The following is a 57,671-nucleotide window of genomic DNA, read 5'->3' as shown; positions in this document are numbered from 1 at the left end:
GTTCAAATGCCGCCTGAGTCATTCGCCGCCTTCGTATGTATTCGGATAAGGGGACATTTGCCATATAGGAAAATATCCGCTGGAAATTATAAGTGGAACAGCATGCAATTTTTGCGGCCGCGTCATATGAGATCGTTCCGCACAGATTGTTTTCTATATAATCAATGGCTCCGCTTAGATGATTCAACCACTCCATATACTGCCTCCTTACATTGAGAATACAGGATAAGGGTTATTTATTCCTCTCATTCTGTGCCCGTATTTGTAAACTAACTTTATCCCATTAAAATTTTTAAATCAAGCCAGACTTATTCGTCTCATGAAATGGACTTTCTTGCAAAGTGATGGTAGAATAGAAGAAAGCGGGCAGTCGTATAAAATGCCTGCAGTCTGCATGTAAGACACGCTTTACCGCAGCATGCGATTGAACATAAGATCCGGGAGATTAGAGGAATATGGCAGATAAAAAGCAGAAAATATTGATAGTAGACGATACTGAGTTCAACCGTGCGTTGCTGACCGACATGCTTATGCAGGAATATGAGATCCTGGAGGCGGTTGACGGCCTGGAGGCGATAACGGTCATCAATAAACACAGTGAAGAGATTTCTTTGATTTTATTGGATATTGTTATGCCCAGGATGGATGGGTTCGAGGTACTGGCCATTTTAAATAAAAGCGGGCTTATCAATACCATACCGGTCATCACCATATCTTCGGAGACTTCTTCCATTAACATAGACCGGGCTTACGATTTAGGAGTTACCGATTATATTGCCCGTCCTTTTGACGGCAGAACGGTTCAGCGGCGGGTGAAGAATACATTGCTGCTTTATACGAAACAAAAACAGCTGGAAAGTCTGGTTACCGAACAGATATTGGAAAAAGAGAAAACCAACCTTCTGATGGTGGAGATACTGTCCAACATTGTTGAATTCAGGAACGGTGAGAGCGGCCTTCATGTGCTGCACATTCAGCTGATTACAGAGCTTCTTTTAAGGCGTATGGTTCAGATCACGGACCAGTACCCTTTATCTTCATCCCAGATCACATTGATTTCCAATGCAGCAGCCCTTCACGATGTGGGGAAGATCTCCATTTCAGAAGAGATTCTGAATAAACCGGGCAAGCTGACGGATGAAGAATTTGAAATCATGAAACAGCACACTGTTATCGGCGCACAGATCATTGAAAATACGCCTTACGGCGAACAGGAAGAGCTGGTTTCCATTGCCCGGGATATCTGCCGCTGGCATCACGAACGCTACGACGGAAGCGGCTATCCGGACCATCTGAAAGGAGACGAGATTCCCATCTCAGCCCAGGTGGTTTCACTGGCAGACGCATATGACGCGTTAACCAGCGCGCGGGTGTATAAACCGGCCTATTCCCATGACAAGGCGATCGAGATGATAATTGGAGGGGAATGCGGCGAATTTAATCCCATGCTGATTCAGTGCCTTTTGGATATCGGGGAGCGGATGAAGGAAAAACTTCAGATCAATTCCCCGGGGGATGTGACCAAAGCGGAGATGCACCAATTTGTGCGCGAACTTTTGAGCCAGGGACAGGCATCCAACCGGACGCTGGCTCTGTTGGAGCAGGAGCGGACAAAATACCAGTTCTTTGCGGCCATGTCCAAGGAGATCCAGTTTGAATACAATATGCAGACAGACATGCTCTCTTTTTCCGAATGGGGAGCGGCGTTTTTAGGCATCAGGGAATTGATTACCCATCCTGGTGTGAATAAAGATCTGCTGGGCATTATATCGAAACAGGATTTCGAGGATCTGGCAGACAGGATCTTGAAAACCACGTCGGATAATCCGGTCGTTTCCTGCAACTATCAGATCAATGTCCACGGATCGGCCAGATGGTTTAAAATCGTTGCCCGTTCCCTGTGGGTGGGGGATGACCCTGGTGAGCTTACCGGTATGATTGGTAAATGCACGGATGTTCACGATGAGCACATTCAGGTGGAAACCTTAAAACAGATGGCGGATCAGGATCCGTTGACAAAGCTCTATAACCACAGGTCGGTGCGACAGGCCATTGAAAAAATATTGGTAAACGGGCAGGGACGCCATTTCGCCCTGATTCTGTTTGATCTGGATCATTTTAAGAATGCCAATGACCAGCATGGCCATCTGTTCGGCGACAATGTGCTAAAATATACGGCCCAGAGAGCCATAGACAGCATTCGGAAAGAGGATATAGCGGCCCGTGTGGGCGGAGATGAATTCGTTATTTTCATCGAGTTCCGGGATGAGATAGAGCCGGTTGTAAGCCGGATCTTCAACTCTTTAGTCGGCCAGTGCGGCGGATTCAGCATATCGGTCAGCATGGGAGTATCCCTTTATCCGGAACACGGTACCAATTATGAGGAATTGTTCGGAAATGCGGATCAGGCGCTTTATTATTCCAAGCAAAATGGAAGAAGGCAGTTTAATATCTATAACCACTCCGTTCAGGGATTTTTATCGGCCATATCTCCGATGGACAATGAACTGGCTACGGAACTGAAAAAGGATGAATAGGAAATAAATAGTATGCAGGCAGGAAGGGGGCGCCCGAGCAGCCGGCAGAAACGAAAAAAGAGAAGGGATTCGAGTTTCACTCCCTTCTCTTTTTTCGTTTCTGCCGGCCATTTTAGTCCATGTTAAAAATAGGTATCCTTCTTAATCGATCTACAGAACCTCTCTGGACTTCAGCTCACTGATAAAGGCCTTTGACGCAGGGCTTAAAAGCGCGTCTTTTTTATAAAAAACGGCCAGAGGCCATTGGAGGGCCGGAGTGTCGACCGTAAACTTTTGAATGCTGCCGGGCAGCAGTCCGGCTTTGTAGACGCTTTCCGGGATAAAGGAAAAATAATCAAGCGCATTTACCAGGCTGACCAGAGTCATAATATTTCCGATATGCATGACTTTCGATGGATAGACACTGTATTTTTGAAATAAATTTTCCGTCAGAAAGTAGATATTATGGCCGGAAGGGCTTAGAATGAATTTTTCATTTTTTAACAGGGACAGATTGAGATAGGGATAAGGCCCATTATTCAAATCAGCTTTGTCCATCAGATTGAGGGAATCCACATAAGATTGATTCCCGATCAGAAGGATATGCTCATAAAAGATGATATCACATGTATACTGGCTGTGCTTTTCCAGGTTAAAAGGATAGGTGATGTAAAAATCAATTTGATTTTTTTCCATGGCATTTAAAAGAGAAGAGGATTTTCCTTCCAGAATCCTGATCTCCACATCGGGATATTCTTTCATGAATTTCGGCAGAATGGCGGGCAAGATATAAGTCCCCAGCCATGATGTCAAACCGATGGAAAGCTCGCCAGCTGGGCCGCTGTTCATCTCAGCCAGGGTGTGCTTAAACTGGTGCTCCAAATGGACGGCTTTTTGTATGTATTCGAGATAATGGGCGCCTGCCGGGGTCAGCTTCAGCGGGGAGGAGTGGTGATAAAAGAGTTCAACGCCCAGTTCTTCCTCCAGCCGGGCGATATATTTGCTGAGTGCAGGCTGGGTGAGAAACAGTTTCTGCGCAGCCAGAGACAGATTCCCTTCTTCTACAATTGTTAAAAAATAGAGAGGATTTTTCAGCATAGAATTCACCTCCAATATGAATTTTTTTTATAATTATTATAACCGGATTCTCATTAGGATTCAATAAAAATCTATGATATAATGGATTCAACTAGAAAACGGGTTATAAAAAATAGTTATAGGAGGGAAAGAATGAAGAAGCTGGAGATTAAGGATAAACCCTTAAAGGAGATCCATGTGTATGTTCTTTTATTTGCAGTGGTGCTGCTGTCAGGAATCCTGACATGGATTATTCCGGCGGGTGAGTTTGACAAAACGCTGGTGGAGGAGACGAAGCGCACGGTTTATGTTTCCGGCACCTATCATGCGGTGGAAGCCAATGCACAAAATCCGTGGGATATTATGAACGGGCTTTTTGACGGATGGGTGAGCTCGGCGGTGCAGATCTTTGTGGTGCTGCTGATGGGAGCCTGGGTGAAGATCGTGGAGGATACGAAGCTGATCACAAAAAGCTTCAGCCGTCTTACGCACACGTTCCAGGGGCGGGAAAAGATTGTGGTGATCGTGGTTATGACTGTCATGTCGGTGATCGGAGGTTTTGGCATCAATCCGTCCATTCCTCTGCTGCCGCTGGGAGTGGTGCTTTCCTATTCCCTGGGATATGACGGGGCGGTGGCCTTCGCGATGATTTTCCTGGGCAACAGCATAGGCTATTGTATGGGCGCATTTAACGTGCTGAGCGTGGGTATCGCCCAGGAAATAGCGGAACTTCCCAGATTTTCCGGAACAGGAGTCCGGCTGTTTGACCATGGGGTTTCCCTGCTGTTTCTGATCTTCTTCACCATGCGGTATATCGACCGGATCAAGAAGAATCCGAAAAGCAGCGTTACATATGGAAGCCAGGTGACAATCGCTCAGGATGCGGTGGAAACAAGCGGCGAAAATGAGAAATTTACAAAAGGAGATTGGGCGAATATCGTAGTATTTGTGGCAGGCTTTACGGCGATTATCTATGGAGTCATGAAGCTGAACTGGTCCATGAAGCAGTACGGCCCCGTATTTCTTGTAATGGCCATTCTCACCGGAATTTTCGGCGGCTTAGGAGCCAATGGAACCGCAAAGTCCTTTGTAAAAGGTTGCGAAAAAATGGTGTTTACCGCCATGATTATCGGAATTGCAAAAGCCATTTCCATCGTGCTGGCAAACGGCAACATTATCGATACCATCGTATATGCCTTATCCTATCCGATTTCCAAGATTGGACCGGTGCTGGGCGCCAATATGATGTTCATTTCCAACAGTTTTATCAATATATTCATTCCATCCGCTTCCGGGCAGGCGGCTACGGTTATGCCGCTGATGACTCCAATCGCGGATATATCGGGAATTACCAGACAGGTTGCCGTATTGGCGTTCCAGTTTGGCGACGGCATTACCAACAACATCATTCCCACATCCACATCCCTGTTTGCATGTCTTGGAATGTGCGGACTGAGATATGATAAATACTTAAAATGGCTGATGCCGGTATTCATTGCGCTGAATGTGATCGCATTTGCCGTTTTGACCGTGCTGCAGCTGATGCAGTGGGGAGGATGATCTTATGATGACAAAACGAGAGCGGTTAAATACCGTATTATCCGGGAAGCTGGCGGATCGCCCGCCCATCTGCGCCTATAAACATTTTCCGGGCAGGGAGCATACGGCGGCCGGATTGGCTGAGGCCATGCTGGAATTTCAGAGCAGGTATGACTGGGATTTCGTGAAAATACAGTCGAGAGGCTGTTATCTGTTGGAAGCCTGGGGCGATACCTATGATTATTCCGTTTATGAAAACCAGGTATTTCCCAAATTGGTTCACCGTCAGATCCGGTCCATTGAGGATTTTCCCAAGTTCACCAGAAAAGATCCTTCGGAACCTGCGTTTGCCGAGCAGATCGAAGTGGTCAGGATGATCCGATCAGGTCTTAAAGAAGATATTCCCGTGTTTCCAACCGTGTTCACACCGGTTAATGTGATTTCCTGCATGCTGGGAGCTCCTCCGGTGAGACGCCATATCGAGGCATACCGGGAGGAAAACAGTCTGTTCCGGTTGTTTTATACGGACAGGGAACGGATTCACCGGGCTCTGAAGGAAGTCGCCCTCACGCTGGCCGATTTCTACCGGGAATTAGTGGACGCAGGGGCCGACGGCATGTTTTACGGTGCGATCGGGTGGGCGAGAGAAGGCTATCTGACCCTGGAAGAATGGGAAGAATTTGTGCGGCCTTATGATGAGATTGTGTTAAATGCAGTTAAGGGCCGTACGGTGCTTCTTCATACCTGCGGGATGAGAAGTAATCCTGAGCGGTTTGTATCCTATCCGATCAGCGCGATCCACTGGGACCAGTGCGCCGACGGAAATCCTGAGATTTACGGTTCCGGGTCATGGATCGGCGGCAAGACCCCTATGGGAGGAATTAACGAAATGCTGTTCGGAACCAATGCGGCCCATCAAATCAGCCGGGAATCCAAAGCGCTTCTGCAAAAAAACAGGGAGATTCCCTTTATCTTTGTGCCCAATTGTTCGGTAGCAGTGAATTCTCTGGATGAGGAGCTGCGCGCATTCAGAGACAGTGTGGAGGTACGGTAACGGTGAAGGAAAAACTAACATCAAAAACATTTTATCAATTCAACTGTCTCAGCGATCCGAAGCTTTCTGAGGACGGGAGCCTTTTAGCGTTCCTCGTGAAAAAGGCCGATCCGGAGAAAAACGGTTATAACAGCGATTTATACCTCTATGAAAACGGAGAGAGCAGGAAACTTACGGACAACAGCGCGGTCAGCAGCTATACATGGACGCCGGAAGGCGATATTCTGTTTCTTTCAGCAGCAGGAGGAAATTTCATTTACCGCCTTTCCGTTAAGGATGGAATATGCAGGAAAGCAGGCCAGCTGCCATTTCCTGCCAAGCAGATCACAGCTTTGCAGGACGGCAAATATGCGGTGCTGGGCAAGTACGATAATGGAATTTCCCAATCAAAGGAACCGGACAGCGGCACAGTGACAACCCTTACCGAAGTGCCGTTTTGGGGAGAATTTGGAGCCGGTTATACCAGCGGAGTCCGAAACCGGCTTTATCTGTATGACAGCGTGACAGACGAGTGCCAACCCATTACCGGCCCCTGGTTTGAAGTGGTTAAGTATCTTTATGCGGATGGGAAACTGGCATATCTGGGAATGGAATATGATACCACGCCGACCAGGATGTACAGTTTATCCGTCTGCGACGTGGCTTCCGGCGAAGTCACAGAGCTGATTCCCCAGAATACCATGTATATATTCGGCTGCGCTCCATTTGGCGATGAAGTAATGTTCATGGGAAATGAAAGCTCTCCCATCGGGATTGAGCGCTGGGACAACAATTTTTACATGATTTCTTCTAAAGGCGAAAGCTTCCGCCTGATAAAAAAATATGAATATAATATAGGCGGGGGAAACGGCACAACCGATGCTAAAATGGGCGGAGGGCAGAACTATAAATGCTCCGGCAGCCGCCTCTATCTTTTGTCCAATCAGGTTGACAGCATCGGTTTATACAGCATCGATGCGGCCGGAAACTGGATAGAAGAAAATACGCGGCCGGGCCTGATCCTTTCCTTTGATAAATCGGCAGAACGTGAAGTGGTGTGTGCAATGTATGGGGAGAATCTGGCCGAACTCTATGAGAACGGAAAGCAGATCACCCATTTCAACGACGGACTGAACGAGCAGTTTGAGCTTTCAACGCCCATTTACCAGGAGGTAAAGACCTCAGACGGCTATCAGGTTCACGGCTGGGTTTTAAAACCGGCCGGCTATGAGCCGGGAAAAACTTATCCGGCGATCCTGCATATCCACGGCGGCCCCCAAACCATCTTTTCCAATGTATTCCACTATGAACAGGAATTATGGGCATCAAATGGCTACTTTGTGCTTTTCTGCAATCCGAGAGGAAGCGACGGCAGAGGATTTGATTTCCGGAATATTACGGCTAAATACGGGGATTGGGATTATAAGAGCCTGATGGACTGGCTGGACGGAGCGCTTTACAACTATCCGGAGATAGATCAAAAACGCATTGGAGTGACAGGCGGAAGCTACGGCGGCTATATGACAAACTGGATTATCACCCAGACAAACCGTTTCGCCGCAGCCGTAAGCCAACGGTCGATTTCCAACTGGATTACCTTTGAATATACGGCCATACGGGGCTGGTGGCTCAGCATTGATAAACACGGGACGACGGCCGGAGAGAATTATCAGGTTTTATGGGATTCTTCCCCTCTTCAATACGCTAAGAACTGTACGACGCCCACCTTGTTTATCCATTCTGACAACGATCATGTATGCTGGATGAGCGAAGGCCTCACCATGTTTTCCGCCCTGAAAAGTGCGGGCTGTGACACAAAGATCTGCATCTTTCACGGAGAAGACCACGAACTTTCCAGAGCCGGACGTCCTATTAACCGGGTGCGCAGGATGAAGGAGATTTTGGAGTGGTTTGAACAGTATTTGAAATGATGGAATAGAAAATTTTACATAGACCGTGAAGGCATTTTTCAAAATGCCTTCACGTTTTACTTTAAAACCTCAAATTTATTGCTCGAAAAGATAATGATACAGAGTGGTGAATAAGTCTTTTGGATCGATCGGTTTTGCCAGGTGGGCGTTCATGCCCGCCTGTTTTGCTTTTGTTACATCCTCTTCAAATGCATCGGCTGTCATGGCGATAATTGGAATGGTTTTGGCATCCTTCTTATCCAGATGGCGGATGCTTACCGTGGCCTGAAGTCCGTCCATATACGGCATGCGGATATCCATTAAAATCGCATCATAATATCCCGGCGCGGACAACGTGAACATCTCCACAGCCTTTATGCCGTTTTCCGCGTGCTCAACCTGCATACCTTTGTCTTCCAGCAGAAATGTGGCGATTTCCGCATTCATCGGATGGTCTTCCGCCAAAAGAACACGTTTTCCGGTAAAATCGAAGATCTGTTCCGCTACGGCCGCCGCCTCTTCTTTTAAATCAAACGCTTTCTGGAATGCGGATACAAGTGAAGATTTAAACAGAGGTTTGCTGACCAGCATGTTGACTCCGGCCTTTTTCGCTTCCTGTTCAATGGAACCCCAGTCATAAGCCGTGATAATGATAATGGTCACATCCGGTCCCACGATGCTGCGGATTCTGCGGGCGGTTTCAATTCCGTCCAGTTCCGGCATCTTCCAGTCGATTAATATCAGGTCAAAATACTGTTTGGCTTCCCATTTTTTCTGAACCAGTTCGATGGCGTGGCGTCCGCTGTCCACCCAGTCCGCTTTGATTCCGATCTCATGGAGGGTGATAACCGCCTGTTCGCAGACGGCTACATCGTCGTCCACAACGAGAGAGGTCAGGTTGGAGAAATTATACGGCTGTTTGGAAGCGCGCTTTAATTTGGATTCATTGGTGATTCCGAGTTTGACGTTCACGACGAATTCCGTTCCGATTCCCAGCATGCTGCGCACCTGGATCTGGCCGTCCATAAGATCCACAAAATTCTTGCAGATCGCCATGCCCAGGCCGGTTCCTGCATAGACATTGATGCCGCCCGCATGTTCCTGGGCAAAGGGTTCATACAGTTTTGGGATGAAATCATCGCTCATTCCGCAGCCGGTATCATTGATAACGAATTCCAGCACCGCATTTTCCTTCATCCGCTTCTTTTCCCGAACCCGGAAGTTGACGCTGCCGCCGGGAGGGGTGAATTTGACTGCGTTTGACAGGATGTTGATCAGGATCTGCTGAAGTTTCATGGCGTCGCCGATATAATAATCGTCTAAATGGGCATCCACAATGCTTTCATAGTCGATATCCTTCGCCTGGGCCTGGGTATAGCAGATGGAGTTGACTCCGTTTATAAATTCCTCAAAAGGTATCTTTTCATTTTTAAGAAGCACTTTTCCGCTTTCAATCCGGCTCATATCCAGAATGTCATTGATGAGCGTCAGAAGGAAGCGGGAGGAAATCCCGATTTTAGCTAAGCAGTCGGAAACCTGTTTATCATCCCCAATGCACTGCGACGCGATGGTGGTCATGCCGATGATGGCGTTCATTGGAGTACGGATTTCATGGCTCATGCGGGACAAAAAGTCCGACTTGGCCGTGCTGGCCTGTCTGGCGGCGTCTAAGGCGTCTTTCAGGATTTCCGTCTTTCTCTGTTCCTCCGCCAGAATATCCGTAATGTCCCTCCGGGTTACGCATAGAATCTTGGCATTCCGGTCCAGATAGGAGAGCTGCATTTTCCGTGTGCGGATGCTGCCGTCCCCTTCGATGGTCTCGAAATTGAAAGAGAACTGATCCGAAGTTTCCAGTTCATTCAGGATGTTCACCGGGTCCAGATGATAGAGATAATCGTCTTTTGTGCTTTTACTGATCTGGGTTTCGGCTATATCCGTATAGATTTTACGGTAGGAACCGAAGGCGTCCGGAATGGATGTGGCGTGAGGATTATGGCTGTACATCTTATAGCGGTCATTGGGAATATCGACAGTGGAAAGATAGTCATATTCAGAATTGACCACTTTGTCAAATAAAAGCTGGGTTACCTTCCGGTTGTCGGTATCAAAGGTATACAAAAGAGCCTCGATATCCCCCGTTTTCGGGTTTTTCATAATATTTGCATGGGTTTCCACCCATTCGGTCAGGCCGTTGTTTACGATGGATTTATGCTCTAACTGCAGGTGATGTTTTCCGGCCAGAAAACTTTCTATCATATTGGTTCGTGAAAAAAGAGTCTGATAGGATTGCTTCTGCAAAGTATCCGGGATGAACGGATACACGGAATTGAAAAATTCGTCTACCGTATTGAAGGTAAAAAGATAATCCATATCTTTGTGCGGCGCTATACCGGGCCCCAGACGGTTTTGGCTCAGATTCATCCGGCAGTAACTGGCCACATTCTGCTCTACAATATTCCGGAAGGACATCTGTTCATTAAACGCCTCTTCCAGCCGTTTCCGTTCCGTGATGTCGATGGAGGAGCCAATCGCTTTTATAATGCTGCCGTTTTCATCCGGCAGAAGGGTATGAGTGATCTTCTGCCAGTAATATTCGCCCGTGTTCTCGTCCTTTAACCGTATTTCAATTGGAGGAGCCGGATATCCGGAAAAAATCCGATCAAAATAGGAGATAGCCTCAGTTAAGTCTTCCGGATGGACCAGATTTTTATTATGCCACCGGTGAATGCGCCCCTTATCCCGGTAAATGGTTTGTACCGTATTGTCATAGATCACCGTCTGGGCCTGAAGATCCAGGGTCCAGAATACAATCCCTGTCTGTTCCGCGGCGATATCAACTGCGGCGTCCCTGAAATGTATTTTTTCCTGTTCGTTCTTTTCTTCTGTAATATCAGAACAGGCGCAGTAGAAGATGGTTTCACCCAGTTCATTTTTTTCTGTATGGCCTTTTAACTGCACCCATATGTATGGAGCGTCCAAACCGATCCGGCAGAGTTCCAAAAAGGTGACGCTGTCATTATCCTGGGCGTTCATAAGGCATCGTTTAATCGGTTCCCGGTCATCTGGATGGATTATTGCAAATACATTTTCAGAGGCCAGATGTAGGAGTTCATGAACGGAGGGACCAAGCATATGGTACATAAAATCGTTCAGATAATCCAGTTTTACGGACCCGTCCGGCGTGAACCGGAGCACGATAAATCCACAGTCCACACTGGAGAGTGCGGCATCAAAGCGCTGTTTCGTCTGTTCATATTGATGCAGAAACTGTCCCTGTTTGGACGCCTGTTCTATGGCATGATCAATCTGAAGGGAGATGATATCGGCATCATAAGGAGATCGTATCAGTGTAGTGATACCGGCTTGTAATGCATTCTGTTCAAACTGTTTTTCCCCCGATCCGACATCTGCTGCAACCGCGATATGGGAAAGCCTGGAATCGGAATTTAAGGCTGGAAGGATTCTTGGGTTATGATTAGGGCTGTGGAAATCCAGGACTACGGCTGCAATCTCATTGGGAGAATTCCGCAGGTATACCCGCAGTTTGTCCTGGTTTAAGACCATTAAATCATAGTGACCGTTCAAAACCGCAGCAAGAGATTCCTGGTTTGAATTGCCGGTGTCTTGTATTAGTACTTTTTTCATTTCTACTCCTTTGTATGCTTTGTCAGCTTCTTATGACCACGTATTCAGATCGATATCATAATTAAGCAAAATATGTTCTTATTATATCACGCAGCGTTGGATTGTAAAAGAAACTTTCTTCATGAATGGAGGAAAAATGCCCATTTTTCACCGAATATGGTATAATTAATTCAATATTTGGCTGCGGCCCGGACAGTAGGGCGGCAGAACCCGGAGAGTGGAGGAGATCGGAATGTATGAATTAGTGCAGGCGGGGCCGCAGAGCTACTATATAAACAGCCCTGCAAAGGCCGGTATTTATGTCAGGGAAAATTCGGAGGCGTATTTGATTGACAGCGGCGGCGATAAAGACGCGGGAAAGAAGATTTTAAAAATTTTAAATGCTAACGGCTGGAATCTGAAGGGAATTATCAATACCCATTCCAATGCAGACCACATCGGGGGCAACCGCTATCTGCAAAAGCAGACCGGGTGTAAGATATTTACGTCAGGAATGGAGCTGCCGTTTGTAAATTATCCCTTGATGGAGCCGGCCTTTTTATACGGCGGATATCCCTGCCGGGATTTAAGACACAAATTCCTGCTGGCGGATGAAAGCGAAGCGGTGGATGTGTCGGATGAGAGCTTCCCGAAGGAATTGGAAGTGATCCCTTTGCCGGGACATTTTTTCCAGATGATCGGCATCAGGACTCCCGATAATACCGTATTCCTGGCCGACTGCCTGAGCAGCCTGGAGACCTTGGAAAAATACCAGGTATCCTTTATCTACGATGTGGAAAAGTACCTGGAAACCCTGGATATGGTTGGGAAAATGGAAGCCGGTCTGTTTGTACCCGCCCATGCGGCAGCGGATACGGATCTTAAAACATTGCTTGAGCACAACAGGGAAAAGATTCTGGAGATCGAGGAAAAGATTTTAGAAATCTGCAAAACGCCTTCCTGCTTTGAGGACATTATGAAACAGCTGTTTGATACATACGGGCTGGCCATGAATTTTGAGCAGTATGTGCTGGTTGGAAGCACCCTGCGTTCCTATCTTTCATGGATGAAAGATAAAGGGAAGCTGGATGTGGATTTTTCAGATAATAAATTGCTTTGGAAAGCGGATTGACTTTTACTGGGGTGTGGTGTTATAGTGACAATGTAACTGTTTGACCGTAATATAATGGGAAAAGACAATATTCAGGAAAGGGTGAGAACCATGTAATCGTATCAGAGTTTCAGGCAAAGATGGAACAGGGAATCCATAATATCCTGTTTATTTTTGTTACCTAAAAACTCTGATACGATCCGGCATGGGGCTTACTGGGAGATAGGCTGCGGGACGTTTGTTTCTGCAGCCTTTTTGTATCTATGGGAGATTCCGGCCGCATCGTATCAGCCGTAAAGAAATGAGGCTGATTATATGGAAACAATATTAAAATACCCAAGAACCCGGCACATTGAGGGATCGAGAATACAGGCCGGGGATGAAGATTTAAAAAATGTGCCCTTTGAGGAGATAAAAGGGCGGTTTGTAGTGCTGGAAGAAAAGGTGGACGGCGCTAACTGCGGCATCAGTTTTGGTGAGGGCGGAAAACTGATGCTGCAGAGCAGAGGCCATTACTTAAACGGAGGATATGGGGAGAGGCAGTTTGATCTGTTTAAGATGTGGGCCAACTGTTTTAGGAATGAACTTTACCGGCTGCTAGGAACCAGATATATCATGTATGGAGAATGGCTGTATGCCAAGCATACGGTATATTATGATGAGCTGACCCATTATTTTATGGAGTTCGATCTATTTGACAGGGAGAAAAATGCTTTTTTAAGCACGAAGAAACGGAGGGAATTGCTGAGCGGATATCCGTTTATTGTGTCTGTGCTGGTTTTGTTTGAAGGAAAAACGGACAGTTTAAAAGAGCTGGCTTCCTATCTTGGAAAATCCCATTTTAAATCCGCCGGATTTTTAGATGTGCTGGAGAAGCAGTGCCGGGATCAGGGACTGTCCTTTGAGCTGGCAAAGCAGCAGACGGACGGGACCGACCTGATGGAAGGAATTTATATTAAAGTGGAAGAAGGAGATTACGTTGTGGACCGGTTAAAATACGTCCGCAGTTCCTTTTTAAACACGATTCTGGATACGGAAACCCATTGGCTCGACCGGCCTCTGATCCCCAACCGCTTAAAACCGGGAACGGATCTGTTTGCCAGGGAGGTGTAGATCATGAAGCAGAAACTTATGAGTTTTCTGGCAGACGTTCATTATGATACCGCGGCTCTTGAAGCGGAATTTAAGCTGGAAGAACGGATGAAACGGATTCCTCAGAACCCTGTTTACCACGGGGAGGGGGATGTGTGGAATCACACGAAGCAGGTCTTAGAGGAGATAAAAAAACTTCCGGAGTGGGACTTATTGGATGAAGATGAAAAGGGGATTTTAAGTATGGCCGCATTTTTCCATGATATAGGAAAGGTGAGGTGTACGAAGGAAGAAGATGGGCAGGTGATATCCCCAAAACATGCGGTGACCGGCGCTAAAATGTTCCGGGAGCTTTGCTATAAGGAATATGAGGCCGTTTTTGAGATCAGCTTTCAGGAACGGGAAGAGATCGCCTGGCTGATCCGCTATCATGGGCTGCCCTGTCTGTTTATGGAAAAAGAACCGGTGGATGTGTTCCTGATGCGTGCAAGAGAATGCGTCCGGTTTCCTCTGTTGTATCTGCTGGCAAAGGCGGATATTCTGGGACGGATCTGCGGGGATTCGGAACAAATGCTTTCGTCCGTGGATTATTTTAAGGAATACTGCCGGGAATTGAACTGTTATGAGAAGAAACCGGCATTTGCAAATGCGTATACCAGACTGCGTTTTTATCAGGGCGCCCGGGTTTGGCCAAGGGACTGCCTGTATGATGAAACGGAATTTCCCGTTTATCTGATGTCCGGCCTGCCCCTGGCGGGAAAAGATACGTTTATAGAGGAGCATTTATCGGAGCTTCCCGTGATTTCACTGGATGAGATCAGGGAGGAATGGGGGATTGGGCCGGAAGACGGATCGGCAGCCGTGGCGGCGGAAGCCAGGGAACGGGCAAAAGCATATTTGAGAAAAAAACAGCCTTTTGTCTGGAATGCTACCAACATCATCTCAGATACCAGAAGGAAGCTATGCAGTCTGTTCGAAGGATATGGAGCCAGAGTGACAATTCTCTATATAGAAGCTCCCTATGAGCAGCTTTTGCAGAGAAATAAGATTCGTGCCAGAACAGTTCCGGCGCCGGTAATTGACCGGATGATCGGAAAGATGGATATGCCGGACCCTGCGGAGAGTTACTGCGTAAGGTATGTGGCGGGAAATATATTTTAGAATTAGCTTGACAAACCATACTGTAATAATTAAAATTACAGTATGGTTTGCGTTTATATTACTGGAAAGGATGCGAAAACGGTATGAAAAAGAAGAGAAAGGGCGTTATTGCCGTTATATTATGCGGCCTGCTGGCATTAGGCGTTTTGTCAGGCTGTTCTACTAAAAAGGAAGTCCCGGATGAAAGGGTAGAGGCTTTGATGGAAGATGCCGGAAAAGCGGAATCTGTGACTATGTATTACGGATATCAATGTTATTCTTATTATAAGGAGGACCCGGAATCCATTAAGGAAGTGGCGGATGTGTTCCGCAGTATGAAGTTGGAAGAGACAGACCAGACCGTAGATGAGGCTACCTCTTTTGCCATTTATTTTGTGGTGGACGATAAGGACAGCGCGCTGATCGATGTGGATAAGAACGGAGTGATCTGGCTGGGAAAAGAACAGAAATTTTACAAGGATACTTCAGGAACCTTTGATTATGATGCGCTGGCTAAGCTGTATGTAAACAGCGGCGGCAATATGGACCCCAATGCATCCTGCGATTTAAAACTGGACTAATGAGACTGTTAAAGTAAAAGCTTATATGGTGTGGAGGAGATAAATGAAATTTTATATTGCTTCAAGTCTTAAAAATTACGAACAAGTGCGTGATCTTTCGGGACGGCTGAAACATGCCGGTTGGGAGCATACTTATGATTGGACAATGCATTGCCCGGTGAAAGAGATCGATTTGGAAACGTTAAAGTCCTTTGGTGAAAAGGAATATGAAGGAATCAGGCAATCTGATGTTGTAATCATATTAACTCCACAGGGCAGAGGAACACATACGGAATTTGGTATAGCGATAGCGCTGAACAAAAAAATTTACTTATGTCACCATGATGATACATATTTTAAATGCGATGATAATACGTCGACATTTTATTGGCTTTCCCAGGTGAACCGGATTATTGGAAATACAGAAGACATCGCCGGCGAGCTGCTGAAATTACAGTAGCTTGCAGAAATTAAAAATCGCTTATGAAACGGAAAAAAAGATGTTATGATAGTATTGGAACAATGTCTGCACATGGAAAGGGTTGTGGTGAAAGATGATGGAAACAGAGTATGAGAAACAGGATTATGTAGTTCACTGGAGCGGAAAAGTCTGCAGAATTGAAGGGATTTCAACGCTTAAAATGATGGATAAAGAAGATGTGTATTACATTATGCATCCTATAAGAGAGATAAAAGAGACTATTTACGTCCCGGTGAGAAAGGCCAAGGAGTCCCTGCGTCCTGTGATGTCAAAGGAAGATGCGGTAAAGGTGATTAAGGAACTGCCGGATATTGAACCTCTGACAATCCGTGATGAGAAGATGAGGGAAAGAGAATATAAGGAAGCCTTTCATTCCGGCGACAGCCGGGCCAGGGTCAGGATCGTAAAGGAACTGTACCAGAGAAAGAGGGAGAGAACAAGCGCAGGAAAGAAGATGGCGTCTTCCGATGCGGAAACCATGTCCATGGTGGAGCGCTCATTTGAAGAGGAATTGTCGGCGGCGCTCGGAATCAGGACAGAAGAAGTAAAGGACGTTATAGCGGAAACATTGAAGAACAACTGAAGAAATATAGGAAAAGCCGTTGCATATTATGCAGCGGCTTTTAATTATTATGCACTTAAAGCGGTATCCTGGCTCATGAATGCTTTCAGGTTTCCCATATAAACTTCATCTTTACCGATTGGGGCGATTTCATGAAATCCCATGCTGTTGAACATCGGGATCAGGTCTCTGTGAGCTTTTAAATAAAGTTCGTGATTGCCTAAGTTAAACTGAACTTCATAAAGGTAAGAGAGCACCTGGCTGAGAAGGCCTTTGCCACGGTGAGCGGCATCAACTGCCAGGCTGTGAAAATGGTTCTTATAGGTTGAACCGGCTGCAACCAGGTTATAGTTTTCATCGAAGACTCCAAGGGTAAAGTCGGCTGCCTGTTCCGAAACGATTCCTGCATTGGTAAGTAAGGTATGCAGCTGTCTCTGTGCTCTTTTGTCGGATTCCTTGATTTCACTGAAGATATAAGATGCCATATGTGGTTCCTCGCTTTCTCTATATTCTGATTTTTATTTGTTTTCTTTTGTTGTTGAAAGAATACCATAAAAAAAACTTACAGTCAATATATTGTTGAAATAACAACTAAAAAACTGTGATTGAAGATATGGAAATGCTCTTGACATTAATATTTATGCGTTTTTAAGGAACGAAATTGCAGGTCTTGCAGACACAATTTAATAAAATAAAGCGAAAACCAGTTTTTTTGAATTATTTATTGGCTTCCTGATTATTTTCTTCTGCGAATAGAGCCGGGACAAATAAGGATATACAGGCGATTGGTTGTAGACAATGCGCTGTTTAAGTCTGGCATTATGGCCGGTATAACTAAAAAATTATGAAAGATGAATGAAAATCTTAAATTATTTTCTCTTTCGTTGTGATATGCTGGCCATCAAATTCATAGAGAGGAGTGTTAATTATGAAAAGACAGATATATGGATTACTGGCAGCAGCTGCTGCTGCGGTATTGATTTCCGGCTGCGGGACTAAAAAAACGGAGCAGGAAACAAGCAGCATAACGGAAACTTCCCAGGAGATTTCATCGGAAATCACATCAGCGGGCACAGAGAATAAGGAAACCGTACCGGAATCAAAGAAAACCGCATCTGAAGCAGAAGAAACCGTATCTGATCAAGCGGAAAGCGATGAGATGTTTTCGGTATCCGGGATCGGAAAAGAGGAGGCGGATACATTTATAAAGACATTTGTTTCCCATCTGGAAGCGGAAGAGAAGAAAGAAGCGGCCGAGATGATTCTTTATCCCAGAAAGGTGACTGTGCCGGACGGAGATTTGATTGTACATAATGCGGATGAGTTTCTGGACTATTATGACGATATTTTTACGGATGACTTTATAGAACTTTTGAAGGAAGACAGTAAAAAAGAGCTGAACTTCAATTATCAGGGCGTTTGGATTGGGAATGGAGAGCTTTGGGTGATGAAATCGGAAAACCGGATGTATGTCAATTCCATTTTTAACGGGGAAGACCGGTCGGTGAAGTATGAAGGGGAACCGGGAGTGCAGCCGGGATGAGAAAAAAGAGTCGAAACCAGACATTTTAAGCAGTCGGTTCCGGCTCTTTTTTTATATCATAGGAAAATGCCCCTATGATATAAAAAAGCCTTCCAATGCCAACTTTGTCGGCTATGGGATCGCACTGCGGCGGTGAGGTATAATGTCGTTTACGCGACCCGCCGCAGGCGGAGAATCCCGCAAGCGGGATTCTTTCATGTTTTGGAAAATAAACAGGATTATCGGACCGTGGTGGTGAATATACTATATATAAACGAAAGAAGATCCCAGAGCATATCTGGAAATTTTTTCAGACAAGCCTGAAAAAGGGCTGGAGGATTTGAACATAAAAGAAAGGGTTTAGGAGGAAAAGGAACATGAACATTTTAAACAAAATGATGGATTCGATTCGTTTAAACGACTACGACGAGGAGGATGATTATGAGTACGACCAGGAAGAGGAACGGGAAGAGACCAGAGAGGTGAAATACAGCATGCCGGCTCTGTTCTTTCATGCGCCGGCGGCAAAAGAGGAGACGCCTATGGAAGTAATGATGCTCCGCCCCACATCCATGGAGGATGCGAAGGAGATATCGGATTATCTTTTGGAGGGAAGAACGGTGATCATCAGCCTGGAAAAACTGGACTCCAGAAATGCCCCCAGAGTGATTGATTTTACGTTGGGAGCCGTGTACTGCGTCAACGGAACCATCGAACGCGTATCGGAACATATCTTTATAGCTGCGCCCCAGGCCGTAGATCTGGCAGGTAATTTTGCCTGAGATGGGGATAAATCCGTAAGAAAAACAGCTTCCCCTCTCTTGACCGTTGGGTAACCCTATCGTTTATAGTGAAATAATGAAAAAACGTAACCGTTCATCCTTCCGATGTCTGTGGCGGCTCCGGCAGTTTCTATGGCCTTTCCTGTTCCGGTTTCGGGCATAAGCACTTCTAAACGTGCAGGATTTTTCTAAAAACCAAGGGAAATGCCCAAACTCGCTCACGCTCAAACAAGTGGACATTTCCCTTGAACGAAAAATTCTGCGCGTTAAGAATTGCTAATACCCTGCAAAGTCACAGGAAAGGCCATAGAAACTGCCGGAGCCGCCACAGACATCGGAGGGATGAACGGTTACGAAAAAACATCAATTGCTGAAACTGAGGAAAAGAGGGAGAACATGAAGATCGTATTTGAGCCCGTGACGGCAGAAAACATGGAGGATGTGTTAAAACTTCATATCGCCGGAAGTCAGAAGGGCTTTGTGGAAACCGTAAAACAATGTTTGGATGAGGCTCGGGAATGGGCATGCTGGAGGCCGGTGGGAATTTATATCGACGGTCAGCTGGTGGGTTTTGCCATGTACTGTCTTTGGGAAGAAAAAAGTATGGAAGACCGGGTCTGGATGGACCGGTTTTTAATAGATGAAAGATATCAGGGAAAAGGTTATGGAAAGGCCTGCCTTCCGGTTTTATTGGACAAGATTCAAAGGGAATATGGCTGTGATAAGATATATCTGAGCGTTGTGGAAGAAAATCAAACGGCAATCCATCTCTATCGGGAGTTTGGATTTGAATTTAACGGGGAGTCCGATCTGCACGGAGAAAAAGTTATGGTCAGGCAGAACTGACAGTGATGCGCCCCCGTTCCAACCGGTGACAGATGCCGGCTGGAACGGGGGCGTTTGGTGTAAGTAATCAGGAAAAGCCGGAAACAGTTATCTTTGTTTGGAGATACCGGCATCACTCCGTCTCTTTTTATTCTGATACATTCTTTCGTCAGCCAGTTTCATCAGAACGTGGTAGTCGCAGCTGTCCTCCGGATAGAAGGAACAGCCTATGGAAAAGTGCAGAGTGACTTCGATGCCGTTCTCTATTATAAGCGTATGGCGGTCCTGGCTGTCGGTAATCATTTCTATGATCCGGTCAAGTTCCTTTTTGGTGGAATAGTTGTATAAAAAGAGGGCGAATTCATCACCGCCTAAGCGTGCGGCGATGGCGTTGTCTCTGCCGAATACGGAAATCACCTGAGCCAATTTCTGCAGATAGAAATCACCGCTTCGGTGCCCGTACAGATCATTGGTTTCTTTCAGCCGATCCGCGTCCATAATCATCATCGCTCCGTGTTTCAGCGGACGTTCTAAACGGAAGAGCTGTTCCATCCGCATATAGAATGCCCGCCTGTTAAAGAGCCCGGTCAGCGGCTCTATATCACGTTCCTGTTCGATACGCCGCTTTTCCTGAATCTCCTGGGTTACATCGATTAAAATGGCCAGATTACTCTCTTCATAGGTAAATTCTTCGAAACGAATATACCGTTCTATGGGGCATGAGAGCTTATAGATGTTGTCCTCCGGATTCACCGGATTTCTTTTCAGCTCTGCCTCTTTTTCCGGAATCAACTCTGGATGCGCCAGTATAGTATCAACTTCTTCGTCTGTCAGCATCAATATATCCTTAACCCGGCTGGTGGCCTGCACCCGCTTTGATCCCGGAATATATTCGTAGATGCCGATGGGGAGTTTTGACAGCTCTAAAGCGATGGAGATCTTTTTGGAAGAACTCAGCACGCTTTTCAGCATCGCATTGATATGATCGCTGAGTTCAGACAGCTCAGGAACCGCATGTTCGCTGAAACTGACATTGAAATTACCCTGTTCAATTTCATGCAGTTTTTTATTGATGGAGACAATCCCCTTTACAAGGTTCCGGTCCAAATAAAAATAGATAAAGACGATTGACAAAGCGGACAGCAGGATGATATCGATGGCCAAAAGCCAGGTGTCGATCAATACCTGCTTATATAATGCGGATTCCAGATAAGTTCTTGCCAGGATAAAGGAAGAAGAATTTTTAACCGCACAGTAAGTTGGCTTACCGTCGATTACCGGATGGGTGATGGTTATTTCGCCGGAAATACCGTCCAGCCGGAATCCCAGTTCCTCCGCATTCCTTCCAATATATCGGTCAACCGTACATCCGATGATCACATGGCTTTCAGGGTCAATGGCATACAGCACCGTTGAGCGGTCAGTTGGAATCTGTGACAGTTCCTCTGCATTTGCTTCTATCAGAGTTTCAATCTGCCAAAACAGTTCCTGTGATTTTTCCGCTGCGGTGTTATGGATAATCCGGATTCGAAGTATGTAGTTTATCAGCAATGTAAAAACCATGATTATAGAAATAATAATAATCAATGATTTTGTAATCCCTTTTTTCAATCTGTGCGACCTCCTTCAAAACCAATCAGTGAGTCCCTTGATTTTGGGTGAAGGAGTCAGCCCAGCGTTCAAAGCTGTCAATGGAAAGAGGCTTTGAATAGATGTATCCCTGGACCATTTCGCAGTTGATAGCCCGCAGAGAGGCGAGCTGTTCTTCTGTTTCAATGCCCTCAGCCACCACGGAAATGTTCAGCTCATCCGCAAGTTTGACGAAGCTTGAAATGATTTTCCAGGATTTCTCATTCATGCTGTCAACAAAAAACTGCCTGTCCAATTTGATTGTATCCACGTCGAATTCCTTTAGCAATGCAAGGGAAGAATATCCGAATCCAAAATCATCCAGAGAGCATAGAAATCCATGCTCATGCATGTCCTTTATCACATTTTTTACAAGATTGAGCTGCTGTGCATCAAAAAATACGGATTCCAGCATCTCCAATTCGATGAGTCCGTCAGGAATCTTATATTTCTCCTTGAGCGCTACAAAAGCCTTTAAAAAGCCGGGGTCCCTCATGTGAACTCTGGACAAATTGACGGAGACCGGGATCAGAGGTTTCTTTTCATCGGCCCACCGGCAAAGCAGTCTGCATACTTCTTCAAATATATAGAGATCCAGAGCACAGATCTTTCCATTGGATTCAAACAGAGGGATGAAATCAGAAGGATAGATCACTCCGCGCTCCGGATGAATCCATCTGACCAAAGCCTCGGCTCCGCCAAGCGTCTGATCGGTCAAACAGACTTTGGGCTGAAGATAAACCTGAAAATCATGATTTCGGATGGAGTCATCAAATAATCCGTTCAGTTCCATTTCCTGATTGATCTTTGCGATCAGTTCGTTATTATAGAAGGAACAGGCTTCTTCTCCGGGCTGGTATCTGCAGGCGGCTCTTGCCCGCCCCTGTATGATTCTGATATCCAGGCCGGGATCATCCACAATATATACGCCCTGGACCAAATTAAGCGTATAGTGAATCTGCTCCCTGTGATTAAAACAGGCGATCTCATCCGTCATTTTTTTCAGCCTGTTTCGGATCACTGCTTCGTCATTTTCATGCAGACACAGGGAAAAATGATCCGTTTCGCTTCGGGTCACAAACTCACCATTTTTTAAATGCTTTTCAAGAGTGGTATAAATAAATTTCAGGGTTTCATTTCCCGCCTCTGTTCCAAAATTCTCATTGATGTGCTTAAATCCCTTCACATTGATAAATACGATCGTATAGGAAGACGGCGGTTTATGAGCCAATAACTGACCGCATTTTATTTGAAATGCGGCTTGATTGATTCCGCCTGTTAAGGGATCTGTAAAAGCTATTTGTTCCAGATCGTTCCGGTTTTTTCTGCTGGAATAAGCGATATTAACCAGTATGATGAAAAAGATAACGGAGATGCCTCCGATTATGGCGAAGGTACGCTGTACATAGGCATCGCTGCCTTTTATGATTAAATCCTGTGGGACTATGGCAAGCAGAACCCAGTCGTTGACATTTAAAAAGCAGTAGGACATGATGGACGGCTGTCCTTGAGTGGAAGTAAAGTATAATATTCCGGACCGGTGATTTTTAATATCCTCTACCATGTTATTGACTGCGATAATTTCTTTGCCGTTTGAACCCTGATTAATGATGTCGTTGATCCGCAGAAACGGTTTCGAATCCGTGGGCGCTACCACCAGCTTTCCATCCTGGTCCGTAATGCAGCTGAAGCCTTGTCCGCTGAACCCCACCGATTGTATGAGCCGCTGCATGCTTTTGTTCTCATACATGCCAATCAGAAGCTGGTCAGCCACTCCATTTTTAAAAATAGGAGAGGTAAATAGAATTTTGTGGCCGTCGATATAGGTTACTCTGGTTTTGTCATAGTAGTTAACGCTTTCTTTTTTCCATTCGTCGAAATACTCACAGTAGAACCCTTTTGGTATAACTGTGCCGTCTTTATCGAGAATTATTATGGAATCGAATCCCAACGCACCGGCTTTCCGGTCCAGATAGTCCTCTGTCTCCAAAAAATCCGGCATTCTGCCTAATGAGTCCGCTATCGCTTCAATATATAAACTGAAGCTGGTCAGGCGGTACGAAACATCAGAAGCCAGCCGTTTTGAAACATCTTCCACATATTCTTTTGTACTGCGCTGTAAAACGGAATTTAACAGAGATGTGTTCCAGATCAGAGTCAAAATAATCGTAAGCAGTACAGCAAAAATTACAAAAGCTCTTATGATGTACTGAGAAGCCGTATTCTGCTTCAGTTTCCCATTTAAAAATGAAATAATTGTATGATTCATCGTAACACCTCTTATTATAATTGCGTTTTTATTGTATCATGGATGCCTGTAAAACCCAATACAACATTTGGGTACGTATACATATAGCTTGTTGCTTTTCAGGGGATTTTGTTCTACAATAAAATTCAGACATGAAAGGGAATATGATTGAAAAGAAGGTGCGCTATGAAAAACAAACAAACTTTATTCCAGCGGGTTTATGATGATTTACATGAACAAATTGTGACCGAGCGTCTGGCCTGCGGAACCGTTCTGCCTTCCATGAGAATGATGTGCGATTCCTATCATGTGGGCATCCGCACCATGAAAGACGTTATGGCCCGGCTGAGGGAAGAAGGATATATCCGAACGGAAGAACGGAAACATGCGGTTGTCATTTATGATAAGGGGATAATGGATAAGGATTTTGCGGCCCGGTCCGTGCTGGAATACAAAACCTGCATTTTGGATGTCTGTGAAACGATGTTTTGGATTATGCCCCCTATTTTTTCATTTTCCGCCGCCGTGTGCAGGGATGAAGAGATGAAAAAATGGGAAACAGTCTTAAAAAATATGTACAGAAAAGAACCTGCCGTCAGAACGAAGATATTACTATCCTTTTTAAATCAATTCTTAGAGCAGTCGGGGAATTTTTTGGTGAGAGATTTATATGCAAGCCTTGAGCTCTATGCAAAAATGCCGCTTTTTCAAAATTATGAAGAACTGGAAACCCTTATACTAACCTATAATGAGTTTAACAGCGCAAAGTGGGTGATGGAAGGGCTTGTGTCGCGGGATGGCCCTGAGACAGAGCGGCGGCTGGGCATAATGTATGAGGCCGTCAGATATGGAATCGGACGGCAGCTTTACCGTTTGTCCCGGGAATTTCCTGATATACAGGAAAAAGGATCATCCGTTTTTACATTTGATATACGGTACGAACGGAATGCGTTCTATATGCAGATCGTCCGCGACCTGATTGATAAAATTGGCGCAGGCGTTTACCGGGTGGGTGCGTATCTGCCTCCGGAGGCGGTGCTGGCTGAAAATTACGGTGTCTGCATATCCACGGTGCGAAGGGCGCTGGCCATGTTAAATGAGATCGGTTTTGCCAAAACTTATAACGCCAAAGGAACAAAGGTCATCTGGCAGGAAGATGAATCGATCCGGCAGTGCATGAAAAACAAGAATTTGAAGATGGAAACATTGCTGTATTTAAGCAGTTTACAGCTTATGGCCATTATCATCAAGCCAGCTGCAGTCCTTGCGTTTCCCTATATTGATGAAACGGATAAAAATAGCCTGAAGGCCCGGTCGGATCATGCGGAGGCGCTCCTTTTTGAAGACATCATCCGTTGTGTAACGGACCGCCAAACACTGCCACCGCTAAAAATTATATTAGAGAGTATCGGTGAACTGATAATCAGTGGATATTATTATTCCATGCTTTGCGACGGCCCTTCCAGCGATGAAACACTTACTGTTATGGCAAAAGAAGCCTGCGGTTATCTGTACGCTGGGGACGTATCTCATTTTTCCGCCCATTTATCGAAATGTTACTGCCATATTTTAAACTACGTGCGCGATTATATGATAAAATGCGGACTTTCCGAGGCGAAGAAAATTGTGACGCCCTATACCATTGAATAAGCCGTTCAAGATTTCATTTAAACACTTGATTCCCCCGGTTGGGGGAGGTATCATAACAGAAGAAATGGAAGGAGAGAGTGTTGTGAAAACAAGAGAAGAGGTTATCAAATACTGTAAAACACTGCCGGATGTTTATGAAGATTACCCGTTTCATGACCAAAACTGGACGGTCATGAGATGCCGGAAGTCAAAGAAGAGTTTTGCCTATATCTATGATCGGGAAGGTGCGGTCTGGGTGAATGTAAAAGCCAGCCCGGAATGGATTGAATTCTGGAGAAATGCCTGGAAAGCTGTGGTGCCCGCTTATCACATGAACAAAAAGCACTGGAATTCCCTGATTTTAGACGGCACAATCCCGGATGAAGATATAAAACGTATGATCGCAGAAAGCTATGACCTGGTTCAAAAATAATTGAATCCTTTGCAAGGATTTAACAGACAGCCATGACAATGAAATTATTCCTTTATCCGGCAGATCATCTGAGTCATCGTCCCCATCGGGCAGTATACGCACCAGGAACGAGGGCGGAACAGGATCATCGTAATGGTGCCCAGGATGGTGGAGGTCAGCATGACGCTGTAAAATCCGAAAGAAAATTGCTGTACCCAATAAGGAACATTCAGGTTGGTGCCTGCGAAATGCCATGGAACTTTAAAGGTCCAAAGCACGGTAACCACCTCTTTCAAGGTTCTGGCGCCTGAAAATACCAGATAGGTGGAAAAAAGCATGTTTAAGAACATTGCCATGAAAAAAGCCAGAAAACCGTACCGGAACCATTTGGAACGGAGGAAAGCCGGGATCGGTTTGTTGCGGGAGAGTTTCAGCTTTCCGCCTAAAAGCTGAAACAGCTGTCCTCGTCCGCAGTAGCGGTTGCAGTAGGATTTATTGCCTTTGACGATGGAGATTCCAAGGGGGACTAAAAAGCAGATCAGTCCCAGCCATGCGAACAGGATATTAAAAAATCCCAAAGTTAAATATAAAAGAGAAGCAATCCATAAATAATCATACCAATGTTTCTGATTTATCTGTTTCATCAACCATTCACCTCTGTTTTTTCTATTACACTGGCCGGACATGTGCCGGCGCAGAGCCCGCATCCCACGCACAGCCCCCAATCGACGGCTGCGTAGATCCCCTTATAGATATTGATGGCCCTGCGCGGACACACCTTAACACAGGCGCCGCAGGCTACGCATTCTTCCTGTTTAACGATGGCTTTGTATTTCATCACTTACGACTCCATTTCCTTTTTTTATGTAGTATAGAAGAAAAATGAAATTATTTCAGTGACAAAATCACAAAAGGTGATATAATCTGGAAGGAGTCAAAAATGGGAGGAAGTAAAAAAGAGTATGAAGGCCAAAATAATCGAATTTATCAGAAAAGAAGCTGTGCTGTCGGCGGCCGTAGGTCTGGCCGTGTTGTCCATGTTTTTTGTGGCCCCCGACAGGACTTATATCACATATACGGATTACAAAACGCTGGCTCTGCTGTTCAGCCTTATGACGGTTATGGCCGGGTTTCAGAACCTGGGCGTCTTTCACCGGATCGGGGAAGGGCTATTAAAGAAAGTAAAAGGCAGCAGGCAGGTGGCGGTCATTTTAGTGGCCCTCTGTTTCTTTTTCAGCATGGTGATTACCAATGACGTGGCGCTGATCACATTTGTGCCCTTTGCGGTCACTGTGCTTAAAATGGCAGCTTTAGAGGAATTGCTGATCCCCGTAATCGTGATGCAGACGATTGCGGCGAATCTGGGCAGCATGGTAACGCCCATTGGAAATCCTCAGAATTTATATTTATATTCCTTGTCCGGAATCCCTCCGGCGGGATTTATCCGGCTGATGGTTCCGTTTGCCGCGGCGGCATTAATTCTTTTGGGACTGTGGCTGATGGCTGTCAAAAACAGAGAGGTGGAGAGTGTTTCTTTAAAACGGGGAGAAGAGGGGAGAGGGATATCTAAGAGCACGTTCTTTTTGTATCTCTTTCTATTTACTGCCTGCATCGGATCTGTAGCAGGAATCATTCCCTGGCAGGGGCTGCTTTTGCTGGTGATTCTGGCGGTGACAGTTGTGGACAGGCAGCTCTTTTCAAGGGTGGATTATTCCCTTCTTTTAACATTTGTCGGATTCTTTATATTTATCGGAAATATGAAGCGGGTTCCGGCTTTTTACGATCTAATCAGCAGGATTATTAATGGAAATGAAGTGATCACCGCAGTGGTATCCAGCCAGGTTATCAGCAATGTTCCGGCAGCCCTTCTTCTGTCCGGTTTCACGGATCAGTGGAAAGCGCTGATCGTCGGAACGAACCTGGGAGGACTTGGCACGTTAATCGCATCTATGGCCAGTCTGATTTCTTATAAATATGTGGCTAGAGAGTATCCGGAAAAGAGAGGGAAGTATTTGAAGATATTTACGGCAGCTAATTTGGTGTTTCTTGTGGTGCTGCTGGTTATTGGGAAATGGATTTTATAGGGGGATTTTGGAGATTTTTGATGAGTGAGAGATTAGTTTAAAAATTTTTTAATTCATATGTACGATTCAACGATTGCCGGCCAAATATTTTTATCAAATAGTTCTTTCCTTTTTCCGGCAACAACCCAAAGAGCCTTGGCAATTTTCCTTGGGACTGCAATTTCTCCTTCTTTAGCCATCATTATAATATCTGCAATTCTGATACAGGTTATATCATCCATCCCGGTATTTAACTGCTTATTAATTATGGGCTGAAGGTCTTTTTCGTCTGTAGCAAATATAGGTATCCCTGTTGCTTTTGCATATGCGAGCGAACATACCTCACCTTTATTCTTGTTTGGTCTCGTCGGATCAACCATTACCTTAGTAAGATTATTGTATGCAGCATCATAAATGGCTCGGAACTTACTGTCCAATTCATTTTCGTTAACAAGGATTACTTTGCCTTCCAGAATCAAGTCCTTTAACTGGCTGACAGCACTTGCAGGCATCATTACTTCACCATATGCGTGCGTATGCATATAGATATTCTTCGAGATCATTGGAAGTACATCATACAAATACCTATATTTATTACTTCCACCCAATTTGATGCACAGATCGGCATCGACAATTATTTTATCTATCATATTTATTCCTCCATGATACTATCTAATTCATCATCAGAAGGAAATACGCAGGCCGATTTCTTTTCAATGCCCAAATCGTCCGGCTTTAAATTACTGATTCTAAGTAAATATTCTAATTTTTCAAATGTAATGTAACCAGCTTTATATGCATTAACTGCTAACTCAACTAGATTATCCATAACAATGCGGTTATCGGATTGTTGAGAAGCTAAGGAATATATTTTTTTGTATTTTTCAATGGAGTCCTCTGACTCGGCAAGAAACTTATTTAAAACTGCATTTTCAATAATTCCGGTTTCGCCCAGCCGTTTTACCATTGTTCTATATGGAACCGTGAATAAATCTGATAGCTGCAGTATGCTTTTAATCGTAAACTTTTTAATTTTATATAGATCAATTTCCTGTTTCAGCAATATTTCATCCACGAGAAATTCTGCAGCAAATCTATTTGCTTTTTTCTCACTTATCTTTTTACCCTGTTCACTTAACAAATCAGAAGGCAACATATCCGGATTTTGCTCATACCAGATATGATACAATTCATGGGCAGCAGCAAATACCTGGCAGTCTAAGGGAATCGAAGAATTTAGTGCAACAAACGGTTTTTTCAATGAAGCATCATTCTTAGATCCGCTGATTCTGGTGAAACCCCAAGGTGCATCTTTTCCCAACGGATAATAAATCACTCTTGCATACAATCCAAGGATTGAGAAAATCTGTGTTCCGATAATATCATTTCCTTTTCTGCACAAACCTAATTTTTCCTTTGCGTGACTCTTTATCTCATTTATCTCAAATTCATTTAAATCTTTAGTCATCCAATAATTCCTCCAGCATATGAATCTCATCAATTGCAGATCTGATTAAGTTAATGCGTTCTCGTGTCACCTCATCATGGATGGCACCCATAAAGCTTAGGCTATCGGCAGTAACCGGCTCTTCTCCAACTGTAAGTAATGAATCTGCAGATGTGTTTAATATATCTGCAATCCTTGCAAGTTCCTTAACATTGATTGCCTTACTGCCTTTAATAATTTTGTTCATAACCTGCTTTGATATACCAAGGGCATCTGCTAAACTTTGCTGAGTCATTTCCTTTTCAACTAATTTATTCTGTATGTTAGCTCCTACCTGAGCAAAATCCATTGCGTACATGTCCTCCTCCTTTCCTTTGCTATTAGTATAACACTAGAAAATATGGAAGTCAATAAAACATTGACTATTGGTGTAACGTAAGAACATATTTTGTTTACAATGTATTTGGATGTATTATATTCAAGCAATATTCACTATCACTCGCCTGTTATGTATGTGTCTGACATGACTAGCACATTATGATCTGATTATTTCGATCATGGGGGATTCTCCAGGTCTTATGCAATCCTCCGTCACCCTACATTCATTCTTGACATTTAACACATCGTGATATATAATTCATTTTTGAACGGTTCAATTGTGAACAGTTTAAAAGTGAACAATAAAGAGCAAAAAGGAGAATTACCTACATAAAAGCAGAGCTGCAGCCACAGCAGAATCGAGGGTACAATGTACAAAATACAGGAAGGATACTTTATTCATTTTGCAAGGGTAAATAAAGTTTACCGCAAATTATGCTACCAGTCGGTAGAAGAATACCATTTTACGCCCAATGAGATTGAAGTGATGATGTTTTTGTCCAACAATCCCGGGATGGACAGCGCTTCGGATATTGCGTATTATAAGAACATTTCAAAAGGGCTGGTGGCCAAATCAGTGGAATCTCTATATAACAAAGGATTTATAAAGACTGAGAAGGATACAAAGGACCGGCGGCTGATCCATCTGATACTGACCGAACAGAGTGCAGATGTGGTTAAGAGGCTTCAAAGCTGTAAGAAGGAATTTATCAGGCAGCTTCAGGAAGGGGTCACGGAGGAAGATTTAGCGGCCATGGATCGGGCTACTGCGATTATGAATAAGAATTTAGACGAAATGGTAAAAGGAGTGAAGTAATATGAGTTCAGCAAAAAGTAAAGATACCAATCTGGGTACGGAAAAGGTTGGAAAACTACTGTTTCAATTGGCGGTGCCGGCCATAACGGCGCAGATCATCAATGTAATGTACAATATGGTAGACCGTATGTATATCGGCCATATTCCTGAGGTGGGGACCGCCGCACTGACCGGCGTTGGAGTCACCATGCCGATCATCATGGCCATCGCGGCGTTCGCGTCCTTTGTCAGCATGGGCGGCGCGCCCCGTTCCTCCATCATGATGGGGCAGAATGATAACGACGGGGCGGAAAAGATCCTTGGAAACTGTACCACCATGCTGATTGGAATTGCCGTTATTCTGACAGGCATCTTTTTGCTGTTTGGAAAACCGATTTTGATGCTGTTCGGAGCCAGTGAAAACACGATTCCCTATGCATGGGCTTACATGCAGATCTATTCCATGGGAACTCTGTTTGTACAGCTGGCTTTGGGACTTAACGCATTTATAACAGCCCAGGGATATGCAAAGACCAGCATGTATACCGTTTTAATCGGAGCGGTCTGCAATATTATTCTGGACCCGATACTGATCTTCGGTTTGGGCATGGGCGTTCGCGGAGCCGCATTGGCAACCATTCTTTCACAGGCGGTTTCCTCCATTTGGGTGGTGAAATTCCTCACTTCCGAAAAGAGCCTTCTGAGAATTAAGAAAAAGAATTTGAGACTGGACCGCAAGATCGTGCTTCCTTGTCTCGCTTTGGGGCTTTCCCCGTTTATCATGATGTTTACAGAAAGTATTTTATCCGTCTGCTTTAACGCTTCCCTGTTAAAATACGGCGGCGATATTGCGGTTGGAGCCATGACGATTCTGACCAGCGTTATGCAGTTTTCCCTGCTTCCCCTTCAGGGGCTTACCCAGGGCGCACAGCCTATTGTCAGCTTTAATTACGGGGCAAGAAATGGGGAGAGAGTTAAGAAGGCATTCCAGCTTCTGCTGATCTCCAGCGTGTCCTATGCCACGCTTTTGTGGGCGGTATGCATGTTCTATCCGAAATTATTTATATTGATTTTCTCAAGCGATCCGGCTTTGATCGAATACAGTTCATGGGCCATTCATATATATATGGCGGTGTCTCTGCTGTTCGGAGCCCAGTTAGCCTGCCAGCAGACCTTTATCGCCCTTGGCAACGCCAAAGTTTCCGTGTTCCTGGCTCTATTGCGTAAGGTGATTCTGCTGATACCTTTGATCTTTATTCTTCCTCAGTTTATGGAAAATCAGGCGTTCGGGGTATTCTTAGCGGAGCCTATTGCCGACTTCTGCGCCGTATGCGTGACAGTAACCATTTTTTTCAGGTCTTTCAAAAAAGTCCTGTCTGGGTTACAATAGGCGTATGAAGGAGGTGGCAGCATGGGACAGAAGGTTCTGATTGCCGATGACAGTCAGGAGATCATAGAGATCCTGCAGATACTTTTGACAGGAGAGGGATATGAGGTGATAACCGCGTCAGACGGGGAGGAAGCCGTCCGTTTGGCGGATGAATCCATCGATTTGATTATTCTGGACATTATGATGCCGCTGAAGTCCGGCTATGTGGCCTGTGCCGAGATACGTCAGAAGACCATGGCGCCGATCCTGTTTTTAACGGCTAAGATGCAGGATTCCGACAAGGCCATGGGATTTTCGGCAGGAGGCGACGACTATCTGACCAAGCCGTTTTCCTATTCCGAACTGCTTTCCAGGGTGAAGTCCCTAATCCGCAGGTACTGTATCTATCAGGGGAAAGGAACCGCTCAGACAAACAATAAGCTCTGTCTGGGCGACCTGGTGGTGGATAAGGATACCAGAACGGTGATGCTGGAGGAAAGGGAAGTCTATCTGACTGCCAGAGAATATGCAATTCTGGTTCTGATGATGGAGAACCGGAGAAAAGTGTTTTCCTCGGAAAATATCTATGAAAGCGTATGGAAGGAGCCGTATTTTTACTCTGCTAATAACAATGTGATGGTGCATATCCGCAACATCCGCAAAAAAATTGAGAAAGACCCGCAGAATCCTGAGTACATAAAAACCATGTGGGGAAGAGGATACTATATTGAATAAAACCCTGTTTAAAATTTTAAATCCTTCCCGCCTCAGCATCGCTGTTCTTTATTATGTGATTCTCTCCGCCCTGGCCGCTTTTGTGTGCCAGGCGGTTGTATTTAACGGGATGAATGCGGTTGTGGGGACCCTTATGGATCACCAGAATTATTATAAGAGGCATATTCACGGCGTGGTGGAAGATTTTCAGAATTATATTGAGGACAACCATGTGGGAATCAACGATGTGGAAAAGATCGAAAGCTGGAATTATGATAACTGGTATGTGTTTTTGACGGTATATAAGGACGGGAAGGTCTGCTATACCACCATGGATAAGGAGAGCAAGGAACGGGAGCTTCAGCTGGGATATTATCCTTACAGACATGACCAGTCCCTCAGCTATCCGGTAACATTTTCCGACGGGGAAGGCGAGATCACGGTGAGGGCCTATTTTGAGGTCAGATACAGAACGCTGATTCTGATCATCAGCGCCGGAGTGACGGCTTCCTGTTTTGTGGCCGTATTCCTCATGCTGGTCAGGAAAAAGCTGAAATACATTACGAGGATTGAGAAGGGAATACGGATTTTAGAGGCAGGAACAGAGGAATACCGGATACCGGAAAGCGGAAGAGACGAGCTGTATTCTCTAGCCCATACCATCAACCAGATGAGCGACAGCCTGCACCGGGAAATTGAGCAAAAGGACAGAATCCAGAAAGAAAGGGATGAGATGATCACCTCCTTGTCCCATGATATCAGAACGCCTTTGACATCGGTTCTTTTTTATCTGGACATGATAACCGATAAGAAATGTTCCGGCGAACAGGCGGAAATCTATATGAAAAAGGCAAAAAGCCAGGCCTATCATATGAAAAAACTGATGGACGATCTGTTTTCCTATTCCTATGCGGTGTGGGAAAATGCGCCCGACAAAGCGGAAATCTACGACGGCAACGAACTGATCGTTCAGCTTTTAGGGGATCTGATTGAGTCTTTGGAAGAGCGGGGATTTAAAACAAATCTGAATTACCAGGTGAATGAGCCGTTTTCCATTCAGGCGGAGGTTGCCCAGCTGAGAAGAGTATTTGACAATTTGGGTACCAATGTGGGAAAATATGCGGTAAAGGAAGAAAACGTGGAATTCTGTGTCCGTCTGGATGGGGACCATATGTGCCTGATCCAGGAAAATCCCATGAAGGAAGCGGAAATTGAAGTGGAAAGCTATGGAATCGGCATCAAGGCCTCTCAGAAAATTATTGAAAAAATGGGAGGAAGTTTTACGTATGGAAGCAAAAATTACAGGTTCCAGGCCGTCATCTGTCTGCCGATTATTCCAAAATAGGAAATTCTGAAGAAAACTTTAGAAATTTTACAGCCAAATATAAAGATTTTAAGTCCATACTATAACCATAGTATCTGAATGAAATGGGGTATGAACATGAAAATCCTTATTATGACAGGCAAATTTGGAATGGGACATTATTCAGCGGCTCAATCCCTTGCAAAACAGGTGAAAAAAGTGAACCCTCAGGCAGAAGTTGTGATCCGCGATCTATTTGAATATGCGGTTCCATCCTGCTCCGACCGGGTTTACCAGGCATTCGGACTGATGGTGACCCACTGCAGCAGCGCTTATAATACTTATTATAACCGGATGGAAAAGAAGGGTCCGGATTTAAGGCCGGTATTTCTTCCCTATTTTTTAAAAAAGATGAAACAGCTTTTAGAAACGGAAAAGCCGGATGCGGTGCTGTCAACCCTTCCTCTCTGCTCTCAGATCATTTCCTGGTATAAAAGCAGAACCGGAGATAAGATTCCGCTCATCACCTGCATTACGGATATCAGCAGCCATTCCGAATGGATTAATGCCAACACGGACTGCTATCTGGTGCCTTCCAGGAACGTGAGAACGCGGCTGATGGAAAAAGGAGTGGACGGCAGGAAAGTCTGCGTATACGGAATCCCCGTTCGGCCGGAATTCGATGCAAAAGAAGAAAAGAACGTTGAAAATGACGGAAAGAAGCAGATTCTCATCATGGGCGGCGGTCTTGGAATACTGCCGGAAAACCCGGCGTTTTATGAAGAACTGAACGGCTGCGGCCATATTAAAGTGACAGTTATTACAGGGAAAAATAAAGAGATTTACCACAAGCTTTACGGCAAATACGAGAATATCGAAGTGATCGGCTATACGGATGAAGTCTACCGCTATATGCAGGAAGCGGATGTGGTCATATCGAAACCCGGCGGAATCACGCTGTTTGAAACCATCCACTCAGGAACGCCTATCCTGGTATTCGAACCGTTTTTGCAGCAGGAGATCAATAACACCGGATTCATTATAAGAAATGGGATCGGGATCATCTTAAAGAAGAATCCGGAAATCTGTGCCAGAGAGATCGATAAGATTATGAAAGACGACACTCTTTTAAACAGTATGAAACATAATGTAAAGCAGTTAAAACAGCAGTACGACCAGGGCGTGATCGGCCGGATTCTATCGTATGTGGGCTGCGGCAGTGAGGAGGCATATGTGGTATGAAAAAAAGCGGATTGGCTGCTTTTACAGCCTGTGCTGCCGGAATTTTTGCGCTGCATTCCTGCATTCCGGCGATTTATAATAAAAGATGGAATCCAAAGGTGATGAAAAGAACCGGGATTTCCCATACGGTCATGCTCACCTTTGACGATGGGCCTGATGCCCGTTACACGGGCCGTATTCTGGATTTCTTAAAGGAACAGAAGATCCACGCCGTATTTTTTACAGTGACGAGAGAAGCGGAGAAAAACAGGGCGCTCATCGAGCGGATGATATCAGAAGGTCATGCGGTGGGATTTCATTCCACGGATCATCAGAACGCCATGTTCAGAAGCTTTTTTTATACAAAACGCGATTTTAAAGAAGGGTATCGGTTTTTATCTGAATTTGGAATCAGGAAGATCTATTACCGCCCTCCATGGGGGCTTACCAATCTGTTTACCGGACATTTTGTAAAAAAATACGGGATGCGGATGATTTTATGGGATGTGATGGCAGAGGATTGGGAGAAAAAGGCCACGGCCGGGTCCATCTATGATAAATGCATGGAGCGGGTGAAGGACCAATCAATTATCTGCCTTCACGACGGAGGGGAAAAAAGCGGAGGAGCCCCAGGCGCTCCGGCTAAGACGCTGGAAGCATTGAAACTTGTTATACCTGCATTAAAAGAGGAAGGATACAGTTTTATCCTTCCGGACTGACAGAATAGAGGTACATATGGAACAAAAACAGATGAACTGGAAACGAATGATTATATATGCCGTGATTATGGCTGCGTTGGCAGGCATTACGTTTTTTGTGCTCTTTAAAGACAGTTCCATATCGGAGATCAGAAGCGTGATCAGGGAAGCGAATCTATGGTATGCGGTGCTGGGAATCGGGTGCATGTGCATATTCGCCTTATGTGAGGCGGCCATTATCCGCGGACTTTTAAAAATATTCAGGCGGAGGATTCCATGGTCAAGAGCATGGCAGTATGCATTTGCCGGATTTTATTTCAGCTCCATCACCCCGTCTGCCACAGGAGGCCAGCCCATGCAGTTTTACTATATGACAAGGGATGGTTTAAACGGAGCCCAGTCCACATTTACGCTGCTGACTGTAACGGCCGCTTATCAGATGGCGGTGCTGGTCTATGGAACCCTGTCCGTTTTCTTGAATTATTCATATATAAAAGGGCTTCCGTCCATCATCCACTGGCTGATTATACTCGGGGTGCTGGCCAACGGCCTGGCGGCCCTGTTTATCCTGGCCGTGATTTTCTGGAGAAAGCCGGTGGAAAAGATTGTTTTAAAGGTTTTATCCATTCTGCACCGGATTCATCTGGTGAAAGACCGGGAAAAGGCTTCGGCCAGAATGGAAGAGCTGATGGAAGAATACGCCCAGGGCGGAGTATATCTGAGGTCAAAGCCGCTGGTATTTTTAAAGGTGATCGTCTATACGTTCCTTCAGCTGACATTTTTATATCTCAGCTCTTACTGCGCCTGTCTGGCGCTGGGGCTGACTGATGTGCCTGTTCTTCAATTCCTTATGATGCAGGCGGTGCTCAGCCTGGCCGTGTCGGCGGTTCCCCTTCCGGGTTCCGTGGGTGCGTCGGAAAGCAGTTTCCTGGTTTTGTTCGGAAGTTTATTTACTTCAGGCCAGATTCTTCCGGTCATGCTTCTAGCCAGGGGAATCAGTTTTTACAGCTTTTTAGTGATCAGCGGATTGGTGGTGCTGTATTTGCAGTTCCACCGCCGTTTTTTTGCGTTTCCCTCTTAGATGCCGTTGTCCTGTTCAGCAGACGCCTTACCAGAATTACGGAAGAGATGGTAAAAAAGATCTCAAGGGCGCTGCTTACGATTCCCACTAACACCAGCAGAAGGGCCGACAGGATCACAATAGCCAAAAGCGCCTTCATATAGGAGGCGTAAATCTGAGGCTGAGCCTGCCAAAGCTGCCAGATGATCAAAAACAGGCAGAAGATCAGGCATGCGGCGGCCAAAAATGCAAAAACAATATGAAGAAATGATTTTAACGGCAGTATTTCCGGCAGGTAGGGCGTGGTGATTGCGCAGACCAGAAGGCTGAGAGAAAGGGGAATCAAAAACATCCCTCCCGGCTTTTCGTCCATCTGCTTGACGATGGAGCGGAGCACAATATAAAAATAAAGCCCCACCAGAACGCCCCAGAGGACAAATGCGTCCCTCCGGTGGATAAAGCTGCCGATAACGGAAAAGTTGGTGGTAAACCAGTTATATCCCTTAACAAACAGTATGGTGTATACGGGAATGATAATATATGCCAATAAACTCAGTAACATGTGTCCTCCAATCGATGTACCAGACTGAAATTTGTCATTTTGGAGTGTGCATCTTAACAGCTTTTTGTCAGATTTGCGTTACACTCCGGTCACAAGATAAAAGTATACCAGAAGATCGGGATTTCGAGTCTGAAATTTCTATAGCATTTTTATAAAAGATCTTTAAAGTTTTCGAAAATAGTGTTACTCTAAATGAGTATACTCCAAACGAGTAAGGAAGGTGATACAGGTGAAACTTTGCATTGCAGCAGCTGGAATAGTGAGAGAAGAATAATCGAATTGAGGAGGAACTATGACTATTCCAGCTAATAAAATATATCCAAGGTCCATAGATAAAGAGACCATTTATTTGAAAAATGTGATTAAAAATCCCAACATAACCGTTGGGGAATATACCATGTACAATGATTTTGTCAACGATCCCACGTTATTTGAGAAAAATAATGTGCTGTACCATTATCCCATCAACCAGGATAAGCTGGTGATCGGAAAATACTGCTCCATCGCATGCGGAGCTAAATTCCTGTTTACAAGCGCCAATCATACCATGAGTTCCCTTTCCACCTATCCGTTCCCGCTGTTTTGGGAAGATTGGGAGTTAGGGCCGGAACACGTCCGGGAGGCATGGGACAACAAAGGCGATATAGTGATCGGAAATGACGTCTGGATCGGCTATGAGGCTGTGATCATGTCAGGCGTTCATATTGGAGACGGGGCTATTATAGGCACCAGGGCGGTGGTTACAAAGGATGTGCCGCCTTATACGATTGTGGGCGGAGTGCCCGCGAAAGTCATTAAAAAAAGATATGACGAGGATAAGATCTTAAAGCTTTTGTCTATGAAGTGGTGGGACTGGCCTCGGGAAAAGGTCAGAGAGAGCCTGCCGTTTTTAATGAAAGGACAGCTTGAAGCCCTGTGATTTCCGATCCGGGCTGACCAAGATCCGTTAATCGTATGAGCAAGGCCGGGATTTATAGGACGGGGGAACGGCGTTAAACTAAAGGGACGCCGTTCCCTTTTGCCGCCCGGATTTATTATTGAGAAAATACGTAATTGTTCAGCGGGTCTGCGCATGTTCTGCGCTGACCGTAATAAAACGCGGAAACTATGTTTTCAGGAGAAAATTGAGAATGATATATACAGTACCCCATTATTATAATAAATTTCAATGCACTGCGTCGGACTGCGAAGATACCTGCTGCGCAGGATGGCAGATCATGATCGATGAGAAGTCGCTTAAAAAGTACCGGAAGACAAAGGGAGCTTTTGGAAACCGCCTTCATAACTCGATCGATTGGAAGGAGTCCTGCTTTAAACAGTATGCCCAGAGATGTGCATTTTTAAATGAGGAAAATCTCTGCGATATCTATACGGAAGCGGGCCCGGAAATGCTTTGCAGAACCTGCCGCAATTATCCGAGACACATTGAGGAATTTGAAGGATGCAGGGAGATTTCCCTGTCTTTATCCTGTATGGAAGCGGCGAAAATTATATTGGGCTGTGAAGAGCCGGTCCGTTTTCTCACAAAAGAAAGACCGGGGGAGGAAGAATACCCGGAATTCGACTTTTTTTTGTATACCAAGCTGATGGATACAAGGGACGTGATGATCTCCATGATGCAGGAACGGACAGTGGGGTTTGAGACCAGAACGGCCATGGTTTTGGCTCTGGCCCACGATTTACAGAGCCGGATTAGAAAAGGCCGGTTATTCGAGGTGGACAGCCTGCTTCTGCGTTACCGGAAAGAAGGGGCTGTGAAGGCATTTGAAGAGAAGCTGTTGGAATATGAGACAGACGGACAGACCCGATATGGGATCATGAAAGCGATGTTTCAGATTCTGGATGAGCTGGAGGTGCTGAAAAAGGATTGGCCGGATTACAGAAAGCGGCTGATTCATACTTTGTATGCGGACGGGCCTGCGGAGTATGAAGCCAGGAGAACGGCATTTCGGGCGGATGCGGAAAGTTCTGAGGGTAATTCACAGCGTTGGCAGTGCTGGGGCGAACAGCTTATGGTATATTTTATCTTTACCTATTTTTGCGGCGCCGTATATGACGGACATGCATTTGCCAAGATAAAACTGGCCGCTGTCAGCACTCTGCTGATTCAGGAGATGGCACAGGCGATTTGGCAGGAAAATGGACGGATGCCGGAACTTAACGACATGGTGGAGATCGCTCACCGCTATTCCAGGGAAGTGGAGCATTCGGATCTCAATTTAAAGCAGTTGGAAGAGATTTTTATGGAAAAAGGGCGGTTTGATCTGGAAATACTGATAAAAGCGGTGATTTCATAGGCATCCCTTTTATCTTCAGTTAGGATGAAACTTCTGGCGGTTTGATGAAATTCGGCATTAAATTCAGCGTAAAAACGATATGCTGTTTACAGATAAACGTTTCATAGGTTATGATAATAAAAAAAGAAGGTTGAGATATGAGCGAAGAGAAGAAGAGTGAAGAAAAGTTAAACTGGAAAAAAGAAATATGGGAATGGGTTAAGATAATTCTGGCCGCTGCGGCCATTGCGTTTCTTGTTAATCATTTTTTGATCGCTAACAGCGTGGTTCCGTCCGGTTCCATGGAAACGACGATTATGCCGGGAGACAGGATCATAGGTTCCAGGCTTTCATACCGGTTTGGAGAGCCGGAGAGGGGCGATATCGTCATCTTTGACCATGAGAACGGCCCTTCTAAAAAAGAAATCCATTATGTGAAGCGGATTATCGGACTTCCTGGAGAAACCCTGGATATCAGGGACGGACATGTGTATATCAACGGTTCGGACACTCCCCTTGAGGAACCGTATCTGAAAGAAGAGATGGACCCGTCGGAAAACAAACATTTTGAAATACCGGAAGGGTGCTATTTCATGATGGGTGATAACCGGAACCTTTCCGCAGACGCAAGAGGCTGGTCTGATCCCTATGTGTCTAAGAGTAAAATAATTGCAAAAGTGCAGTTCCGGTACTTCCCGAAACCTGGAAAGGTGAAATAAAAATGTGAAAATAAGCGGCTGCAACCAATAGTTGCCAATCAGTTGGTGGTATTTTAACCTTCTTTATGGTAGTTTTAAGACGGAGGTGAGGCCATGTCAATGGGAAATAAGATTCAAACCTACAGAAAGAGGGCGCATCTGTCCCAGGAACAGTTAGCGGAGCAGCTGGGAGTAAGCCGTCAGGCGGTAACAAAATGGGAATCAGGCCAGTCGGCGCCCAGCACCAAAAACCTGGCTCAATTGGCTGGGGTTTTGGGAGTGAGCTTGGATGAGTTGGCCGGAAATCCGCCGGAAGCACCGGCTATGGAATTACAGGAAGAAAGTAAGCCGGAAACCGGAGAAACGCTCCGGAAGGAATATAATCCGGATGCCAAAGCCGGAAAAATCGGAAGAAAGATTCCCTTCGGCCGGATTTACGTGGGTATCCTGATTGCCTTGTTTGCCCTGTTTTTTATCACAGCCCTGACAGGAGGACAGCTCATAGCCGACTTAGCAGTCACTTTGATTAATCTGCTGTTTCTGGGCGGTTTTGTATATGTGCTGATCTTAGTGATAAAAGTTTTAAAGCAAAAAAGCGAAGGCTGAATACGAAATCTTTATAAAAAAACCATCCTAAAACCGAAAGGGTTGAAGGATGGTTTTTTAAATTTATAATTGGATGATCTGATTTGATGGAATGCGGATTCTCTATGACCTTCCGCCAATTTCTATCTCACGCCAAATTTAACTCCGCGTTTCAGCGTTCCGTTGCTGTTCCACTCTTGGTAAACGTATGGCTGTTCTCCTGACGGTCCGTTTTCTGTAAAATGATATGTTTTGCCGTCCACATCCACATTGCCCTGAATCAGCTGGCACTTGTTGTTCATGTAGTAAGCGTTGCCGTTGACTTTGATTAAACCTGCCTGTAATTCACCTGAATCAGCGGCGAAATACCAGGTATTATCACGCTGTATCCAACCGGTTCTCATAATCTGATCGGAACCGAAGAAGAACCAGTGGTCTTTATAACGAACCCAGTTATTCGTGCAGTAGCTTCCGTCTCCCCACTGGTATTTTGTACCCTGTGATGTGTTTACAAAACCTGCCGCAAATGATGTGAAAGCACTTCCTGCGCTGAGTGACAGAACTACGGCTGCAAGAGCCAATTTCTTTAATTTCATTAGAAAACCCTCCTTTTTCTATATCCTTATCTGTGTTCACGAGCATCTTACACCTTGGAGTAAGTCCAGGGTCAAGACAGTTTAGTTTTTTGTATGTAAAATGTAATATTAAATTCATGTTTCACCAACTAAGAGGGTGCGGACATAAAGTTGGACTTAAGCGACCAACCCCAGACTCTTTCTATAGTTTAGCGGACTCATTCCGCCAAGTGACATTTTAATGCGTTTTTCATTGTACCAGTGTATGTATTGATTAACTTCTTCAATGAAGGCCTCAATCGTTGTATCTTCCCAACTGCGGCAATAAAACATCTCATTTTTTAACCGACCGAAGAATCCTTCACAAGCGGAATTGTCTGGAGAACATCCCTTTTTAGACATAGATCGGATAAGCCCGGCACTTTCCGTGCGTTCAATCCATCCAGGCCAGCGATAGTGGCAGCCACGATCAGAGTGTATAATTGGGTACTCATCCTCCCCCAAAAGATCTACTGCCTTATCTAGCATTCGATTTACAAGCGCTGCATCTGGAGACACTCCCACTGTCCAAGAGATTACGGTACCATCAAAACAATCAATGATAGGTGAGAGATAAACCTTCCCCGCTGGTATGGCAAACTCGGTGATATCGGTGAGCCACTTGGTGTTAGGTTTTTCAGCATGGAAATCCCGTTTAAGCAGGTTTTCTACTTCTGGGCTGATTTCTCCCTTATACGAGCTATACTTACGACGACGTTTTTGATAAACAACCAATCCTTCTTCTTGCATAATACGTCTCACTACTTTTTCAGAAAGGGGAAACCCATCAGAAATGAGAACCATATGCAAACGACGATATCCGTAGCGTTGTGATGACTCTTCGAATGCACTTCGGATATCTACCCGCAACTCCGCATACTTATCAGGTCTTCTCAGAGAGGATTCCTGATAACAGTAGCTACTTTTAGCCATATTTAAAATGAGGAGCAGATCCTTTAATAAATATCGGTTTCTCAGGGCATCAATCACTATGGCCTTATCTCGATTGGTGAGTTTTTCAAGACTGATGCCCTTATCTTTTTTAGGAGTTCTGCAGCCTTTTTAAGAACATCATTTTCCAGCTGGAGTCTGCAGGCCTCTTTCCTCAAAGCTTCTACTTCAGCTTCGAGTTCCAGTTTTTCTTTTTTGAGCTGTATAGAATCTTTATCCTCGTTAGGGGGTTTTTGCATTACTTGATTTCTCCCTTCGCCCAGTAGCTTTCTTCGCCAAATTGATACTGCCGAGGGAGTTACGTTATAAATAGCTGCAATTTCTGAAATCGTCAAATCACCTCGGCAAGATTCACGAACAGCTTGTAATTGCTGCTCTTCTGTACATCTTACATGAGGCTTAAAAATTTGACAACGTCTTTCTGCTTCCAGCGGATTATATTCTTTAATCCAGGCTTTGAGGAGTGGACGACTAGGATAACCTAAAACTTTTACTGTTTGGAGAATGTTCTTCCCATTCTTCAAATAGTATTGGATGGCTCGCTCCTTTTCTTCGTCAGAATATTTACTGTAGCGATGTTTCTGAGCGTGGAGAGATTGATTTCTTTCATACTCATCAACCCAGTGAGCTAACGATGTGACATCAGGATATCCTAATCTGCGTACTGTCAATGCAGCATTGTTACCAAGTTCGAAATAGAGTTCTACGGCTTTAAGTCGTTTTTCAAAAGAATACATGGATGACCTCCTTTGACTTATAAAGTCCAGGATTTCGTCCGCACCCCCTAAATTCGTGATTGACGATTTTAGTGTTACACCTATCATGGTATTATTATCTTGGTAAGTGGATTCCTCCATCCAAGGAGGATTATTTATGCCTAAGAAAAAAGAATATGATCACAAACACCTTTCAACAAGCCAGCGCATCCACATCGAAAAAGGATTAAATGACGGCTTGTCCTTTGCTGCCATTGCCAGAAAACTGGATAAACATCCCAGCACCATTGCTAAGGAAGTAAGGAAATACCGCACATTTCAGCCTCGTGAGAAAGATCCGAAGAAGCCGGCCAGATGTTCTCTCTTTAAAGAATGCACCCTCCGCTTCCTTTGTGATGAAAAAGGCTGTGTGAAGATGTGTAAGAGCTGCTATGATGTAAAGCTGCAGATTCCTAAATGCAGTTATCTGTGTCCTGAATACCAGGAGCCTCAGTGCGCATCAATATCCAAAGCTCCTTATGTATGCAATCATTGCGCAAGACAGCGGACCTGCAATAAGAACAAAGCCTTCTACATTGCCCTGAATGCAGATAAATCCTCTCAAGAACTGCTGGTATCATGCAGACAGGGTATTAACCAGGCTCCTGTTGATATCGCAATGCTTGATGACCTTATTTCCCCATTACTTGCTCAAGGACAGTCACTGGCGCACATTTATGCTTTTCATGGACACGAGATTCCTTGTTCCAGAAAGACTCTCTACAATTATATAGACCAGGGCGTTTTTACTGCTAAGAACATCGATCTGCGCCGTAAGGTGCGTTACAAATGCAAGCCAAGAAAAACTGGTACAAGGGTCAGCCTGGCTGCAAAAGAATTCCGTATAGGACGTACCTACGAAGATTTTCAAAAATTCATTCAAAAGAATCCTGACATTCCTGTTGTCGAACTCGATACGGTAGAAGGCGGACGGGATAACAGCACCCAGGCTTTCCTTACCCTCTTTTTCCGTAACTGTTCTCTTATGCTTATTTTTGTGCTGCAAGAGAAATCACAGGATCAGGTCATAAAAGTTTTCGATTATTTGACAGAAAAACTCGGTATTGGGGTATTTCAGGAACTGTTCCCTGTAATCTTGACCGATAATGGTGTAGAATTTCAATTTCCGGAGCGATTGGAGTGTGATAAAAATGGTGAGATCCGCACAAAAATCTTTTACTGCAATCCGAACTCTTCCTGGCAAAAAGGGCGGATCGAGAAAAATCATGAATACATCCGGTATGTGATTCCCAAAGGTCAGAGTCTGGATAACTATAAGCAGAGAGATGCCTGCGTACTTATGAATCATATCAACAGTGAAGCCAGAGACAGCCTGAACGGTTGCACTCCATTCAGGCTGTCTAAGATGCTTTTAAATAACAGGTTACACAGACTTTTATGTCTTCAGGAAATACCTGCAGACCAAGTCAATTTAAAACCATCGTTACTTAAAAAATAGAATTAGAATCAAGACGGAATCCACTGCCGAATTTAATCTTACAAAAATTTGGCATGTGGAATTTAGTCTTGCACACTGACCCAGATGCCTGTTTGCCATGCTTGCACACATGAAAACAGGCTCCTGTAAAGTCATTATAGCTCTATTTTTGTCACACGTAAACCGAAATGAGGTGAATTAAGTGCTGCAAAATCAATGTTTTGTAGAAATCACGAATTCACTTTGAAATTTTACCTTTAGTTTTTTGTAAGCATTGTAAGAGAATCGTAGTGTTTTACTTCCCGGCTTATGCCCTGCTCCCCAGCTGTCCCTTTCGCCGGTTGCCCGGCCGTCCAAAGCAGCGGTTCCAGTATTCCGGATTCGGATATAAGAGGGTGTAAGCGTGCAAATTTTTTCTAAAAACCTTCGGGAAAGACCGCAACTCGCTCCGCTCAAACAAGCGGCTCTTTCCCTCAGAACGAAAAATCCTGCGCGCTAACGCCCTCTAATATCCTGCATAGTCATACTGGAACCGCTGCTTTGGAAGGCCGGGCAACCGGCGAAAGGGACAGCTGGGGAGCAGGGCATAAGCCTCCAATTTGCAGCGCGGTATTGACAAAATATTTAATCAGGTCTATACTGTGAAAAACGAAACAAGAAAGCTATGATGGAAAGAGTAGCTGTAGGAGACCGGACAGAGAGAAGGGCAGAAGCTGAGAGTCCTTTGCGGTAATTGACAGTGAAGACCACTCCGGAGCTGCGGCATGAGGAATGCTGACGTGTGCCCGCGTTAAGGGATAAGGCTTGTTGGAGCCGGAGTGAAAATAAAGGTGGAACCGTGCTGTATACAAGTGAAGTATATATGCGCCCTTGAATGGAATGAGATCATTCTGTTTAAGGGCGCTTTTTTCGTTTTGAGTATTATAAGCTGCCAAGCAGCAGAAAAGAGGGAAATATGAAGATCACATTAAAAAATGGAGAAATGAAAGAATTTAGCGGCAGCAGGACTGCATTGGAGATCGCCGATGCCATAAGTCCTGGGCTGGCAAGAAATGCCTGTGCGGCAAAAGTAAACGGCCGGGAGGCCGATCTTCGGACGGTGATATCAGAGGACTGTGAACTGGAAATTCTGACATTCGAGGACGAAGGGGGAAGGGCGGCATTTCACCATACGACCGCTCATATTCTGGCTCAGGCGGTAAAACGGCTTTTCCCGGAGACAAAGCTTGCTATCGGGCCATCCATAAAAGACGGTTTTTACTACGATTTTGACCGGGAAGAGGGATTTTCGCCGGAGGATTTGGAAGCGTTGGAAAAAGAGATGAAAAAGATTGTAAAAGAGAACCTGGAATTGGAGCGTTTTACTCTGACGCGGGATGAAGCAGTCGCTTTGATGAAAGAACAGGAAGAGCCTTATAAGGTCCAGTTGATCGAGGAACTGGGGGAAGGAGAGGAGATCAGCTTTTATCGTCAGGGAGAGTATACGGACCTGTGCGCAGGCCCTCATCTGATGAGCACAAAGCCGGTGAAGGCGCTGAAACTCACTTCCGTGGCAGGCGCTTACTGGAAAGGCAGCGAGAAAAATAAAATGCTGACCAGAATTTACGGCACCTCCTATCCCCAAGCGGCCGATCTGGAACAGTATCTTCAGATGATGGAAGAGGCCAGAAAGAGGGACCACAGAAAACTTGGAAAGGAGCTGGGGCTTTTCACATTTATGGAAGAAGGGCCGGGCTTTCCGTTTTTCCTTCCCAAGGGAATGGTGCTTAAAAATACCCTCATCGATTATTGGAGAAAGATCCATACAAGAGAAGGATATGTGGAGATTTCCACTCCAATCATGCTGAACCGTTCGCTGTGGGAGACTTCAGGGCATTGGGATCATTATAAAGAAAATATGTATACCACGGTGATCGACGACACGGACTTTGCCGTAAAACCCATGAACTGTCCGGGCGGAATGCTGGTCTATAAGTCTCAGCCCAGGTCTTACCGGGATCTGCCGCTGCGCATGGGCGAGTTGGGGCTGGTGCACCGCCATGAAAAGTCGGGACAGCTTCACGGGCTGATGCGCGTCCGCTGTTTTACCCAGGACGATGCCCACATCTTCATGACCCAGGAGCAGATTACAGAGGAAATTAAGGGAGTTGCCCGGCTGATCGACCAGGTATACAGCCTGTTTGGATTTAAGTACCATGTGGAACTTTCCACCAGGCCAGAAAACAGCATAGGAAGCGATGAAGACTGGGAAATGGCTACGGATGGTTTGAGAAAGGCGCTGGACGAACTGGGCCTGGACTATGTGGTAAATGAAGGAGACGGGGCATTTTACGGCCCGAAAATCGATTTCCATTTGGAAGATTCCATCGGAAGGACCTGGCAGTGCGGCACGATCCAGCTGGATTTCCAGCTTCCCATGCGTTTTGAAGCGGAATATATGGGAGCGGACGGAGAAAAACACAGGCCGATCATGATTCACCGCGTGGTATTTGGTTCCATCGAGCGGTTTATCGGCATTTTGACCGAGCATTTTGCGGGTAAATTCCCTGTCTGGCTGTCTCCGGTTCAGGCAAAAGTGCTGCCCATCTCAGATAAAAATTCCCGGTATGCCGGAGAAATCTATCAGAAGCTGCTTAAAAACCAGATCCGCTGTGAATGCGATACGAGGGCGGAAAAGATCGGGTATAAGATCAGAGAAGCTCAGCTGGAAAAAGTTCCTTATATGTTGATTGCAGGCGGAAAAGAGGAGGAAGAGGGCACAGTGTCCGTCAGATACCGCGATTCAGGAGAAACGGTTGTGATGACGCCGGATCAGTTTGTGGAAATGGTGCGGAAAGAAACGGAATTTGACCGGTTATAAATTTTCCCCTTCTCCTGTTTGACATTTCCCTTCACAGAACGTAAACTTGAGGGATAAGAAACGTGGAGGAGGCGGGATAATGGAGGAGAAGAACAGGTGCGCATGGTGTCTGATCAATGAACCGATGACAAACTATCATGATGAGGAATGGGGAGTTCCGGCTCATGACGACAAACGCCATTTTGAGTACCTGCTGATGGAAGTGATGCAGTGCGGATTAAATTGGAACATGATGGTTCAGAAGCGCTCCATTTTCCGGGAGTGTTTTGCGGAATTTGATGTTCGCAAGGTGGCGTCCTTTGGGGAAGAGGAGATTGAGAAGATTCTCCTGGTTCCCGGGATGATCCGCTCCCGGAGGAAGATAGAGGCGGTGATCCATAACGCCGGACAGTTTTTAAAGGTGGCGGAAGAATTCGGCAGTTTTGACGCTTATATCTGGGGATTTACAAATGGAAAGACCTATGTCTATAAAAAGCACAGGGAAGGCTTTATGGAGGTCAGCAACCAGCTGTCGGACCAGGTGAGTAAAGATATGAAAAAGCGCGGATTTAAATATGCGGGTTCCATCACCATATTTTCCCATCTGCAGGCATGCGGAATCATCAATGACCACGCATATGACTGCTGGATGTATGAGAAGCTGGTACAGAACGAAAACACCGTGTATATCGAAGATTAAAAAGCAGATGCAAACTTGTTATTACGGGTCAAATGGCCGTTTTTTGGCCGGAAGGAGAGAGAATATGAGATATATGGTATCATTCAGCCCTACGGGCAGCACCAAAAAAGTGATGGAGATTTTAACCGGCGTATGGGATCAGGAAGTACAGGAAATCGATCTGACGGACTACCAAAATGAGAAAAAGGAGTATGAATTCCGGCAGGAAGATCTGGTTTACATGGGAGTTCCGTCATATGGCGGAAGGGTACCGGCTACGGCCACGGAGCGTTTAAACAGGATGAAGGGCAATGGGGCGTTAGCCGTTGTTGTCGTTTCGTTCGGAAACCGGGCATATGAGGACACCCTTTTGGAATTAAAACAGACCGCTGAAAATAACGGTTTTCACGTAGTTGGCGCTGTGGCAGCCGTCACGGAACACAATATTATGCACCAGTTTGCCACAGGCCGCCCGGACGAGGCGGATCAGAAGGAGCTTTTGGAATATGGAAATAAGCTGAAAGAGAGAATCTTATCAGACAGCGGAATCCGGGACATGGATCTGAAACTTCCGGGCAATGAGCCGTATAAGGACTACCATGGCATTCCGTTAAAGCCTCATGCGGATAAAGAATGCATCAAATGCGGACTCTGCGCCAAACTCTGCCCGGTGGGAGCCATTTCTGCGGAGGACCCGTCTTTAACGGATGATAAGAAATGTATCTCCTGCATGAGATGCATTTCGGTCTGTCCGGAAGGAGCCAGGGGCCTTAATAAGCTGATGCTAGCAGGTTCGGTGCAGATGCTGAAAAAGGCATGTTCTGAGCCGAAAAAGAACGAGTGCTATATTTTATAAAAATATTTTAAATTTTACCATAAAAATGATTTCTTTCATTCGTATCTAATATAGAAGGGAAATTCTACACAGGGAGGGCGCAGCTGTTGAGCATGACTGACCGCGAGTTTGAAACGAATATCGGGCTGATCCAACAGGGAAACCAGGAAGGGCTTAGAGCTATTTACGAAGAGTATCTTCCGTCGGTCTATTCCGCTGTTAATAGCATTTTACATAATGAGGAGAGCGCCAAGGATGTGACAGCTGATTTTTTCATCAAGCTCTGGGACATTGCAGATCAGTACAGGCAGGGAGGAAAACATAAAGCCTGGATGCTCACAATTGCCCGCAACATGGCTGTGGATTATCTGCGGAAATACCGGCGCGAACAGCTGGTGGATGAGATTCCGGAGTCCAATCCCCAGGAACCAAATGCCCAGGAAGAATTGATCTGTGCGGAATTGACCTTAAAACAAGCGTTGGAAACGCTGGAGGAGGAAGAAAAACAGATTGTTAACCTGAAAATCATGGGAGAGCTGACCTTTAAGGAGATCTCCCGGATCATGAAAAAACCACTTGGAACCGTCGCATGGAAATACAGGGTTGCTTTAAGTAAATTGAAGAGGTGCCGCTATGAGTAAGAACAAAAATCTTAAAAAAGCATACAGAGATTTACAGATTCAGGAAGCGCCTGATCTTTGGGAAAGAATAGAATCCAATCTGACGCCTAAGAACATTTCACAAGAGGAAAAACCTGAGATTATCCATGCAGAAGAACGAAAAACGAAAAAGAATTACCGTGCCGAAGCCGGACTGGCGGCCGCAGCCTGCTGCGCGCTGCTGGTATTAGGAGGCGTGACGGGCAGACAGCAGATGAAATCAGGTATGACCGGCGCGTTGGAAACGACGGCAGGTCAGGTGATGATGGAGGCAGAAACTGCTGCGGCTCAAACCACTGCGGCGGCGGAGACGGCCGTGGAAAGCGGACGGGAGGAAAAGAATCAGATGGCTGCGGAATCCGTTATGCCGGAAACTTCGGCAGAGCCTTCCGGTCAAACGGACGGCATCATGACCGTATCCTATGACAGTCTGGCGCTGAACGGTACCGATGCCCCTGCTCCGCCCGCCGATGCGGTCTATGTTCCGGAAGATAATTATTATTTTACGGAAGCGGATTTAAAAGACGCCGGACTGCTCAGCCAGGTGACGGTAGAAAATGTATCTTATGAAAACGGTCCGGATGGCCGGGCGGATTCCTTGGTTTATGATGTGGTGGTTGACAGCGTGTTGTATTCGGAAGACTATGTGAGCAATAATCAAAGACTTCAGGTGAAAAGCCCGTTGGTAGGCAGTGGAGAGGAAAACAGCCTTTTGTACACGTTAAAAGAAGGCGGAACCTACATCCTTCCATTAAAGTATGAAGACGGCTCCTATTGGCTGGTATATCCAAGTTCCCCTCAGATCGAGGTGACGGAGGATACGAAATATGTGTTCCATACCGGATGGCAGAGCCTGGTCGATGACCGGACGGCCGTGGTATTAAAGAATGCCCAGTCGCCGGAAGACTTTTATTATGACCGCATGGTCATGCGAAATGACCCTGTATTTCTTTCCAATCTGACGGTTCTCATGGAGAAGATGCACAGCGCGGGTTGAGGAACCGGACCTTCCGCCTGATATCAGGCAGACGTAAGGGCGGGCCTCTCCGGCGCCGGGACATTTCGGAATGGAGGAAATTATGAAAAAAAGAAATCAGATAGCAGCAGTCGGTTTATCGGGATTGATGGCAGCCACCGCCCTTTTGGGATGCGCAGGCGGAAAGAGTTCTGTGGTGGCAGAAGGAACTATGGCGGCGGCAGACGCGGCCATGGCAGAAACTACAATGGCCGCCCAGTACAGCGGCGCCATGGAGAGCGTGGCAGGAAGCACAAATGAAATGGCCGGAAGATACCAGCGGGCTTACGATGGAGATCATATGAATTCGGAGGAATATAATACCATCGTAGAAAGCGGGTTTAAACGGGTGACTGAAAATCCGCTCTCCACATTTTCCATAGACGTGGATACAGCGGCCTACAGCAATATCAGAAGGATGATAAACCGGGGCGAACCCGTCCGGGAAGATGCAGTTCGGATTGAGGAAATGATCAATTATTTCAAATATGACTATAAAAAGCCGGACGGAGACGTTCCGTTCGCAGTCACCACCGAACTTTCCGACTGCCCATGGAATCCTGAAAACCAGCTGATGCTGGTGGGCATACAGGCAAAGGAAATCGATTTTGACCGCCGCCCCATGTCCAATCTGGTTTTTCTGTTGGACGTTTCGGGTTCCATGTATGAAGAGGATAAACTTCCCCTGGTGCAGAAATCATTTGGCCTGCTGACCGATGAGCTGACGGAAAATGACCGGGTATCCATCGTGACTTACGCAGGTTATGAACAGGTGGTTCTGGAAGGCGCCAGAGGAGACGAAAAGGTAAAGATCCGTGAAGCCTTGGACAGTCTGACGGCAGGCGGTTCCACTGCAGGCGAAGCGGGTATCAATAAAGCCTATGAACTGGCGCAGAAATATTTTATCGCGGGAGGCAATAACCGCGTGATCCTTGCCACAGACGGCGATTTAAACGTGGGAGTCAGCAGTGAATCCGAGCTGACAAAACTGATTGAAGAAAAGAAAAAAAGCGGTGTCCACCTGTCTGTTCTGGGCTTTGGAACCGGCAATATAAAAGACAACAAGATGGAAGCGTTGGCCGATAATGGAGACGGCAACTACGGATATGTGGATAATTTGATGGAAGCGAAGAAGATTCTGGTAGAAGAGATGGGCGGAACCCTGATCACCGTTGCGAAAGACGTGAAGTTACAGGTGGAATTTAACCCTTCCCAGGTTTCCGGCTATCGCCTGATCGGCTATGAGAACCGCGCGCTGGCGGACGAAGATTTTAATAACGATGCAGTGGACGCAGGAGAAATTGGCGCCGGCCACCGGGTAACGGCCCTTTATGAGCTGGTGCGTACGGGAGGAACCATTCCACAGGAAACTCTGAAATATCAGGAAACAGAAACGCCAAAAGACCAGGAATCCACCGCTGACCGCGCCCTGGCTTCCGAACTCTTGACAATCAATATCCGCTATAAAGCACCTAACGGAAATGAAAGCAAACTGATCTCTGTTCCTGTGGAAGCGGACAGCTATCAAAAAAATCTGCCCGACAACCTGAGATTTGCAGGCGCTGTAGCAGAATTCGGCATGCTTTTGCGAAACAGTGAATATAGAGGCAGTGCTTCCTATGAAGAGGTCATCAATTTGGTTTCCGGCATGCCCCAGAGCAAGATGGATGCCTATAAAGATGAATTCAAACAGCTGGTTTTAAAGGTCATGGACTAAGATATTTGCTTTTACCAGACTGCATGCAAAAGGTTCAGGTCCGTTTGCAGGAGTTTTAGTTTTACTTAGGTTCTGATTAATAGGCTGCACGCCCAAATAGAATTGTCCGAGCGGTTTTACCGCGGGTTGTTCTATTTGGACGTGCATTTTTAGTAAAAGCCCAATCTCAATCTACAAATCTAATTTTAAATCCCCTAATTTAATCCATTCCGCTTTGCGGAGCACTTCTCCAAATATGAGGGTCAAGCCTGCCGGAAGCAGGAAACATACGAGCAAGATGGCCAGCCACATCCGGCCGCCTCCTCCCATGGCGGTGTAAACGCCGATTGGCCCAACCAGGCCGCAGGTTCCCATACCTGCTCCGGTAGGAATGTTCTGCATCTGGAATACAACTGTGGCAATGGGCCCGGTGACCATAGAGGCCAAGGTCGGCGGAATCCATGTTTTTGGATTTCTGACAATGTTGCCCATCTGAAGCATGGAGGTTCCAAGTCCCTGAGCCAACAATCCGCCCACTCCATTTTCACGGAAGCTGAGCACGGCAAATCCTATCATCTGGGCGCAGCAGCCTGCGGTGGCGGCGCCTCCTGCCAGACCGTCAAGTCCCAGCATGATGCAGATTGCAGCACTGCTGATAGGCAGGGTCAGTGCGATGCCGATCAAAGCGGATACCAGTATGCCCATTAAAAATGGCTGCATTTCCGTGGCGGTTTTTACTACATTTCCGAAAGCGGTCATGAAAGCGGACACGCCGGGGCCTACGAACTGCGCCATCAGCACTCCCGATATGATGGTGATTCCCGGGGTTACCAAGATATCCACTCTTGTCTCTTTGGAAACAATTTTACCCAGCTCTGTGGCTACAATGGTGGAAACCAAAGCGCCCACTGGTCCGCCGAGAGCGTTGCCGGCGATTCCTACGGTAGCAGCTGAAAAAAGCACCAGCTGAGGCGCCCCGAGGGCATGGGCTATGGATACGCCAAGAGCAGCGCCTGTGGCACTTTTTGCATAGTCTGCAATTGTTATGAAGATTTCCAAGTGGGTTTTTTCGCCTAAAGTGGCAAAGATTGTACCGATCAGCAAAGAGGCAAATAAGCCGAATGCCATGGCGCCAAGTGCGTCGATCAGATACGTTTTGACTGTGATGTTTACGTTTTTCCGTTTTAAAAATCCTTTTACGCCTGTCTGTTCCATATGTAACTCTCCTTTTACTGTTGCTCCCCGGTATCATTTCTGCCGGCGGCCATTCATGCGTACATGATAAAACGGCCGGTAAAAATGCTCCGAAGGAATTATCTCATCTGAGATAAATAAAGATCATATATGGGATATACGGGCACACATTTGGCTGCTAAGAGAAGAACCTTCCTCCCTTTGTTTCCCTAGCCAAAGCAGTTGAAACATATATTAGCATAGAATGTTAAAAATTCCTAGCTTTTTTATAAAAAAAGTGTAAAATAGTTAATTATTTAACAAATACTTGCCGCAGATTTGTAGATATATTAAGCCGTATGTGCTACAATAAAAATATGAGCATACACATTTGATGATACGAGACGGAGGTTAAGGATGAAGAAACGAATATGCCCCATATGCGATCAGGTTATGCATTCTGCCCATTACTGCAGCGCATGCAGGTCATGGGTGAAAGAGCCCTATATTATGGAGGTCAATTATTACCTGAACGAGTCGCATCCGAAAACAGAGGCGGATTGCAGTTATCATAATGATGCGGAAACGGTTCCGGCAAGATATGCGGCCCCTTTAACCGGAAATCAGCCGATTAAGACAAAAACGTCAGGATCTGCCTATTCTTCCTGGAAGCCTGTGACCCCTCCGGTGAAGCCTGTGACCCCTCCGGTGAAGCCTGTGACCCCTCCGGTGAAACCGGTGACCTCTCCGGTAAAATCTGTTGAGAGCCGTGACCTTTCTGATGCGGGAAATGGACAGAAAAAGCCTAAATCAGGCATGCGCTGGATTTTATGGCTGGTTTTGTTTATCTATGTTATAATGCCGCTTTTCGGTTCCCTGATCAGCACGGTTACCGGGTTGCTCAGACGCTTGTTTTAGGGTTTTAGCAGAAAATGAAGATTGATAATTAATTGACAAGGCTGGCCGGTTATGTTATAATGGTTCTAACGTAAAAGGGAGTAGCTTACATCATAAGATGTATAGAATGCGTCAGTACGGCAGAATTATCCGCCCGCATCCTATTGAAATAGCAAGACTTTTACTGCAGCTTTTAAGGCTGTAGTAAAAGTCTTTTTTTATATCATAGAAGCGTACACCTTTTATGGTTCCGGCATATGGTAGCAGCTGCAATGCCGGAGGAAAACTGATGATACAATTCTTTAAGCAAACGCCGCCGCTGCGGCAGAAGGTGAGGAAAGAATGGAAAGTTATAATCCAGATTTAGAGAAAAAAGTTAAAGATGTTATGAAACATGCGAGGAGGACCGGGCTGGCAGCGTTGCTTGTGATCGCGGTACCGGTGATCGGATTCGGTTCCGTTTATAACATTCAGGAACAGGAACAGGCCGTGCTCACAACATTTGGAAAAGCCCAGCCGGTAACCACTCCGGGACTGCATTTTAAAATTCCGTTTGTCCAGCATGTTCAGAAAGTGAATACCACGATACAGGGGTTCGCACTTGGATATAATCAGGAGGACAATGCCAGCGTGGAAGAGGATTCGCTGATGATCACCCATGATTATAATTTCGTCAATGTGGATTTCTTCGTGGAATATAAAGTGGCTGATCCGGTAAAGGCGGTTTATGCGTCACAAGACCCGGTGATGGTCCTTAAAAATATCAGCCAAAGCTGTATCAGAACCGTAATCGGAAGCTATGATGTGGATTCTGTGTTAACAACCGGAAAGAATGAAATTCAGTCCAAGGTGAAGGATATGATTATCCAAAGCCTTGAAAAACATGATATCGGAATCCAGGTGGTCAATGTAACAATCCAGGATTCGGAACCGCCTACCATTGAAGTTATGGAAGCCTTCAAAGCGGTGGAAACCGCAAAGCAGGGCAAGGAAACCGCCATTAACAACGCGAATAAATACAGAAATGAAAAGCTTCCCCAGGCCACTGCCGAGATTGACAAGGTGATGCAGGAAGCGGAATCCACCAGGGTTCAGAGAGTCAATGAAGCCAATGCCGAAGTAGCTAAATTCAACGCAATGTATGAAGAATATGCGAAGAATCCGGAAGTGACAAAACAGCGGATGTTCTATGAAGCGATGGAAGATATCCTGCCGAATCTGAAGGTGATCATTGATGGAACGGATAAAACGAGCACCATTCTTCCGTTAGACAGCTTTACGGGAAACAGTGGGGCGTCTGGTACATCGAAAACCGTCCCGTCTCAATCGGCGGCGGTCCAGGAAAAACCAACGGCCCCTGCTCCTGCTCCGGTTCCGGCAGATACAGATCAGTCTGCTGACATAGAGATTCAGGAGTAAATGCAGGCACAATTGTTGATGAATATGCCGTTTTACGGCGGAAATGAGGGAAAATATGAAACGGACATTTGGTAAAGTAGCGGGTACGGCAGCTGCACTGGCAGCAGTTATCTTTCTTGCAGGATCAGTTGTGATTACCCATGAAAATGAATATAAACTGATTCGGGAATTTGGGCGTGTCAACAAAGTGGTGACGGAGGCAGGAATTTCTTTTAAAGTTCCATTTATTCAGACGGCGGACACTCTTCCGAGAGAAATTCTGCTCTATGACCTGGCAGCTTCCGATGTAATAACCATGGATAAGAAAACCATGATGTCGGACAGCTACGTGCTTTGGAAAATTTCAGATCCCCTGAAATTTGCCCAGACCCTGAATTCATCCATCCCTAATGCGGAACGGAGAATTGACACGGTTGTTTATAATTCTGTGAAAAATGTGATCAGCAGCATGTCTCAAAATGATGTGATCAGCGGCAGGGACGGAGAGCTGTCCACAGCGATAATGGATAATATAGGAGGCGGAATGGAACAGTACGGAATCCAGCTCTTATCCGTGGAAACCAAAAAACTGGATCTTCCGGCCGACAACAAGGAAGCCGTCTATGAAAGAATGATTTCCGAACGCGATAAAATTGCCGCCACCTATACGGCGGAAGGCCAGGCCGAAGCCAGAGTGATCCAGAATACCACGGACAAAGAAATTGCCATCAGCATTTCCGACGCCCAGGCCAAAGCAGCCCAAATCACGGCGGAAGGCGAAGCGGAATACATGCGCATCCTGGCCGAAGCCTATAATACGCCGGAACGTGCCCAGTTCTACGCTTTTACGAGGGCGCTGACATCGGCAAAAGCGTCCCTAAAAGGCGAAAACAACACACTGATTTTGCCGGGAGATTCACCCATCGCCGACATATTTATGGGAAGATAGTCCCTACCCGGATTGTTATTTAACTGAGTTAGAGAAAGGGGGACGCCCGGAATCGGGAGGCGGAACCGGAAGCCGAAGGTCGGAGGGGCCGTCCGGGCCGGGGAAGGAAGATGCAGCCAGAGCGGATTCGGGATTCGCCCCTAAGAACTACTAAGACCCGTAAGGACAGAACGAGGCAGGCCAGCGCCATTCGCAGTGAACTCTTTATGACTTCGCTGCTCAGTGGCGCTTTAGAAACTGATCTGGAATTCAGTTTCTACCTGCCTCGTTCTGCCCTTACGGGTCCAAGTAGTTCTAAAGGGGTTCCATACGATCCGATCTGACTGCATCTTCCTTCCCCGGCCCGGACGGCCCCTCCAACCTTCGTCTCCCGATTCCGGGCTGGTTTTCGCTGGCCTGGTTAAAAACAATGTTATTGTATTGGTATTTACGTAAGGCCAAATTCACATAGATCGTGAAGGTATTTCTGAAAAAGACCTCACGGTTGATGTAAAAACATACTTTCCCATCCACCAAATCTTTTTTCCCTCAGCTAGCGGGAGTTTACGATTTATTTAGTTAAAACCTTAAAATATCCAGTAAAATCAAGGCTTTTAAGGGTTTTAAAAGTATTACCTAACAGAAAACAGCCTTTACAAACACACAAAACTGTAGTATAAATTAAATATCTAAGAAATATCGATTTTTACAAGGTTTTCTGTGAATCAAAAAGTTAGGTAAATTTTCAGGATGCTCAAAACCATTGATTTTACGTGGTTTCTGGGCATTATTTTTTATAATTCGTAAACTCCCGCTAGCCAAGCAACAGCCGGAAAGAAGGGGAAACCCAGGCGGGCGGCGGAAGTAATCGGCGAAATGGGATCGTATGGAACCCCTTAGAAGTACTTAGATCCGCAAGGATAAAAAGAGAC

The 57,671-nt window shown here is 45.6% G+C and carries 53 protein-coding genes (1 of these 53 running past the window's edge); 37 read left to right on the top strand and 16 right to left on the bottom strand.

Translation table 11 applies throughout. The annotated features are described in order from the left end of the window. Positions 1 to 196, bottom strand: the 5' portion of a protein-coding gene (locus tag C0033_RS05230; RefSeq protein ID WP_103226829.1) for an AraC family transcriptional regulator. Its footprint begins 671 nt before the window's first position; the window shows 196 of its 867 coding nt (coding positions 1–196); it begins with the start codon at positions 194 to 196; its stop codon lies off the left edge, out of view. A gap of 259 nt (positions 197 to 455) precedes the next feature. Between C0033_RS05230 and C0033_RS05225 the strand changes: the two genes are divergently transcribed. Next, on the top strand, positions 456 to 2,537 hold the full coding sequence (locus C0033_RS05225; RefSeq protein WP_103226828.1) for a diguanylate cyclase: 2,082 nt from the start codon (positions 456 to 458) through the stop codon (positions 2,535 to 2,537). A 150-nt stretch (positions 2,538 to 2,687) separates the two neighbouring features. Here the strand turns inward: C0033_RS05225 and C0033_RS05220 are convergent, their stop codons facing one another. Then, positions 2,688 to 3,614: a LysR family transcriptional regulator gene (locus tag C0033_RS05220; RefSeq protein WP_103226827.1), complete on the bottom strand. Its 927-nt coding sequence runs from the start codon at positions 3,612 to 3,614 to the stop codon at positions 2,688 to 2,690. A 132-nt stretch (positions 3,615 to 3,746) separates the two neighbouring features. Between C0033_RS05220 and C0033_RS05215 the strand changes: the two genes are divergently transcribed. Genes C0033_RS05215 through C0033_RS27380 form a run of 3 tightly spaced genes read left to right on the top strand, consistent with a single transcriptional unit; the run spans position 3,747 to position 8,096 of the window. Beyond that, positions 3,747 to 5,153, top strand: a complete 1,407-nt coding sequence (locus C0033_RS05215; protein ID WP_180994577.1) for a TIGR00366 family protein — start codon at positions 3,747 to 3,749, stop codon at positions 5,151 to 5,153. Between the two features lie 4 nt (positions 5,154 to 5,157). After that, complete coding sequence (locus tag C0033_RS05210) at positions 5,158 to 6,186, top strand: uroporphyrinogen decarboxylase family protein (RefSeq protein ID WP_103226825.1); 1,029 nt, start codon at positions 5,158 to 5,160, stop codon at positions 6,184 to 6,186. 2 nt (positions 6,187 to 6,188) lie between these two features. Further along, complete coding sequence (locus C0033_RS27380) at positions 6,189 to 8,096, top strand: S9 family peptidase (protein ID WP_103226824.1); 1,908 nt, start codon at positions 6,189 to 6,191, stop codon at positions 8,094 to 8,096. A 75-nt stretch (positions 8,097 to 8,171) separates the two neighbouring features. Here the strand turns inward: C0033_RS27380 and C0033_RS05200 are convergent, their stop codons facing one another. Beyond that, positions 8,172 to 11,720: a PAS domain-containing hybrid sensor histidine kinase/response regulator gene (locus C0033_RS05200; RefSeq protein WP_146043736.1), complete on the bottom strand. Its 3,549-nt coding sequence runs from the start codon at positions 11,718 to 11,720 to the stop codon at positions 8,172 to 8,174. A 232-nt stretch (positions 11,721 to 11,952) separates the two neighbouring features. Here C0033_RS05200 and C0033_RS05195 point away from each other — a divergent pair, with 232 nt between their 5' ends. From C0033_RS05195 to C0033_RS05170, 6 genes are all read left to right on the top strand, one after another. Further along, positions 11,953 to 12,831: an MBL fold metallo-hydrolase gene (locus tag C0033_RS05195; RefSeq protein ID WP_103226823.1), complete on the top strand. Its 879-nt coding sequence runs from the start codon at positions 11,953 to 11,955 to the stop codon at positions 12,829 to 12,831. 294 nt (positions 12,832 to 13,125) lie between these two features. Beyond that, the gene (locus C0033_RS05190; RefSeq protein WP_103226822.1) at positions 13,126 to 13,923 is read left to right on the top strand and encodes an RNA ligase family protein; all 798 of its coding nucleotides are present in this window, start codon (positions 13,126 to 13,128) and stop codon (positions 13,921 to 13,923) included. A 3-nt stretch (positions 13,924 to 13,926) separates the two neighbouring features. Then, entirely contained in the window at positions 13,927 to 15,063 is a 1,137-nt protein-coding gene (locus C0033_RS05185) for an AAA family ATPase (RefSeq protein ID WP_103226821.1), read from the top strand. 83 nt (positions 15,064 to 15,146) lie between these two features. Continuing rightward, the gene (locus tag C0033_RS05180) at positions 15,147 to 15,623 is read left to right on the top strand and encodes a hypothetical protein (RefSeq protein ID WP_103226820.1); all 477 of its coding nucleotides are present in this window, start codon (positions 15,147 to 15,149) and stop codon (positions 15,621 to 15,623) included. 43 nt (positions 15,624 to 15,666) lie between these two features. Next, a complete protein-coding gene (locus C0033_RS05175; RefSeq protein ID WP_103226819.1) occupies positions 15,667 to 16,062 on the top strand; it encodes a nucleoside 2-deoxyribosyltransferase in 396 nt (131 codons plus the stop codon). A gap of 94 nt (positions 16,063 to 16,156) precedes the next feature. Next, positions 16,157 to 16,666, top strand: coding sequence for a CarD family transcriptional regulator (locus tag C0033_RS05170; protein WP_103226818.1), 510 nt, complete (start codon positions 16,157 to 16,159; stop codon positions 16,664 to 16,666). A gap of 47 nt (positions 16,667 to 16,713) precedes the next feature. Here C0033_RS05170 and C0033_RS05165 read toward each other — a convergent pair whose 3' ends face one another. After that, on the bottom strand, positions 16,714 to 17,130 hold the full coding sequence (locus tag C0033_RS05165) for a GNAT family N-acetyltransferase (RefSeq protein WP_103226817.1): 417 nt from the start codon (positions 17,128 to 17,130) through the stop codon (positions 16,714 to 16,716). Positions 17,131 to 17,573: 443 nt separating this feature from the next. On the opposite strand from C0033_RS05165, the gene C0033_RS05160 reads away from it, so the two are divergent. From C0033_RS05160 to C0033_RS05150, 3 genes are all read left to right on the top strand, one after another. Continuing rightward, the gene (locus C0033_RS05160) at positions 17,574 to 18,188 is read left to right on the top strand and encodes a hypothetical protein (protein WP_103226816.1); all 615 of its coding nucleotides are present in this window, start codon (positions 17,574 to 17,576) and stop codon (positions 18,186 to 18,188) included. A 356-nt stretch (positions 18,189 to 18,544) separates the two neighbouring features. After that, a complete protein-coding gene (locus C0033_RS05155; RefSeq protein WP_103226815.1) occupies positions 18,545 to 18,949 on the top strand; it encodes a cell division protein SepF in 405 nt (134 codons plus the stop codon). 342 nt (positions 18,950 to 19,291) lie between these two features. Continuing rightward, a complete protein-coding gene (locus tag C0033_RS05150) occupies positions 19,292 to 19,795 on the top strand; it encodes a GNAT family N-acetyltransferase (RefSeq protein ID WP_242984423.1) in 504 nt (167 codons plus the stop codon). A gap of 87 nt (positions 19,796 to 19,882) precedes the next feature. On the opposite strand, the gene C0033_RS05145 is transcribed toward C0033_RS05150, so the two are convergent. Together C0033_RS05145 and C0033_RS05140 are read right to left on the bottom strand one after the other, a co-directional pair. Next, entirely contained in the window at positions 19,883 to 21,385 is a 1,503-nt protein-coding gene (locus C0033_RS05145) for a diguanylate cyclase (protein ID WP_103226814.1), read from the bottom strand. A 25-nt stretch (positions 21,386 to 21,410) separates the two neighbouring features. Then, positions 21,411 to 23,672: an EAL domain-containing protein gene (locus C0033_RS05140; RefSeq protein ID WP_103226813.1), complete on the bottom strand. Its 2,262-nt coding sequence runs from the start codon at positions 23,670 to 23,672 to the stop codon at positions 21,411 to 21,413. A 165-nt stretch (positions 23,673 to 23,837) separates the two neighbouring features. Between C0033_RS05140 and C0033_RS05135 the strand changes: the two genes are divergently transcribed. Both C0033_RS05135 and C0033_RS05130 read left to right on the top strand, forming a co-directional pair. Continuing rightward, a complete protein-coding gene (locus C0033_RS05135) occupies positions 23,838 to 25,301 on the top strand; it encodes a GntR family transcriptional regulator (RefSeq protein WP_103226812.1) in 1,464 nt (487 codons plus the stop codon). Between the two features lie 82 nt (positions 25,302 to 25,383). Next, positions 25,384 to 25,713, top strand: a complete 330-nt coding sequence (locus C0033_RS05130) for an MmcQ/YjbR family DNA-binding protein (RefSeq protein ID WP_103227031.1) — start codon at positions 25,384 to 25,386, stop codon at positions 25,711 to 25,713. 44 nt (positions 25,714 to 25,757) lie between these two features. Here the strand turns inward: C0033_RS05130 and C0033_RS05125 are convergent, their stop codons facing one another. Together C0033_RS05125 and C0033_RS05120 are read right to left on the bottom strand one after the other, a co-directional pair. Then, positions 25,758 to 26,336, bottom strand: coding sequence for a 4Fe-4S binding protein (locus C0033_RS05125; protein ID WP_103226811.1), 579 nt, complete (start codon positions 26,334 to 26,336; stop codon positions 25,758 to 25,760). Then, entirely contained in the window at positions 26,336 to 26,530 is a 195-nt protein-coding gene (locus tag C0033_RS05120) for a 4Fe-4S binding protein (protein ID WP_103226810.1), read from the bottom strand. Before C0033_RS05120 ends, C0033_RS05125 begins: the two co-directional genes overlap by 1 nt. 124 nt (positions 26,531 to 26,654) lie before the next feature. Between C0033_RS05120 and C0033_RS05115 the strand changes: the two genes are divergently transcribed. Further along, positions 26,655 to 27,776: an SLC13 family permease gene (locus tag C0033_RS05115; RefSeq protein WP_103226809.1), complete on the top strand. Its 1,122-nt coding sequence runs from the start codon at positions 26,655 to 26,657 to the stop codon at positions 27,774 to 27,776. A gap of 53 nt (positions 27,777 to 27,829) precedes the next feature. Here the strand turns inward: C0033_RS05115 and C0033_RS05110 are convergent, their stop codons facing one another. From C0033_RS05110 to C0033_RS05100, 3 genes are read right to left on the bottom strand one after another with little or no spacing between them, the layout of a single operon-like run. Further along, on the bottom strand, positions 27,830 to 28,405 hold the full coding sequence (locus tag C0033_RS05110) for a hypothetical protein (protein WP_103226808.1): 576 nt from the start codon (positions 28,403 to 28,405) through the stop codon (positions 27,830 to 27,832). 2 nt (positions 28,406 to 28,407) lie between these two features. Then, complete coding sequence (locus C0033_RS05105) at positions 28,408 to 29,223, bottom strand: ImmA/IrrE family metallo-endopeptidase (protein ID WP_180994576.1); 816 nt, start codon at positions 29,221 to 29,223, stop codon at positions 28,408 to 28,410. Then, positions 29,216 to 29,560 (bottom strand): helix-turn-helix transcriptional regulator, encoded by a 345-nt coding sequence (locus C0033_RS05100; RefSeq protein WP_103226806.1) that lies wholly within the window; start codon positions 29,558 to 29,560, stop codon positions 29,216 to 29,218. Before C0033_RS05100 ends, C0033_RS05105 begins: the two co-directional genes overlap by 8 nt. Before the next feature lie 390 nt (positions 29,561 to 29,950). Here C0033_RS05100 and C0033_RS05095 point away from each other — a divergent pair, with 390 nt between their 5' ends. The 7 genes from C0033_RS05095 (at position 29,951) to C0033_RS05065 (ending at position 36,762) form a co-directional block, all read left to right on the top strand. Beyond that, the gene (locus C0033_RS05095; RefSeq protein WP_103226805.1) at positions 29,951 to 30,397 is read left to right on the top strand and encodes a winged helix DNA-binding protein; all 447 of its coding nucleotides are present in this window, start codon (positions 29,951 to 29,953) and stop codon (positions 30,395 to 30,397) included. 1 nt (position 30,398) lies between these two features. After that, positions 30,399 to 31,766 carry an MATE family efflux transporter gene (locus tag C0033_RS05090; RefSeq protein ID WP_103226804.1) on the top strand — a complete coding sequence of 456 codons (1,368 nt, stop codon included), beginning with the start codon at positions 30,399 to 30,401 and terminating at the stop codon, positions 31,764 to 31,766. Positions 31,767 to 31,787: 21 nt separating this feature from the next. Continuing rightward, complete coding sequence (locus C0033_RS05085) at positions 31,788 to 32,480, top strand: response regulator transcription factor (protein WP_103226803.1); 693 nt, start codon at positions 31,788 to 31,790, stop codon at positions 32,478 to 32,480. Next, complete coding sequence (locus C0033_RS05080) at positions 32,473 to 33,804, top strand: HAMP domain-containing sensor histidine kinase (protein WP_103226802.1); 1,332 nt, start codon at positions 32,473 to 32,475, stop codon at positions 33,802 to 33,804. The genes C0033_RS05085 and C0033_RS05080 overlap by 8 nt, the downstream gene beginning before the upstream one ends. Positions 33,805 to 33,933: 129 nt before the next feature. Next, entirely contained in the window at positions 33,934 to 35,004 is a 1,071-nt protein-coding gene (locus C0033_RS05075) for a glycosyltransferase (protein WP_242984422.1), read from the top strand. Beyond that, entirely contained in the window at positions 35,001 to 35,702 is a 702-nt protein-coding gene (locus C0033_RS05070) for a polysaccharide deacetylase family protein (protein WP_103226800.1), read from the top strand. Before C0033_RS05075 ends, C0033_RS05070 begins: the two co-directional genes overlap by 4 nt. Before the next feature lie 16 nt (positions 35,703 to 35,718). Next, a complete protein-coding gene (locus C0033_RS05065) occupies positions 35,719 to 36,762 on the top strand; it encodes a lysylphosphatidylglycerol synthase transmembrane domain-containing protein (protein ID WP_103226799.1) in 1,044 nt (347 codons plus the stop codon). Here C0033_RS05065 and C0033_RS05060 read toward each other — a convergent pair. After that, positions 36,701 to 37,303, bottom strand: coding sequence for a hypothetical protein (locus C0033_RS05060; protein WP_242984421.1), 603 nt, complete (start codon positions 37,301 to 37,303; stop codon positions 36,701 to 36,703). The two genes, C0033_RS05065 and C0033_RS05060, sit on opposite strands and share 62 nt — an antisense overlap. 292 nt (positions 37,304 to 37,595) lie before the next feature. Between C0033_RS05060 and C0033_RS05055 the strand changes: the two genes are divergently transcribed. From C0033_RS05055 to C0033_RS05040, 4 genes are all read left to right on the top strand, one after another. After that, a complete protein-coding gene (locus tag C0033_RS05055; protein ID WP_103226798.1) occupies positions 37,596 to 38,222 on the top strand; it encodes a CatB-related O-acetyltransferase in 627 nt (208 codons plus the stop codon). Positions 38,223 to 38,433: 211 nt separating this feature from the next. Next, entirely contained in the window at positions 38,434 to 39,600 is a 1,167-nt protein-coding gene (gene fliB, locus C0033_RS05050) for a flagellin lysine-N-methylase (RefSeq protein WP_103226797.1), read from the top strand. A gap of 137 nt (positions 39,601 to 39,737) precedes the next feature. Next, positions 39,738 to 40,298 (top strand): signal peptidase I, encoded by a 561-nt coding sequence (lepB, locus tag C0033_RS05045; RefSeq protein ID WP_103226796.1) that lies wholly within the window; start codon positions 39,738 to 39,740, stop codon positions 40,296 to 40,298. Between the two features lie 93 nt (positions 40,299 to 40,391). Then, a complete protein-coding gene (locus tag C0033_RS05040; protein WP_103226795.1) occupies positions 40,392 to 40,883 on the top strand; it encodes a helix-turn-helix transcriptional regulator in 492 nt (163 codons plus the stop codon). A gap of 122 nt (positions 40,884 to 41,005) precedes the next feature. Here C0033_RS05040 and C0033_RS05035 read toward each other — a convergent pair whose 3' ends face one another. Beyond that, positions 41,006 to 41,458: a hypothetical protein gene (locus tag C0033_RS05035; protein WP_103226794.1), complete on the bottom strand. Its 453-nt coding sequence runs from the start codon at positions 41,456 to 41,458 to the stop codon at positions 41,006 to 41,008. 156 nt (positions 41,459 to 41,614) lie between these two features. After that, positions 41,615 to 43,164, bottom strand: a protein-coding gene (locus C0033_RS05030; RefSeq protein WP_103226793.1) for an IS3 family transposase whose coding sequence is annotated in 2 segments (ribosomal slippage) — positions 41,615 to 42,513 and positions 42,513 to 43,164 — 1,551 coding nt in all. Because the reading frame shifts where the segments join, the coding sequence is not laid out codon by codon here. Positions 43,165 to 43,300: 136 nt separating this feature from the next. On the opposite strand from C0033_RS05030, the gene C0033_RS05025 reads away from it, so the two are divergent. From C0033_RS05025 to C0033_RS04995, 7 genes are all read left to right on the top strand, one after another. Further along, positions 43,301 to 44,641, top strand: coding sequence for an IS30 family transposase (locus C0033_RS05025; RefSeq protein WP_103226792.1), 1,341 nt, complete (start codon positions 43,301 to 43,303; stop codon positions 44,639 to 44,641). A 934-nt stretch (positions 44,642 to 45,575) separates the two neighbouring features. Continuing rightward, a complete protein-coding gene (gene thrS, locus C0033_RS05020) occupies positions 45,576 to 47,480 on the top strand; it encodes a threonine--tRNA ligase (protein WP_103226791.1) in 1,905 nt (634 codons plus the stop codon). 79 nt (positions 47,481 to 47,559) lie between these two features. Next, positions 47,560 to 48,159 carry a DNA-3-methyladenine glycosylase I gene (locus C0033_RS05015; RefSeq protein WP_103226790.1) on the top strand — a complete coding sequence of 200 codons (600 nt, stop codon included), beginning with the start codon at positions 47,560 to 47,562 and terminating at the stop codon, positions 48,157 to 48,159. A 64-nt stretch (positions 48,160 to 48,223) separates the two neighbouring features. Continuing rightward, a complete protein-coding gene (locus C0033_RS05010) occupies positions 48,224 to 48,994 on the top strand; it encodes an EFR1 family ferrodoxin (protein WP_242984420.1) in 771 nt (256 codons plus the stop codon). A 92-nt stretch (positions 48,995 to 49,086) separates the two neighbouring features. Then, the gene (locus C0033_RS05005) at positions 49,087 to 49,614 is read left to right on the top strand and encodes an RNA polymerase sigma factor (RefSeq protein WP_103226788.1); all 528 of its coding nucleotides are present in this window, start codon (positions 49,087 to 49,089) and stop codon (positions 49,612 to 49,614) included. After that, positions 49,607 to 50,629 carry a hypothetical protein gene (locus C0033_RS05000; RefSeq protein ID WP_103226787.1) on the top strand — a complete coding sequence of 341 codons (1,023 nt, stop codon included), beginning with the start codon at positions 49,607 to 49,609 and terminating at the stop codon, positions 50,627 to 50,629. The genes C0033_RS05005 and C0033_RS05000 overlap by 8 nt, the downstream gene beginning before the upstream one ends. 82 nt (positions 50,630 to 50,711) lie before the next feature. After that, positions 50,712 to 52,364 carry a VWA domain-containing protein gene (locus tag C0033_RS04995; protein WP_242984419.1) on the top strand — a complete coding sequence of 551 codons (1,653 nt, stop codon included), beginning with the start codon at positions 50,712 to 50,714 and terminating at the stop codon, positions 52,362 to 52,364. Positions 52,365 to 52,535: 171 nt separating this feature from the next. Here C0033_RS04995 and C0033_RS04990 read toward each other — a convergent pair whose 3' ends face one another. Then, entirely contained in the window at positions 52,536 to 53,558 is a 1,023-nt protein-coding gene (locus C0033_RS04990) for a PTS sugar transporter subunit IIC (protein WP_103226786.1), read from the bottom strand. Between the two features lie 375 nt (positions 53,559 to 53,933). Between C0033_RS04990 and C0033_RS04985 the strand changes: the two genes are divergently transcribed. From C0033_RS04985 to C0033_RS04975, 3 genes are all read left to right on the top strand, one after another. Then, the gene (locus C0033_RS04985; RefSeq protein WP_103226785.1) at positions 53,934 to 54,434 is read left to right on the top strand and encodes a hypothetical protein; all 501 of its coding nucleotides are present in this window, start codon (positions 53,934 to 53,936) and stop codon (positions 54,432 to 54,434) included. Between the two features lie 321 nt (positions 54,435 to 54,755). Next, a complete protein-coding gene (gene hflK, locus C0033_RS04980) occupies positions 54,756 to 55,832 on the top strand; it encodes an FtsH protease activity modulator HflK (RefSeq protein WP_103226784.1) in 1,077 nt (358 codons plus the stop codon). Positions 55,833 to 55,887: 55 nt separating this feature from the next. Beyond that, a complete protein-coding gene (locus C0033_RS04975; protein ID WP_103226783.1) occupies positions 55,888 to 56,760 on the top strand; it encodes a protease modulator HflC in 873 nt (290 codons plus the stop codon). A 294-nt stretch (positions 56,761 to 57,054) separates the two neighbouring features. Here the strand turns inward: C0033_RS04975 and C0033_RS26865 are convergent, their stop codons facing one another. Further along, positions 57,055 to 57,273, bottom strand: a complete 219-nt coding sequence (locus C0033_RS26865) for a hypothetical protein (protein ID WP_180994574.1) — start codon at positions 57,271 to 57,273, stop codon at positions 57,055 to 57,057. Between the last annotated feature and the right edge of the window lie 398 nt (positions 57,274 to 57,671).

Source organism: Clostridium sp. chh4-2, from assembly GCF_002899675.1.
Classification (GTDB): domain Bacteria; phylum Bacillota; class Clostridia; order Lachnospirales; family Lachnospiraceae; genus CHH4-2.
The sequence above is the reverse complement of the archived record's forward strand: the minus strand, read 5'-3'. Positions and strand labels throughout refer to the sequence as shown.

Coding starts and splice junctions, on each gene's coding strand:
- C0033_RS05085 (WP_103226803.1), top strand. CDS start 31,788: ATGGGACAGAAGGTTCTGATTGCCGATGACAGTCAGGAGATCATAGAG.
- C0033_RS05035 (WP_103226794.1), bottom strand. CDS start 41,458: ATGAAATTAAAGAAATTGGCTCTTGCAGCCGTAGTTCTGTCACTCAGC.
- C0033_RS05095 (WP_103226805.1), top strand. CDS start 29,951: ATGTACAAAATACAGGAAGGATACTTTATTCATTTTGCAAGGGTAAAT.
- C0033_RS05120 (WP_103226810.1), bottom strand. CDS start 26,530: ATGAAATACAAAGCCATCGTTAAACAGGAAGAATGCGTAGCCTGCGGC.
- C0033_RS04975 (WP_103226783.1), top strand. CDS start 55,888: ATGAAACGGACATTTGGTAAAGTAGCGGGTACGGCAGCTGCACTGGCA.
- C0033_RS05060 (WP_242984421.1), bottom strand. CDS start 37,303: ATGTTACTGAGTTTATTGGCATATATTATCATTCCCGTATACACCATA.
- C0033_RS05170 (WP_103226818.1), top strand. CDS start 16,157: ATGATGGAAACAGAGTATGAGAAACAGGATTATGTAGTTCACTGGAGC.
- C0033_RS05040 (WP_103226795.1), top strand. CDS start 40,392: ATGTCAATGGGAAATAAGATTCAAACCTACAGAAAGAGGGCGCATCTG.
- C0033_RS05100 (WP_103226806.1), bottom strand. CDS start 29,560: ATGTACGCAATGGATTTTGCTCAGGTAGGAGCTAACATACAGAATAAA.
- hflK (WP_103226784.1), top strand. CDS start 54,756: ATGGAAAGTTATAATCCAGATTTAGAGAAAAAAGTTAAAGATGTTATG.
- C0033_RS05005 (WP_103226788.1), top strand. CDS start 49,087: ATGACTGACCGCGAGTTTGAAACGAATATCGGGCTGATCCAACAGGGA.
- C0033_RS05160 (WP_103226816.1), top strand. CDS start 17,574: ATGAAAAGACAGATATATGGATTACTGGCAGCAGCTGCTGCTGCGGTA.
- C0033_RS05210 (WP_103226825.1), top strand. CDS start 5,158: ATGATGACAAAACGAGAGCGGTTAAATACCGTATTATCCGGGAAGCTG.
- C0033_RS05070 (WP_103226800.1), top strand. CDS start 35,001: ATGAAAAAAAGCGGATTGGCTGCTTTTACAGCCTGTGCTGCCGGAATT.
- C0033_RS05055 (WP_103226798.1), top strand. CDS start 37,596: ATGACTATTCCAGCTAATAAAATATATCCAAGGTCCATAGATAAAGAG.
- fliB (WP_103226797.1), top strand. CDS start 38,434: ATGATATATACAGTACCCCATTATTATAATAAATTTCAATGCACTGCG.
- C0033_RS05125 (WP_103226811.1), bottom strand. CDS start 26,336: ATGAAACAGATAAATCAGAAACATTGGTATGATTATTTATGGATTGCT.
- C0033_RS05180 (WP_103226820.1), top strand. CDS start 15,147: ATGAAAAAGAAGAGAAAGGGCGTTATTGCCGTTATATTATGCGGCCTG.
- C0033_RS05155 (WP_103226815.1), top strand. CDS start 18,545: ATGAACATTTTAAACAAAATGATGGATTCGATTCGTTTAAACGACTAC.
- C0033_RS05000 (WP_103226787.1), top strand. CDS start 49,607: ATGAGTAAGAACAAAAATCTTAAAAAAGCATACAGAGATTTACAGATT.
- C0033_RS05115 (WP_103226809.1), top strand. CDS start 26,655: ATGAAGGCCAAAATAATCGAATTTATCAGAAAAGAAGCTGTGCTGTCG.
- C0033_RS05195 (WP_103226823.1), top strand. CDS start 11,953: ATGTATGAATTAGTGCAGGCGGGGCCGCAGAGCTACTATATAAACAGC.
- C0033_RS05225 (WP_103226828.1), top strand. CDS start 456: ATGGCAGATAAAAAGCAGAAAATATTGATAGTAGACGATACTGAGTTC.
- C0033_RS05065 (WP_103226799.1), top strand. CDS start 35,719: ATGGAACAAAAACAGATGAACTGGAAACGAATGATTATATATGCCGTG.
- C0033_RS05075 (WP_242984422.1), top strand. CDS start 33,934: ATGGGACATTATTCAGCGGCTCAATCCCTTGCAAAACAGGTGAAAAAA.
- C0033_RS05105 (WP_180994576.1), bottom strand. CDS start 29,223: ATGACTAAAGATTTAAATGAATTTGAGATAAATGAGATAAAGAGTCAC.
- C0033_RS05110 (WP_103226808.1), bottom strand. CDS start 28,405: ATGATAGATAAAATAATTGTCGATGCCGATCTGTGCATCAAATTGGGT.
- C0033_RS04985 (WP_103226785.1), top strand. CDS start 53,934: ATGAAGAAACGAATATGCCCCATATGCGATCAGGTTATGCATTCTGCC.
- C0033_RS05150 (WP_242984423.1), top strand. CDS start 19,292: ATGAACGGTTACGAAAAAACATCAATTGCTGAAACTGAGGAAAAGAGG.
- C0033_RS05175 (WP_103226819.1), top strand. CDS start 15,667: ATGAAATTTTATATTGCTTCAAGTCTTAAAAATTACGAACAAGTGCGT.
- C0033_RS05025 (WP_103226792.1), top strand. CDS start 43,301: ATGCCTAAGAAAAAAGAATATGATCACAAACACCTTTCAACAAGCCAG.
- thrS (WP_103226791.1), top strand. CDS start 45,576: ATGAAGATCACATTAAAAAATGGAGAAATGAAAGAATTTAGCGGCAGC.
- C0033_RS05215 (WP_180994577.1), top strand. CDS start 3,747: ATGAAGAAGCTGGAGATTAAGGATAAACCCTTAAAGGAGATCCATGTG.
- C0033_RS05135 (WP_103226812.1), top strand. CDS start 23,838: ATGAAAAACAAACAAACTTTATTCCAGCGGGTTTATGATGATTTACAT.
- C0033_RS05140 (WP_103226813.1), bottom strand. CDS start 23,672: ATGAATCATACAATTATTTCATTTTTAAATGGGAAACTGAAGCAGAAT.
- C0033_RS05090 (WP_103226804.1), top strand. CDS start 30,399: ATGAGTTCAGCAAAAAGTAAAGATACCAATCTGGGTACGGAAAAGGTT.
- C0033_RS05220 (WP_103226827.1), bottom strand. CDS start 3,614: ATGCTGAAAAATCCTCTCTATTTTTTAACAATTGTAGAAGAAGGGAAT.
- C0033_RS05190 (WP_103226822.1), top strand. CDS start 13,126: ATGGAAACAATATTAAAATACCCAAGAACCCGGCACATTGAGGGATCG.
- C0033_RS05015 (WP_103226790.1), top strand. CDS start 47,560: ATGGAGGAGAAGAACAGGTGCGCATGGTGTCTGATCAATGAACCGATG.
- C0033_RS05200 (WP_146043736.1), bottom strand. CDS start 11,720: ATGAAAAAAGTACTAATACAAGACACCGGCAATTCAAACCAGGAATCT.
- C0033_RS04990 (WP_103226786.1), bottom strand. CDS start 53,558: ATGGAACAGACAGGCGTAAAAGGATTTTTAAAACGGAAAAACGTAAAC.
- C0033_RS04995 (WP_242984419.1), top strand. CDS start 50,712: ATGAAAAAAAGAAATCAGATAGCAGCAGTCGGTTTATCGGGATTGATG.
- C0033_RS05010 (WP_242984420.1), top strand. CDS start 48,224: ATGAGATATATGGTATCATTCAGCCCTACGGGCAGCACCAAAAAAGTG.
- lepB (WP_103226796.1), top strand. CDS start 39,738: ATGAGCGAAGAGAAGAAGAGTGAAGAAAAGTTAAACTGGAAAAAAGAA.
- C0033_RS05165 (WP_103226817.1), bottom strand. CDS start 17,130: ATGGCATCTTATATCTTCAGTGAAATCAAGGAATCCGACAAAAGAGCA.
- C0033_RS05185 (WP_103226821.1), top strand. CDS start 13,927: ATGAAGCAGAAACTTATGAGTTTTCTGGCAGACGTTCATTATGATACC.